We start from the raw sequence: 57671 nt of genomic DNA on the forward strand, positions 1-57671 counted from the left end.
TCAAGGACTTCTTCGGCGGCGACCTGCTGGTGCTGACGCCGTACCGGCGCGGCGAGGAGCCCGTGCCGCTGCCCGACCGGGTGATCCGCTCGGTGTCCTCGATCGACGGCGTCTACGGCCTCGTCGGCGCCCGTGTCGTCATCGAGGTGATGTCCTCGATGAAGCGGCACGGCATCAGCGAGCAGGACCTGCCGCAGTTGCACGCCGCCATCGAGAACGTCCGCCTCGAGGGTTTCGCCATCCACCTGCCGCTGGACCGCACCGACGGCTCGGACGCCGTCGAGGAGGTCATCGGCTGGATGGACCGGCTGCGCGCGGCCCGGCTGCCCCTGCACACGATGTTCGTCAGCCACCTCAAGGCCGATGAACTGGCCCGTCTCCAGCAGCAGTTCCCGCAGACCCGCTTCCGGGCCCGGATCGGCACCCGGCTGTGGCTGGGGGACCACGAGGCCACCGAGTACCGCGGAGCCGTCCTGGACGTCACGCGCGTGGCCAAGGGCGACCGCTTCGGCTACCGGCAGCAGAAGACCGCCTCCGACGGCTTTCTGGTGGTCGTGGCGGGCGGCACCTCGCACGGTGTGGGCCTGGAGGCCCCCAAGGCGCTGCACGGCGTCATGCCGCGCGCCAAGGGCGTCGCCCGGGCGGGCCTCGCCACGGTGAACCGGAACCTTTCCCCGTTCGTCTGGGGCGGCAAGCAGCGCTGGTTCGCGGAGCCGCCGCACATGCAGGTGTCCATCCTGTTCGTGCCCTCCGACGCCCCGGAGCCGAAGGTCGGCGACGAACTGGTGGCCCATCTGCGGCACACCACCACGCAGTACGACCGGCTCGTGGACCGCTGACGCGGGGCCACCGCTCGGCACACGCCTCCCGGGAGCCGTGTTCGCTCAGAGCGAACCGTCTTCCGGGGAGCCCGGCCCCCGGCCGCCCCACTGCACCTGAGGACCCTCGAAGTGGGCTGCGTGGCGCGGCGGATGGGCCGCCGCGCCGAGCACGAAGACGTCCTCCGCGCCGTCGAGCACCCCGCCCGAGGGGTCGTCATCACCGCTCCGGCGCACCACGTCCCGGTCCGGCATGACGATGTCGCGCACCACGACCGCGCACAGGTACGCCGTCCCCACCAGGTGAGCGACGATGGCCCAGTGGTAGCCGTCGACCGGCAGACCCTTGTGGGCGTCGCCGCTGGTGGTGTAGGCGAGGTACATCCAGATGCCGAGGAAGTACGCCACCTCGCACGCCTGCCAGATCAGGAAGTCCCGCCACTTCGGCCGGGCCAGCACGGCCAGCGGGACCAGCCACAGGACGTACTGCGGCGAGTAGACCTTGTTGGTGAGGATGAAGGCCGCCACCACCAGGAAGGCCAGCTGCGCGAAGCGCGGTCGGCGCGGGGCGGTCAGCGTCAGCGCCGCGATGCCGAGGAAGCACAGCACCACCAGCAGCGTGGCCGTGGTGTTGACGAAGTCGGTGCTCGGCGGGTTGCTCGTGTTCTGCGCCCAGATCAGCCAGAAGGAGCCGAAGTCGACGCCCCGGTCGTGGCTGAACTTGTAGAACTGCCACCAGCCGTCGGTGGCGAAGGCCATCACCGGCAGGTTCACCACCAGCCAGGCCACCACCGCACCCGCCAGCGCCCTGCCGAAGTCCCGCCACTTGCCCGCGCGCCAGCACAGCACGAACAGGGGGCCGAGCAGGAGGACGGGATACAGCTTGGCGGCCGTGGCGAGCCCCAGGAGGACACCGAAGGCCAGGGAGCGGCCTCGGGACCACATCAGCATCGCGGCGGCGGTCAGAGCGACCGCCAGGAGGTCCCAGTTGATGGTGGCGGTCAGCGCGAAGGCGGGCGCCAGCGCCAGCAGCAGCCCGTCCCAGGGCCGCCGTGCGTGGGTGCGGGTCACGCACACGGCGATGACGGCGGCGCACACCATCAGCATCCCGGCGTTGACCATCCAGTACCACTGCTCCTGGTGCTGGATGCTGCCGCTGCCCGGGGTGAGCCAGGCCGCCACCTCCATGAACACGCCGGTGAGCACCGGGTATTCGAGGTAGGGCATGTCGCCGGGGAGCTTGTCGAAGTAGGGCACCAGCCCGTCGGCGAAGCCGCGCCCCTGGTAGAGGTGCGGGATGTCCGAGTAGCAGGCCTTGGTGTACTGCGAGCTCGCGCCGAAGAACCAGGCGCTGTGGTAGCAGGGGGCCTTCTGCACCAGGCCGAGGGCGAACATGCCGATCGCCACGAGCGCGACGACCCGTACCGGGGTCCACCAGGACGTGCCGAGCAGGGCACGCCGGCCGATGGGACCGCCGATCAGCTCGCTGCCGGCCGCGGCGACCTTGTCCTCCCGGGTCGGCTTCACCGGCTCGGGCTCGTGCACGCTCGCTTGCGTCGATTCAGCACTGGGCATGCCGACATCCTGCCGTACGCGGCCGGGAAAACGCCGTGGGCCGCCGCACCTGGTCGGTGCGACGGCCCATGTTTCACGTGAAACACCCTCCTCGGGCGGCGGGGCGGCTAACCGCCGTTGCCTCCGAAGAACCCTCCGCCGTTGCCATTGCCGTTGCCCCGGGTGGTTCCGGCGTTGCCGGCGCCGTTGCCGCCCGTGTCGGTCGGCGTGGGCGTCGGGGTGACGCCTCCGTCGGTGCCGCCGTTGCCCGTCTGGCCCCCGGTGTCGGTGCAGCCGAAGAAGCCGCAGTTCGACTGGGACGGTGTGGGCGTGGGGCTGGGCTGCGTCCGGCTCGGGGTGGGCTTCGGCGACGGGCTCGACTCCTGGCTCTGGGTGGCCGAGGGAGTGGGCGTCGGGCTCGGAGCAGCGTTGACGATCTCGCCGATGGGGATGGGCGGCTCGAACGACTCCGCCGGCTGTCCCTGGAGGGCCTGGAGCATGTAGTCGTGCCAGATCTGGGCCGGGAACGAGGCGCCGTGGATCTTCTTCTGGCCGCCCGTGCCGTACATCTCCAGGAACGTGCGCGACTTGTTGTTGGCGTTGTCGTCCATCCGGAACATGCTGATCGCGGTGGACAACTGCGGGGTGTAGCCGACGAACCAGGCCGACTTGTTGCCGTCCGTGGTACCGGTCTTGCCGGCCACGTCACGGCCGGGCAGCTGGGCGTTGGTGCCCGTGCCCTTGTCGACCACGGTCTTCAGGACGTCGGTGACGTTGTCGGCGACCGCGGCGGTGAAGGCCTGCTTGGTCGCGCTCTTGTGCTCGTAGATCGGGCCGTCCTTGTTCTCGACCTTCGTGACCGAGAACGGGTCGTTCTGCTTGCCGCTGGCGGCGAAGGTCGAGTACGCGCCCGCCATGCGGATGGCGCTGGGGTCGGAGATGCCGATGGAGAACGACGGGTAGGTGGTGCCGGTCAGGCTGCTCTGCAGCAGACCCGCGTCCAGCGCGGCCTGCTTCACCTTGTCCAGGCCCACGTCCATGCCGAGCTGCACGAAGGCGGAGTTCACCGACTCACGCATCGCCTCGCGCAGATCGATCATGTAGCTGGGCGGGGTGCCGTACGACTCGCCGCCGTCGTTGGTCTGGAGCCACTCCTCGCCCTTCTCGTTCTTCCAGATGTCCCCGTTGTACTCCTTGATCTTGAGCTTGTTCTGACCGCTGAAACGGCTCTTGGGGGAGACCTGGGTGCGTTCGTCCTGGGCCTGCGTCGGGTCGCCGTGCGGGTTGCGAACACCGTCCCGCATGGCCGCCGCCAGCACGAACGGCTTGAAGGTCGAGCCGACCTGGGCGCCGGTGGCGTCGGCGTTGTTCGTGAAGTGCTTGGTCCAGTCCTCGCCGCCGTAGATCGCCTTGATCGCGCCGGTGGACGGTTCCACCGAGGCCCCGCCGAACTGGACGAACTTGTCGGTGTCCGGGCGCTGCTTCGGCTTGATGTTCTCCTTCTGGACCTTCTGGACCGCGTTCTTGAGCTCCTCGACCTTCTTCTTGTCGAAGGTCGTGTAGATCCGGTAGCCGCCCAGCTGGAGGTCGTTCGCGGTGATCTTGGTGTTGTGGATCAGGTAGCCCTTGGCGAGGTCGACCAGATAACCGATCTGCCCGCTCAGCCGGGTGTTGGCCCGGGGGCTCTGCACGTGCGGGAGGGTCTTGAACTCGGCCCGCCTGGCGGCGCTCAGGTGGCCGTACTTGACCATCTTGTCGAGCGTGTCCTGCATCTGCGCCTCGGCACGCCTCTTGTTGGCGTCGGGCGTGGCCGCCGGGTCGATGGACACCGAGCCGGCCGGGTCGTAGTAGGTGGCGCCCTTGAGCATCGCGGCCAGGAAGGCGCACTCGCCCTCGTTCAGGTTCTTGGCGTCCTTGTTGAAGTAGGCGTGCGCGGCCGCCTGGATCCCGTAGGCGCCCCGGCCGTAGTAGGCGGAGTTCAGGTAGCCCGCCATGATCTGGTCCTTCTTGACCGTGGCGCCCACCTTGATGGAGATGAAGATCTCCTTGAACTTGCGGGTGATCGTCTGCGACTGGTCGTCGAGGCGCGCGTTCTTCACGTACTGCTGGGTGATGGTGGAGCCACCCTGCGTCTGGCCGCCGGTGGCCATGTTGAAGAGCGCTCGGGCGATGCCGTTGGGGTCGATGCCGCTGTCGGTGTAGAAGGTCTTGTTCTCCTGCGAGACGACGGCGTACTGCATCGCCTTGGGGATGTCGGAGAGGTTGATGATCTGGCGGTTGACCTCGCCACCGGTGCGGACCATCTCGGAGCCGTCGGACCAGTAGTACACGTTGTTCTGCGCGGTCGCGGCCTGGGCGACGTTCGGCACGGACACCATCGCGTACCCGATGCCCGCCACCGCCACCAGGCTGCCGAGGAAGCCGATGAACAGGCCCGTCACGAGCTTCCAGGACGGCATCCAGCGCCGCCAGCCGTACTTGCCCGCGCGCGGATAGTCGATGAACCGCTTCTTGGCGGGTGGCGCCGGGCGCCCTCTGCCGCGTCCGGGCCCGTTCGGGCCGCCGGGCCGGCCGGGGTCCGCCGCTCTGCGCCGGCCTCCGCCCTTCTGTGCCGCGCGCCGGGCCTCGGCCCGGCTGCCGTAGGGGCGGTCCTCGCCCCCCGCGCCATGCGCATCCGACCCATAGGAACCGGTCCCATAGGAGTCGGCTGGAGACCCGGTGGCGCCTCGCGGTGCCGCACGGCGGCCGGAGGACGAACCGGACTGGCCGCGTCGGGCCGCGGCACGTCCGCCTCCCTGCGGCTGCGGCGGTTTGCGACGGTGCTCGCTCATCGAACGACTACTCCTCGGGCAGGCGCACCTTTGCGCGCCTGGAAACGGCGGCTGGTTTCCGGTCCCCCCGAAGTACGGATGTGGTCGGTCGCGCATTCACCCGTACTGCACCAGGGACGAGGACGTCCCCCGGCGTCACTCGGTTCCCGGTGGTGTGCATGGCGCACAGACTACGCACCGTCAAAACCCACCGAGCACAGAAGTTCACCCCAAATCAGGCAACTTGCCTCCCGCGAATCGGTGATGTGATCCCGTTCACCCTCACCCCCCTTGTCGCATCCGGGGGCCCGTTCTATCGTGCTGATGTATCGAGTCGATACATCAGCACGGCATAAAGACCGTTCACGGCATCCGGAGTGGCCCCGCCGCCCGGATCGCGGCAGAGAGGAGGCGACGATGGGCCGGCGTTCCGGGATCCTGGAGTTCGCCGTACTCGGCCTGCTCCGCGAGTCCCCGATGCACGGCTATGAGCTGCGCAAACGACTCAACACATCACTGGGTGTGTTCCGTGCGTTCAGCTACGGCACGCTCTATCCCTGCCTCAAGACGCTGGTCGCGAGCGGCTGGTTGACGGAGGAACCGGGGAACACCTCCGAGGACGCCCTGGCCGCCCCGCTCGCCGGACGCCGCGCCAAGATCGTCTACCGGCTGACCGCGGAAGGTAAGGAGCACTTCGAGGAGCTGCTCTCCCAGACCGGTCCCGACGCCTACGACGACGAGCACTTCGCCGCGCGCTTCGCCTTCTTCGGGCAGACCTCGCGCGACGTGCGCATGCGCGTCCTCGAGGGCCGTCGCAGCCGGCTCGAGGAGCGCCTGGAGAAGATGCGCGCCTCGCTGACGCGCACCCGGGAGCGCCTCGACGACTACACGCTTGAGCTCCAGCGCCACGGAATGGAGTCCGTGGAGCGCGAAGTGCGCTGGCTGAACGAGCTCATCGAGAGCGAGCGGGCGGGCCGGGACCTCAAGGGTTCCGCCTCCGGGGGGACCGCTCAGCAGGACACCACCAATGGAACGACGGGCGGCCTGCCCCGGCCCGGGATGCCCTCCCGGCCGGATACGCCCGGCGACACCGCCACGTGAGGTCCCGCCGGGGCTTCACCGAGTACACACAGGGAGCAACCGCCAATGGGTTCGGTTCGCGTAGCCATCGTCGGCGTGGGCAACTGCGCCGCGTCGCTGGTGCAGGGCGTCGAGTACTACAAGGACGCCGACCCGGCGTCCAAGGTCCCGGGCCTCATGCACGTGCAGTTCGGCGACTACCACGTGCGTGACGTCGAGTTCGTCGCCGCCTTCGACGTCGACGCGAAGAAGGTCGGCCTCGACCTCGCGGACGCCATCGGCGCCTCCGAGAACAACACCATCAAGATCTGCGACGTGCCCTCCACCGGTGTGAAGGTCCAGCGCGGTCACACCCTCGACGGCCTCGGCAAGTACTACCGCCTCACCATCGAGGAGTCCGCCGAGGAGCCGGTCGACGTCGTCCAGGTCCTCAAGGACAAGCAGGTCGACGTCCTGGTCTGCTACCTGCCCGTGGGCTCCGAGGACGCGGCGAAGTTCTACGCCCAGTGCGCCATCGACGCCAAGGTCGCCTTCGTCAACGCCCTCCCGGTCTTCATCGCCGGCACCAAGGAGTGGGCCGACAAGTTCACCGAGGCGGGCGTCCCGATCGTCGGCGACGACATCAAGTCCCAGGTCGGCGCCACCATCACGCACCGGGTCATGGCGAAGCTGTTCGAGGACCGCGGCGTCATCCTGGACCGCACGATGCAGCTGAACGTCGGCGGCAACATGGACTTCAAGAACATGCTCGAGCGCGAGCGCCTTGAGTCCAAGAAGATCTCCAAGACCCAGGCCGTCACCTCCCAGATCCCCGACCGGGACCTCGGCGAGAAGAACGTCCACATCGGCCCGTCCGACTACGTGGCCTGGCTCGACGACCGCAAGTGGGCCTACGTCCGCCTCGAGGGCCGCGCCTTCGGCGACGTCCCGTTGAACCTCGAGTACAAGCTCGAGGTGTGGGACTCCCCGAACTCCGCGGGTGTCATCATCGACGCCCTGCGCGCCGCGAAGATCGCCAAGGACCGCGGCATCGGCGGCCCGATCCTGTCGGCGTCCTCCTACTTCATGAAGTCCCCGCCGGTGCAGTACTTCGACGACGAGGCCCGCGAGAACGTGGAGAAGTTCATCCGCGGCGACGTCGAGCGCTGACGGGAAACCCGCTCCTGCCAGGGCTGTCGAGGGTCCCCGGGTGCTCCCCGGGGACCCTCGGCGTATGTGAGGCTGTGCCCCATGGCCGTCGTCCGTGACCTGCGCGTCCTGCTGCGCCACCGGGACTTCCGGCGCCTGCTCGCCGTACGGCTGCTGTCCCAGGGCGCCGACGGCGTCTACCAGGTCGCGCTCGCCACCTACGTCGTCTTCTCCCCGGAACGGCAGACCTCGGCCGCCGCCGTCGCCTCCGCGATGGCCGTGCTGCTCCTGCCCTACTCCCTGGTCGGGCCGTTCGCCGGCGTCCTGCTGGACCGCTGGCGACGCCGCCAGGTCCTGCTGCACGGCAACCTGGCGCGCGCGGCGATGGCGGCCGCCACGGCCGTGCTGATGGTGGCCTCCGTCCCGGACTGGCTGTTCTACGTCTCCGCGCTGTGCGTCACCGCGGTCAACCGCTTCGTCCTGTCCGGGCTGTCCGCCGCGCTGCCGCGCGTGGTCGACGCCGAGCGACTGGTGATGGCCAACTCCCTCTCACCGACCGCCGGGTCACTGGCCGCCTTCGCGGGCGGCGGCCTCGCCTTCGCCGTACGCCTGGCGGGCGCGGACTCCGACGCGGCCGTCGTCCTGCTCGGAGCCGCCCTGTATCTGTGCGCGGCGCTCACCTCCCTGCTGATGGCCCCGGGACTGCTCGGCCCCGACCGGGCCCTGACGCGGCCGCGGCTGAGCACGGCGGTGACCGGAACCGCACGCCGGCTGGCGGCGGGCATACGCCACCTCGCCGCGCCGCCGCGCCGGGAGGCCGCCTGGGCGCTGGCCGCGATGACGCTGATGCGGTTCTGCTACGGCGCGCTGACCGTGATGGTGCTGATGCTGTGCCGCTACGGACTGACGTCGGGCCCGAGGGAGGGACTGCGCCTGCTCGGACTGGCGCTGGGCGTCTCCGGCGCCGGCTTCTTCGCCGCCGCCCTCGTGACGCCCTGGGCGGCCGGGCGTCTGGGCCCCGCCCGCTGGATCGTCGTGTGCGCCGGGTCCGCGGCGGTCCTGGAGCCCGCCCTCGGCCTGCCCTTCGCCACCGGCCCGCTGCTGGCGGCCGCCTTCGTGTTGGGACTGACCACCCAGGGCGCGAAGATCGCCACGGACACGGTGGTGCAGTCCGCGGTCGAGGACGGCTTCCGCGGCCGGATCTTCTCCCTCTACGACGTGCTCTTCAATGCCGCTTTCGTCGGCGCCGCGGGCGTCGCCGCGCTCATGCTGCCCCCGGACGGCCGCTCGGCCGTGCTCGTGGTGACGATCGCCGTGATCTACGGAGTGGTTGCGGTGGCTATGGCCCGCTTTGAACGCCGGTAAGTGTCACATCAAAGAAACAGAGTCCCTGCGGATTACAGCGTTGTCAGTGGCGGCCTGTAGCTTACGTGCGTCTTATTTCGACGCCATGTTCGCGTCATCATGCTGATGTTCGAGGGGGACCCCCAGTGACCACTCCGCCGCCCCAGGGCCAGAACCCGTACGCCCAGGCGCCCACCGCTCCCATGGGGCAGCAGCCCGGCCAGCCGGGAGTCCCGCAGCAGCAGCCGTACGCCCCCTTCCCGCAGCAGCAGGGCGCGCCGGTTCCGCCGCCGCCCGCGCCGGCGAAGCCCGGCCGGAAGAATGCCCTCCGCATCGTCGGATCGATCGTCGTCCTGATCATCGCCGCCGCCGTGAAGTTCGGCATCGGCTGGTGGGCCAGCGAGACCGACGCCGAGACGACTTCGGTCGGCGCCTGCATGCACAACGACGGCACGGAAACCAACGCCGACCTCAACGAGGTCGACTGCTCGTCCAGCAAGGCCCAGTACAAGGTGGTCCAGAAGTTCGACGGCTCCACCGACGAGAACAAGTGCAAGGCCGTCAGCGACGCGACGATCTCCTACGTCCAGACCGGCACCGGCCACAATGTGGTGCTCTGCCTCAAGGAAGCCAAGTAGCGCCTGGGTGAGTCATGACGAAGGGGCGATGTTTCACGTGAAACATCGCCCCTTCGTCATGGGCGGACGAGCTCGTCGGAGTCATCGGGGTCATGTTTCACGTGAAACATGACCCCGCGCCCACGGACTCGGCTCTCCTGGTCAGCTCCGCTCGTCCTGCTCCTGCTGCGCCCACCACTCCTTGAGTGCTGCCACTGCCGCGTCGTGCTCCATCGGGCCGTGCTCGAGGCGCAGCTCCAGCATGTGCTTGTAGGCCCTGCCGACGGCCGGGCCCGGCTTGACGCCCAGGATCTCCATGATCTGGTTGCCGTCGAGGTCAGGGCGGATCGCGTCCAGCTGCTCCTGCTCCTGGAGCTCGGAAATGCGCTTCTCCAGCCCGTCGTACGCCCGCGACAGCGCGGCCGCCTTCCGCTTGTTGCGCGTGGTGCAGTCCGAGCGGGTCAGCTTGTGCAGGCGGTCCAGGAGCAGGCCGGCGTCACGCACGTAGCGGCGGACCGCGGAGTCCGTCCACTCGCCGGTGCCGTAGCCGTGGAAGCGCAGATGCAGTTCGACCAGGTGCGAGACGTCCTTCACCAGCTCGTTGGAGTACTTCAGAGCGGTCATGCGCTTCTTGGTCATCTTCGCGCCGACCACCTCGTGGTGGTGGAAGGAGACCCTGCCGTCCTTCTCGAAGCGGCGGGTGCGCGGCTTGCCGATGTCGTGCAGCAGGGCGGCCAGCCGGAGGGTCAGGTCGGGCCCGTCCTCCTCCAGCGCCATGGCCTGCTCCAGCACGATCAGCGTGTGGTCGTAGACGTCCTTGTGCCGGTGGTGCTCGTCGCTCTCGAGGCGCAGCGCGGGCAGCTCGGGCAGGACGTGGTCGGCGAGGCCGGTCTCGACAAGCAGGGTCAGGCCCTTGCGCGGATGAGCGGAGAGGATCAGCTTGTTCAGCTCGTCCCGCACCCGCTCGGCCGAGACGATCTCGATACGGCCGGCCATCTCCCTCATCGCGGCGACGACCTCGGGGGCGACCTCGAAGTCGAGCTGAGCGGCGAAGCGCGCCGCCCGCATCATGCGCAGCGGGTCGTCGGAGAAGGACTCCTCGGGCGTCCCGGGAGTGCGCAGCACCCGCGCCGCCAGGTCGCCCAGCCCGCCGTGCGGGTCGATGAACTCCTTCTCCGGCAGCGCCAGCGCCATCGCGTTGACCGTGAAGTCACGCCGGACGAGGTCCTCCTCGATGGAGTCGCCGTAGGACACCTCCGGCTTGCGGGAGGTCCGGTCGTAGGCCTCCGACCGGTAGGTGGTGACCTCGATCTGGAAGCAGCGCTCGGCGCCCTCGACCCGCGCCTTCTTCTGCGCGCCGACCGTGCCGAAAGCGATCCCGACCTCCCAGACGGCGTCCGCCCACGGCCGCACGATCTTCAGTACGTCCTCGGGCCGGGCGTCGGTCGTGAAGTCCAGGTCGTTCCCGAGCCGGCCGAGCAGCGCGTCCCGGACCGAGCCGCCGACCAGGGCGAGTGAGAACCCGGCCTCCTGGAAGCGGCGCGCGAGATCGTCGGCGACAGGGGCCACCCGCAGCAGTTCGCTCACCGCGCGCTGCTGCACCTGGCTCAGGGCAGTGGGGTTGTCTTCGTTGGCGTTCGGCACAACAGAAGAGGGTACGTGGCCGGGGCGCCCGGCCGCCTCGCCATTGACGGCCTGGACAGCTCGTCCCATACAGCCACAAGCACAGCTCTTGTGACCTACGGAACAGGTCCCCCATATTCGTGCGCATCAGGGCGCTCCGCGGCTCCGAGCCGATCTTGGGGCCGCCTCCGCGGCACTTCCCCTGGGCGCGCATCGTTACGATGCCTGGACGCACATTCCGAGACCACTGACGACGACGAGGGACGGGCGAGCGCGTGGCCGAGGCGGCAGACTTCCTGGGGACCAGTCCCTCACCTGCCCGCCGCCTGCTGCGGCGAGCCGGGGCTCTGCTCGCCGGTGCGCCCCTGCTGGCCGGTCTGCTGCAGCTGCCCGCCGCGTCGCCGGCGCAGGCCGCCGGCCAGGACGCCGTGCGGACCGCCTCCGGCTCCGGCACGGTGGCCGTCGCCCTGGACTCGCTGACCCCGGGCGCTCCCAGCGACGGGGACACCGTGACCGTCGCGGGTACGGTGACCAACAACGGCAAGCAGTCGGTCACCGACGCCCATGTGGGTCTGCGGCTGGGTCCCGAGCTGGAGACCCGCTCGGCGATCGACGCCGTCGCCCGGCGCACCGGTTTCGAGCCGGGGGCCGACGGCGACGAGGTCGGCGGCAAGTACGTGCAGAAGTTCGCCTCGCTCGGCCCGGGCGCCGCCCAGCACTTCAGCATCTCCGTCCCGGTCGACAAGCTGAACCTGGGCGGGAACGGCGTCTACGAGTTCTCCGTGTCCCTGTCGGGTCAGACGGCCGCGCAGCCCTGGGAGCAGGTGCTGGGCATCCAGCACACGTTCCTGCCGTGGCAGTCCTCCGACGCGGACACCAAGACGAAGACGACCTTCCTGTGGCCGCTCGTCGCCGGCGTCCACATGACGGCCGAGACCGGCCCCGGCGAGCAGCAGACGCCGGTCTTCCTCAACGACGATCTCGCCAGGGACATCTCGCCAGGCGGCCGTCTGCAGCAGATGCTGTCGCTGGGCAAGGACCTCGACGTCACCTGGGTGATCGACCCCGACCTGCTCGCCTCCGTCGACGCCATGACGCGCAATTACCGGGTGCGCGACCCCAAGGGCGGCACCCCGGTGCCGGGGACGCACCAGGCGGTGGCCAAGCAGTGGCTCTCCGAGCTCCAGCAGGCGGTGGCGGGCAAGGAGGTCGTCGCGCTGCCCTTCGCCGACCCGGACCTGGCCTCCCTCGCCCACAACGGCACCAGCGTCACCGGCTCGCTCAGCCAGCTCAGGGACGCCACCGACGTCGCCGCCAGCACGGTGGAGACGGTGCTGCACGTGAAACCGGGCACGGACTTCGCCTGGCCGGTGGACGGCGCCGTCGATCCGTCGATCGTGAAGGTCGCGACCTCGGCGGGCGCCGACAAGGTGATCGCGCGCAGCGACAGCCTCGAGGAGAACGGCGGCCTGACCTACACGCCGTCGGCCGCGCGTCCGATCGGCGGCGGCACCACGGCGGTCGTCGCCGACGAGCGGCTGTCCACGGCGTTCGAGGACGACATGACGAGGGCCGGCAGCACCACACTCGCCGTGCAGCGGTTCCTCGCCCAGAGCCTGGAGATCGACGGCCAGACGAGCAAGCAGCGCAGCATCGTCGTCGCCCCGCAGCGCATGCCGACCGCGAGCCAGGCCCAGGCCATGGCGCAGGCGCTGACGGCCCTCCAGCAGAGCACCTGGTCCCAGCCGCAGGACCTGGCCGCGGCCGCCAAGGCCAAGCCGGACCCGAGCGCCGCCACACGGCTCCCGTCGACGGCCGACTACCCCTCCTCGCTGCGCAAGCGGGAACTGGGCCGGAGCGCCTTCGCCGCGATCGCGAGGACGCAGGACAAGGTCGACAACTTCAAGGTGATCCTCACCGACGAGTCCCGCGTCGTCACGCCCTTCGGACGTGCCATGAACCGGGAGATGTCCGTGTCGTGGCGCGGCCGGGACGGTGAGGCGGAGAGCTTCCGCGACGGTGTGGAGGCCTACCTCGACGACCTCTCCCAGGAGGTCAAGCTGATCGACAAGTCGGAGACCAAGCTCTCCGGCCGCAGCGCCACGATCCCCGTGACCGTGCAGAACAACCTGGTGCAGGGCGTCGACCACCTGGTGCTGCGGCTCACCTCCACCAACCCCACCCGTCTCAAGATCGGCGGCAAGGCCTACAGCGAGCAGCCGGTCACGGTCTCCGGCGGGCACAGCCAGTCGGTGAAGTTCACCACCTCGGCCAACGCCAACGGGCGGGTGACGGTCGTCGCCCAGCTCTACACGCAGGACGGGCAGGAGTACGGCGACCCCGTCTCCTTCGACGTGAAGGTCACCGAGATCACCGCCACCGTGATGCTGGTCATCGGCGGAGGCGTCCTGCTGCTTGTCCTCGCCGGCTTCCGGATGTACACCCAGCGCAAGCGCGCCGCGGCCCGCGAGGACGCGGAGGCCGCGCAGGACGGCCCGGACGGAGACGACGGCCGGGACGCGCCGGACCCCGAAGGCGGGCAGGACCCCGATGGCGAGCAGGACCCCGGCTCCGGGCAGAACCCCGAGGGCCCGGCGGACCGTCTTGAGAAGAAGGAGTCGGACACCCGGCCCCGGGAAGGCGACCCGGAGCAGGCGAGTGACCCGACACCGGACACCGCAGCGGAAAACGCCGACCCGTCCGGCACGGGTGAGAAAGTGGACCGTTGAGGATGTCGTGGCCAAAGGGCCTGGGACGATGAGGTGGGGTAAGCATGAACGCGCCGTACGACGGTGACCACGGCAGCGCCGTGGGCAGCTCGGGCTACCCCGACGGCCCGCCGCCCGAGCCCGGCCAGGTACCGCCGCAGCCTCCGGCGGACATGTACCTCCAGGACGCCTACGACGAGGACCCCTACCGGGGCCGGGACCTCACCGCCCAGGACCCCGTCGGCGAGGCGCTGTACGACCGCGCCGCGCACCCGCCGCCGCCCCCGGGCGCGTACGGGCAGCAGCCGCCGCTCTACGGCACGCCGCCGCAGTCGCCGTACGCCCCCGACCCCCGCGTGTGGGCCCGGACACCGCCCCCGGAGCCTTCCGGCGCGGCCGCCCGGCACATGCCGTACGGCGAGGACCCCCGCACCACGCAGTTCGTCGGCGTCGACGACCTCGTCAGCCACTCCGCCGAGGAGCGCCACGAGCCGGACGCCTTCGCGCACCTCTTCCGGGACCAGCAGCAGGGCGGCCACCCCGAGGCACGCCAGAGCGGCTACGACCGGCAGGACCCCGGGCAGTACGGTTACCAGCCCCCGCAGCAGGCCGACGCGAGGCCTGCCACCGGGGCCCCCTCGGTTCCCGGCCCCGCTCCGGCTCCGGCCGCCGGCCAGGGACCTGCGGGCGCCTACGCCCCGGCCCCCGGGCCCGGCGTGGCCGTCGCGCCGGCGGCCGAGCCGGCCGCCCCGCCCGCGGCCGCGAAGAAGGGCGGCCGGGCCTCGGGCCTGCTGAAGTCGAGCGCGGTCATGGCGGCGGGCACGATGGTCTCCCGCCTGACCGGGTTCATCCGCTCCGCGATGATCGTGGCCGCCCTGGGCACGGCCCTCCTCGGCGACACCTTCCAGGTCGCCTACCAGCTGCCGACGATGATCTACATCCTGACCGTCGGCGGCGGTCTCAACTCCGTGTTCGTCCCGCAGCTCGTACGGGCCATGAAGGAGGACGAGGACGGCGGCGAGGCGTTCGCCAACCGGCTCCTGACCCTGGTGATCGTGGCGCTGGGCGTCCTGACCGCGCTGGCGATGGCCGCCGCCCCGCTCCTGGTCCGGCTGCTGTCCAACCCGGTGGCCAGCGACCCGGCCGCCAACGAGGTGGCCGTCACCTTCACCCGGTACTTCCTGCCCACGATCTTCTTCATGGGCATTCATGTGGTGATGGGCCAGATCCTCAACGCCCGGGGCAAGTTCGGCGCGATGATGTGGACGCCGGTCCTCAACAACGTCGTCATCATCGCCACGCTCGGCATGTTCCTGTGGGTCTACGGCACCGCCGCCAACTCCCACATGAACGTCGCCAACATCCCGCCGGCCGGCCAGCGCCTGCTGGGAATCGGCGTGCTGCTCGGCCTGGTCGTGCAGGCGCTCGCGATGATCCCCTACCTGCGCGAGACGGGCTTCAGGCTCCGTCTGCGCTTCGACTGGAGGGGCCACGGCCTGGGCAAGGCCGCCGTGCTCGCCAAGTGGACGGTCCTGTTCGTCCTCGCCAACCAGGCGGGCGCCCTGGTGGTCACCCAGCTCGCCACCGCCTCGGTGAAGGACACCGACATCCCGGGCACCGGCTTCAGCGCCTACGCCAACGCCCAGCTGGTCTGGGGTCTGCCGCAGGCCATCATCACGGTCTCCCTGATGGCCGCCCTGCTGCCGCGCATCTCGCGCTCGGCGGCCGAGGGCGACAGCGGGGCCGTCCGCGACGACATCTCGCAGGGACTGCGGACGACGGCCGTGGCCATCGTGCCCATCGCCTTCGGGTTCCTCGCCCTCGGCATCCCTATGTGCACCCTGATCTTCGGTTCCTCCGGCACTGGCGCCGCCACCAACATGGGCTACATGCTGATGGCGTTCGCCCTCGGCCTGATCCCCTACTCGGTGCAGTACGTCGTCCTACGCGCCTTCTACGCCTACGAGGACACCCGGACGCCCTTCTACAACACGGTCATCGTGGCCGCGGTCAACGCGGCCGCCTCGGGCCTGTGCTACATGCTGCTGCCGTCCCGCTGGGCCGTCGCCGGCATGGCCGCCTCGTACGGCCTGGCGTACGCGATCGGCGTGGGCGTCGCGTGGCGCAGGCTGCGCAAGCGCCTCGGCGGCGACCTCGACGGCTCGCGCGTCACACGGACCTACGCGCGCCTGTGCATCGCCTCGGTGCCGGCGGCGCTCGTCAGCGGGGCGGTCTGCTACGGCATCGGCCATACGCTCGGGCAGGGCGTCGTCGGGTCGTTCGCGGCGCTGCTGGCCGGTGGCGCGCTGCTGCTCGGCGTCTTCTTCGTCGCCGCCCGCCGCATGCGCATCGAGGAACTCAACTCCCTCGTGGGCATGGTCCGTGGGCGCCTGGGGCGTTGAGGCAGGGGTAGGCGCACAACCTTCGTCCGCGGCTGTGTGTCGTGCATAGCGGCGGACTGTGGGCACAATTGGTTTCGGCGTCGGACAGCGCGCAACGGATGGGGAGGCAGGAGCGACGGTGGCGGAACGGAGCACGGCTGCCGTCGACGTGGCAGACAACAGCGGTGACGAGCCGCTGACCGCCAAGGCGGACCAGTCCACGGCCGACGGGGTGGCGCAGAACCGGGAGCGGGACACGGACAACGACGAGGCACAGGGAAGCAACGAGACCGGGCGTTCCGCGGAGAAGGCCTCGACGCCCGAACTGCACAGCGGTCACAAGCTGGCCAGACGCTATCGCCTCGAGGAGTGCGTCACTCGTCTGGACGGATTCAGCAGTTGGCGCGCGGTGGACGAGAAGCTGCGCCGCGCGGTCGGCGTGCACGTGCTGCCGGCCCATCACGCCCGCGCCCGCTCGGTGCTGGCAGCGGCCCGTTCCTCCGCGCTGCTCGGCGACCCGCGCTTCGTCCAAGTCCTCGACGCGGTCGAGGAGAACGACCTCGTCTACGTGGTCCACGAGTGGCTGCCCGACGCGACCGAACTGACCACGCTGCTGTCCTCCGGCCCCTTGGAGCCGCACGACGCCTACCAGTTGGTCAGCCAGGTCTCCTCGGCGATGGCCGCGGCGCACCGCGAGGGCCTCGCCCATCTGCGGCTGAACCCCAATGCCGTGCTGCGCACCTCCACCGGCCAGTGGCGCATCCGCGGCCTCGCCGTGAACGCCGCCCTGCGCGGCATCAGCTCCGACACCCCGCAGCGCACCGACACCGAGGCGATCGGCGCCCTGCTGTACGCGGCGCTCACCCAGCGCTGGCCGTACGATAACGATGCCTACGGGCTGGCCGGCCTGCCCAAGGACATCGGCCTCATCCCCCCGGACCAGGTGCGCGCCGGCATCCACCGCGGCCTGTCCGAGCTGTCCATGCGCGCCCTCGCCAACGACGGCGCCACCGCGTCCCGCCACGAGTCGCCGTGCACCACGCCGGAGGAACTGGTCAAGGCGATCGGCGAGATGCCGCGCATCCGCCCGCCGGAGCCCGCGTTCACCGCGCCGCCGGAGTACCAGCACACCTCGTACCAGCAGGGCACGTACGGCCGCCCGGTGCCGCACCCGGGTGTCAGCCAGCCGGTGCCGGCGCCGCCGCCCCCGCTGCAGAGCCGTACCGGGAAGGCACTGAAGTGGGCGGTCTCGGCCCTCCTCATCGCCGCCCTGGGGCTCGGCAGCTGGCAGCTCGCCGACGCCCTGATGGACCAGGGGGGCAAGGCCGGCAACGACACCCAGACGCAGACCCAGGACGGCAGCGAGAAGAACGGCAACAAGCCCCAGCCGACCCAGCCCCTCGAGATCCAGGGCGCCCGGGAGTACGTGGCGAGCGGTGACGCCCAGGCCCCGGAAGCCGTCGGCAACACCTATGACGGCAACAGCTCGACGTACTGGCGGACCAAGCGATACAACGCCGGCCCGAGGCTTGCGCCCTACAAGCCCGGCGTGGGCATCGTCTACGACCTCGGCTCGGCGAAGACCCTCGCGTCCGCGTCGATAGCGCTCCGGTACGCCGGAGACCACACCACCGTCCACCTGTACGCCACCGACTCCCTCACCCCCTCGACCGGAGTCGACGGGATGACCGAGATCGGAACCGCGACGACCAGCGGCACCTCTCTCACGGTGAAGGCGGCGAAGTCATTGAAGACGCGCTTCGTCCTGCTGTGGATCACGGACGTGCCCCAGGCGCCCAGTGACGGCTACAGCGGCGCCGGCTACAAGCAGGCCATCACGGATGTGAAGTTCACCGGCTGACGCCGCACGGAGGGGGAGGGGGCCGGATGGCGGACGACACCGCCTACGACGGCGTGAGCGACCAGGACCTCCTGGGCCGCCATGTCGCGGGTGACCCCGACGCCTTCGGCGAGATCGTACGACGGCACCGCGACCGCCTCTGGGCCGTCGCCCTGCGGACGCTGGGCGACCGCGAGGAGGCGGCCGACGCGGTGCAGGACGCCCTCGTCTCCGCCTACCGGGCCGCCCACACCTTCCGCGGGCAGTCGGCCGTCACCACCTGGCTGCACCGGATCACGGTGAACGCGTGCCTGGACCGGGCCCGCAAGGCGGCCTCGCGCAAGACCTCACCGGTGGACGACACCGAGCGCCTGGAGCAACTGCTGGAGCCGCACGAGTCGGCCTCCGCGCCCGCCGAGCGCAACGACGTCCAGCGGCAGCTCGTGGAGGCCCTCGGCACCCTTCCGCCGGACCAGCGGGCCGCGCTCGTCCTCGTGGACATGCAGGGGTACCCCGTGGCCGAGGCCGCCCGCATCCTCGACGTGCCGACCGGAACGGTGAAGAGCCGGTGCGCCCGGGGCAGAGCCAGGCTGCTGCCGTTGCTCACCCATCTGCGGCCGGAAGGCGCGGGTGCCGGAAAAGAAGAGGACCCGGGCCGGAACCGGGTACAGGGGACATCCGTCCCACCGGCAGCGGGCCCCGGCGACAGGGGCGCGCGGAACACCGGGCCAAGTGATTCAACTGCTGTGAAGGGCGGAGGTGGGCGAGCGTGACAGCCACGACGGACACGGCCGGGCACCCGGACGTCACGGAGATCTCCGACCTCACCGAGGGCCTGCTGTCCGCTTCCCGAACCGAGGACGTCCGGCGGCACCTCGACGAGTGCGAGCAGTGCGCTCAGATCCACGCGTCGCTGGGGGAGATCCGCGGCCTGCTCGGCGCCATGTCCGAGACCGACGCGATGCCCGAGGCCCAGGCGATGCCCCAGGACATCGCGGACCGTATCGACGCGGCTCTCGCCGCCGAGGCGGCCCGTGCCTCCACCGAGGTCTCCGGCGACGGCACGCATGTTTCACGTGAAACATCGGTCGAGGACCGCCCCCACCGCACCCCTGCCGACCGCCCCTCGGGCCATGCTCGCGCCTCCAGCGCGGGACCCGGCCGCGCGGCCCGCACGCGCCGCAGCCGCCGCAGGATCGCCGTCCTGGGCTCCGCCTTCACCGTCGCGGCCCTGGGCGTCGTCTCCCTGGTCCTGGCGACCACCCACGAAGGCAAGGACGGCGGGACCACGGCACAGGGCCGCCCCAGCGCCTCCGCCGACACCTTCGCCTCCGGCACGCTGCAGCACCAGGTGGCCGGCCTCCTGCAAAAGGCGCAGAAGTCCCAGGGCACCACTCACGCCCCCCACAGCTTCGGTGTGGACTCGGCCACCGGCACCGACGGACCCAACGTCCTCAAGAGCCAGCCCACCGTCTCGGTGCCCTCCTGCGTCCGGCAAGCCATCAACAACAGCGGCACGCCTCTGGCCGCCCAGCCGGGCACCTACGACGGAAAGAGCGCCTATCTCGTGGTGCTCCCCGACACCTCGGGCGACACCACCCGGGTCACGGCCTATGTCGTCGACGCGTCCTGCGTACAGCGCCCCTCGGCCGCGGCCAAGGTCCTTCTGACCCACTCCTACGCGCGTTCCTGAGCACCGACGCCTGACCCTCGGCACCCGTGGTATTCCCTCCGGTGTCGGGGCCTCCGTGTGCCCGGGCACACCGGGAATGCGCGCCCCTTAGGATCCGTTGGGTGGGGTGAGAGCTGCGAGCAAGGCTCCCACCGGCCGTAGGACACACTCAGTCCAGAGACGAGGAATCAAGCCGTGAGCGACGTCCGTAACGTGATCATCATCGGCTCCGGGCCCGCCGGCTACACGGCGGCGCTCTACACCGCGCGCGCGTCGCTGAAGCCGCTGGTTTTCGAGGGCGCCGTCACCGCGGGTGGTGCGCTGATGAACACCACCGAGGTAGAGAACTTCCCCGGCTTCCGCGACGGCATCATGGGCCCCGACCTCATGGACAACATGCGGGCCCAGGCCGAGCGCTTCGGCGCCGAGCTCATCCCGGACGACGTCGTCGCCGTCGACCTGGCCGGTGAGATCAAGACGGTCACGGACACCGCCGGCACCGTGCACCGGGCGAAGGCCGTCATCGTCACCACCGGCTCGCAGCACCGCAAGCTCGGACTGCCGAACGAGGACGCCCTCTCCGGCCGCGGCGTCTCCTGGTGTGCGACCTGTGACGGCTTCTTCTTCCGGGACCAGGACATCGCCGTGATCGGCGGCGGCGACACCGCGATGGAGGAGGCCACCTTCCTCTCGCGCTTCGCCAAGTCCGTGACGATCGTCCACCGCCGTGACACCCTGCGCGCCTCCAAGGCGATGCAGGAGCGCGCCTTCGCCGACCCGAAGATCAAGTTCGTCTGGGACAGCGAGGTCGCCGAGATCCAGGGCGAGCAGAAGCTCACCGGTCTGAAGCTGCGCAACCTCAAGACCGGGGAGCTCTCGGATCTGCCGGTCACCGGCCTGTTCATCGCGATCGGCCACGACCCGCGCACCGAGCTGTTCAAGGGCCAGCTGGACCTGGACGAGGAGGGCTACCTGAAGGTCGACTCCCCGTCCACGCGCACCAACCTGACCGGTGTCTTCGGCGCCGGCGACGTGGTCGACCACACCTACCGCCAGGCGATCACCGCCGCCGGTACCGGCTGTTCCGCGGCCCTCGACGCCGAGCGCTTCCTCGCTGCCCTCGCGGACAACGAGCAGAAGGCCGAGCCCGAGAAGTCCACCGTCTGACACCCCCAACACCCCACCGCACAAACCAGTTAAGGAGCCCGCCGTGGCCGGCACCCTGAAGAACGTGACCGACGACTCCTTCGAGCAGGACGTGCTCAAGAGCGACAAGCCCGTCCTGGTGGACTTCTGGGCCGCCTGGTGCGGTCCGTGCCGCCAGATCGCCCCGTCCCTCGAGGCGATCGCCGCCGAGCACGGCGAGAAGATCGAGGTCGTCAAGCTCAACATCGACGAGAACCCCGCTACGGCCGCCAAGTACGGCGTCATGTCGATCCCGACGCTGAACGTCTACCAGCGGGGCGAGGTCGCCAAGACCATCGTCGGCGCCAAGCCGAAGGCCGCCCTTCTCCGCGACCTCGACGAGTTCATCGCCGAGTGACGCCGCGGGCGACGGCCTGAGAGCCGCGCGACGTTTCACGTGAAACACGAATGGGCCAACCCCGACGGGTTGGCCCATTCGCTTGTCCTACAGCGGCCGCAGGGCCGGTTCCTTCTGGACTGCACCCAGCAACCGGTCGAGCGCCATCTCCACGTCTTCCTTCCAGGACAGCGTCGACCTCAGTTCCAGCCGCAGCCGTGGGTGGGTGGGATGGTGCCGGACCGTCTTGAACCCCACGGCCAGCAGATGATCGGCCGGCAGCATGCACGCCGGTTCCTTCCAGCGGGCGTCACCGAACGCCTCTATGGCTTTGAAGCCCCGCCGCAGCAGATCCTTGGCCACCGTCTGGACCATCACCCGGCCCAGCCCCTGCCCTTGATAGCCCGGCATGACGAAGGCGGTCATCAGCTGGACCGCGTCGGGGGAGACCGGGCTCGTGGGGAACGCGGTGGAGCGGGGGACGTAGGCGGGGGGAGCGTAGAGCACGAAGCCCACCGGAACGTCGTCGACGTAGACGACCCGGCCGCAGGAGCCCCAGTCCAGCAGGACGGCGGAGATCCAGGCCTCCTTCTCCAGCGCGGGCGTGCCCGCCTTCACCGCGGCTTCGCCGCTGACGGGGTCCAACTCCCAGAAGACACACGCGCGGCAGCGCTTGGGAAGGTCCTGAAGGTTGTCCAGCGTGAGCGGTACGAGCCGACGGCCCATGAAGGCTGATCCTCGCTTCCTTCGCTCGCGGCGTCACGAGCGGCTGACAGAGCGCCGCGCTCCCGGATCAGGCCGCCGACGAAGCCGCCGACCGCACCCAGTCCCAGACCCGCGCTCACCCATCCGGTGCGGCTCACCGTTCGCATGGCCCCCGCCTCCCACTCAAAGGTGCCGCCAGGTGGATGCGCCATACCGATCGCAATCGTATCCACGAAGCGATTCCATCGAAACCGCCTGAAAGCAAAAGAGCGGGCCGTGTTCCGGTACACACCGGACACGGCCCGCCCCTGCCGATCGGCCGAGCCGAGAGCGGCCTCAAGAGCCGCCCACGAGCTCAGTCCTCCGCGTCCTCCGTCCCGCCCTCCAGCAGGCTCTTCTGCAGCACCGGACCCTCGCCCGGCGCCAGCGTGCCGAGGATGCGCTCCAAGTCCTCCATGGAGGCGAACTCGACGGTGATCTTGCCCTTCTTCTGCCCCAGGTCGACCTTCACCCGGGTCTCGAAACGGTCGGAGAGGCGGGTCGCCAGGTCCGACAGCGCGGGCGAGACCCGGGCACCGGCGCGCGGCCCCTTGGAGCGCGGAGCCGTCTGAGGACGCGAGCCCATCAGGGTCACGATCTCCTCGACGGCCCGCACGGAGAGGCCCTCGGCCACGATCCGGTGGGCCAGCCTGTCCTGCTCCTCCGAGTCCTCCACGGAGAGCAGCGCCCGAGCGTGACCGGCCGAGAGCACTCCGGCGGCGACCCTGCGCTGCACCGCAGGCGACAGCTTCAGCAGCCGCAGGGTGTTGGAGACCTGGGGGCGGGACCGGCCGATGCGGTCAGCCAGCTGGTCGTGGGTGCAGTTGAAATCCTTCAGCAGCTGGTCGTAGGCGGCCGCCTCTTCCAACGGGTTCAGCTGCGCCCGGTGCAGGTTCTCCAGCAGGGCGTCCAGGAGGAGCTTCTCGTCGTCCGTGGCCCGCACGATCGCCGGGATCGCCTCGAGGCCGGCCTCACGGCAGGCCCGCCAGCGCCGCTCGCCCATGATGAGCTCGTAGCGCGCGGGGCCGAGCTGCCGTACGACGACGGGCTGGAGCAGTCCGACCTCCTTGATGGAGGTGACAAGCTCGGCCAGCGCGTCCTCGTCGAACACCTCACGCGGCTGGCGGGGGTTCGGCGTGATGGCGTCCAGGGGAAGCTCGGCGAAGTGGGCACCCACGGGAGGCGCGGGCGCCTCCGGGATCCCGGCGCCCATCGGCTCCTCTGTTTCACGTGAAACAGGCGGCAGCGTGGCCACCTTCGCCGCAGCCACTCCGCGATCGCCGCGGTCGGCGGTCAGAATCGGCACGGACGCCGGCGATGTGGACCCGGCACCTCCCACCGATGCCTGCGCCGGCGGCTTCTCCCCGGTCGGGGCTGCAGGGATCAGTGCGCCGAGACCACGGCCCAACCCCCTCCGTCGCTCGCTCACTGCATCCCCTCCACCATGCTCGGGTCGTTCTGGGCGCCGATATGGGCGTGGGTGGCGTCGTAGCTGACGCCCACACCCTTCAGCGCGATTTCTCGTGCCGCCTCCAGATAGGAGAGGGCACCGCTCGATCCTGGATCGTAGGTCAGCACCGTCTGGCCGTAGCTCGGCGCCTCCGAGATGCGAACGGAGCGCGGGATGCTCGTCCGCAGCACCTCATCACCGAAGTGGCTGCGCACCTCGTCGGCGACCTGGGACGCCAGACGGGTCCGGCCGTCGTACATGGTGAGCAGGATGGTCGACACATGCAGGGTCGGGTTGAGGTGCCCCCGGACCAGATCGACGTTGCGGAGCAGCTGGCCCAGTCCCTCCAGCGCGTAGTACTCGCACTGGATCGGGATGAGGACCTCCTGGCCGGCGACCAGGGCGTTGACCGTCAGCAGGCCGAGCGAGGGCGGGCAGTCGATGAGGATGTAGTCCAGCGGCTGCTCGTACGCCTGGATCGCCCGCTGGAGCCGGCTCTCCCGCGCCACCAGGGACACCAGCTCGATCTCCGCACCGGCGAGATCGATCGTGGCGGGGGCGCAGAAGAGGCCTTCGACATCGGGGACGGGCTGGACGACTTCCGCAAGCGGCTTGCTCTCTACCAACACGTCGTAGATCGAAGGAACTTCGGCGTGGTGGTCGATGCCCAGCGCGGTCGAGGCGTTGCCCTGCGGGTCCAGGTCGATCACCAGGACACGGCCGCCGTGCAGAGCCAGCGAGGCGGCGAGGTTGACAGTGGTCGTCGTCTTGCCTACGCCGCCCTTCTGGTTGGCCACCACCATGACGCGGGTCTGCTCCGGACGTGGCAGGCCCTCGCCGGCGCGGCCCAGAGCTTCGACCGCCAGCTGGGCGGCACGACCGATCGGAGTGTCGTCCATCGGGGGCGGTGTTTCACGTGAAACATCCTCCCCCATCGACTCGGTACGGGGACCGGGGACCGGATCGGTCATCGGTCCCGCGATGTTGGCGTCGGACCGCAAGGATTCACTCTCCTCGACTTCAGGCTCGCAATGAACAGAGCCTCCCATGCCATCGGGGTGGTGAACCAGTGAGGCCTGTCCTTCTGTGGAGAAATCCACCTCTGTGGACAACTCCGTGCCCTCTCCGAGTGAACCGAGGGGCTTGCGGTCGCGAGGTTGGGCCGCAGCGCGGCCACGGTTGATGATGCCGTGCAGCAGTGAGCGACGTTTCACGTGAAACACGATGCACAGCAGCCGTGGCCGAACTGTCGCGACACTCCGTCGTGCGTAGCTTTGGCAGCTTGTGTGGAGTACGTCTCGTCTCGCCGAAGCCCGCATCGGACTCCCCGCCGTACCGCATGTGGCGGGCTACCGACGCCGGCGCGTCCGTCCCGTCCTGGCCGCCTTCGCCCGCTTGGCCGCGAAGCGGACGCCACCGGGGCTCTCCCCGACCTCGACCCGGACCACGGTGGACAGCGGATCCACGACCCCCTCACCCACATGCAGGATCGACGTCTCCACCGCACCGAGCTTGCTCAGCGCCGCGGCGGCGCTCTTCAGCTCCTCCTCGGCCGTGTCCCCCTTGAGGGCCAGCATCTCGCCGTAGGGACGCAGCAGCGGAATGCCCCAGGTGGCCAGGCGGTCCAGGGGCGCCACCGCACGGGCGGTGACCACGTGCACCGGCGGCAGCTGACCCATGACCTCCTCGGCACGGCCCCGCACCACGGTCACATGGTCGAGGCCCAGGAGTTCGACCACCTCGGTCAGGAAGTTCGTGCGCCGCAGCAGCGGCTCCAGCAGCGTGATCTTCAGGTCCTCGCGGACCAGGGCCAGGGGGATGCCCGGCAGACCGGCGCCCGAGCCGACGTCGCACACCGTCACCCCCTCGGGCACGACCTCGGAGAGCACGGCACAGTTCAGCAGGTGCCGCTCCCACAGCCGTGGCACCTCACGGGGCCCGATGAGCCCTCGCTGCACACCTGTCTCGGCCAGCAGCTCGGCGTACCGGACCGCATCCGCGAAGCGATCACCGAATACGTCACGTGCCTGCTCGGGCGCAGGGGGGAGCTCCGCTGCCTCCGTCACGGGGACCGTCCTTCCGTACCGCATCAGCGCGACCAGCGCCGACCACCAGAACTACCAGGCTGACAAAATTCGGCCCCGCCTGCGGGCAGACGGGGCCGGTGGAACCAGTGACCGCTCAGGCGGGCAGCACGACGACGAAGCGCTGCGGCTCCTCGCCCTCGGACTCGCTGCGCAGACCGGCGGCCTTGACCGCGTCGTGCACGACCTTGCGCTCGAACGGGGTCATCGGCTTCAGCTTCACGGCCTCGCCGCTGCTCTTGACCTCGGCCGCGGCCTTGGCGCCCAGCTCGGACAGCTCGGCGCGCTTCTTGGCGCGGTAGCCCGCGACGTCCAGCATGAGACGGCTGCGGTCACCGGTCTCCCGGTGCACGGCCAGTCGCGTGAGTTCCTGGAGCGCCTCGAGCACCTCGCCGTCGCGCCCGACCAGCTTCTGCAGGTCCCGGCTGCCGGAGTCGCTGATGATCGAGACGGACGCGCGGTCCGCCTCGACGTCCATGTCGATGTCACCGTCGAGGTCGGCGATGTCCAGCAGACCCTCGAGGTAGTCCGCCGCGATCTCGCCCTCCTGCTCCAGGCGGGTCAGGGCGTCTGCACCCTCGGCAGCGGCGGAGGTGGTGCCTTCCGTCACGGGATGGGCTCCTTCTTACTTCTTGGACGGGGACTTGGGCCGCTGCGGGCCCTTGCGCTGGCCGGACTGGGCCCTGCTGCGGGTGCCGTTGCCCGGCTTGGCGGGTCCGCCCTTGTCGGCGGCGGCCGGCGGGGCGTCCTGCGGCTCGTCGGACTTGCTCAGCGAGGTGGTCGGCGGGACCTGCTCGGCGTCGGTGGCTCCGGCCGGCTTCACAGCGCCCGACTGGCGCTGAGCCTTGGACTGCCGCTTGGGCTGCTGGCGCCGGGGCGTGGCGGTGGTGGCCGTGGTGGTGGTCGTCGTGCCGTCCTCGGTCTGCACCGCGACGGCGCCCTCGCCCTTCACCACGGTGCCGTCGGCCTGGGCCGCCAGGCCGGCCTTGCTCAGACCGTTGATGAACTTGCGCTCGAACTCGTTGCGGTCGCGGCCCTTGGCGACGATCGCCTTGACGATCGCCTTCTCGCTCCGCCTGCGGACCTTGCCGTGGTGCGTGACGTGCTTGCTCAGGCGCTCCAGGTAGGCGGCCTGGGCCTTGGAACCCGGGGTGGGGTTGTTGTGGATGACGTACATCTGCTGGCCCATGGTCCACACGTTGGTGGTCAGCCAGTAGACGAGGACACCGACGGGGAAGTTGATGCCGAAGACGGCGAACATGACCGGGAAGACGTACATCAGCATCTTCTGCTGCTGCATGAACGGCGTCTTGACGGTGGTGTCGACGTTCTTGGTCATCAGCTGGCGCTGCGTGTAGAACTGCGACGCCGACATCATGACGATCATGACCGCGGTGACGACCCGTACGTCGGTCAGGGACGCGCCGAGCGCGGCGACCTTGTCGGCGCTGTCCGTGAACTTCGCGGCGAGCGGGGCGCCGACGATGTGCGCGTGACGGGCGCTGGCGAGCAGCGACTCGTTGATGACGCCGATCGTCTTGCCCGTCGCGATCGCGCTGAGCACGTGGTACAGGGCGAAGAAGAACGGGGACTGCGCCAGGATGGGAAGGCACGAGGAGAGCGGGTTGGTGCCCGACTCCTTGTACAGCTTCATCATCTCTTCGGACTGACGCTGCTTGTCGTTCTTGTAGCGCTCCTGGATCTTCTTCATCTCCGGCTGGAGCGTCTGCATCGCGCGCGTCGCCTTGATCTGCTTCACGAAGAGCGGGATCAGGCAGATGCGGATCAGGACCACCAGGGACACGATGGACAGGCCCCAGGCCCACCCGGTGTCAGGCCCGAAGATCGCTCCGTACACCTTGTGGAACTGGACGATGACCCAGGAGACGGGCCAGGTGATGAAACTGAAGAGGCTGGCAATCGTGTCCACTAATCATGCTCCTTGGGCATGGGACGAGGTCTTCGCGGCCGGGCTCGGCGGGGTGATCCCGTCGGTGGCCGGTTCGGCGGCGGAGGTCCCGCCCTTGCGTGCGCGCCAGGCGCCGCGCAGCATCTCGTGCCACCGCGGACGCTTGCGCGGCGGGACATGGTCCACACCGCCCAGCGACCACGGATTGCACCGCAGGATGCGCCACGCGGTAAGGGCCGTTCCCTTGATCGCGCCGTGCCGGTCGATGGCCGTGTAGCCGTAGTGGGAACACGACGGGTAGTACTTGCACACCGGCCCGAGCAACGGGCTGATGGTCCACTGGTACAGCTTGATGAGAGCCAGCAGCGGGTACTTCATCGCGCGCCCCCTCCCAGCAGTCGTCGAAGGGCGGCATCCAGGTCTCGGGCCAGCTGAGCGTGGTCGGCGTCGCCCGCCCCGGGCAGCGCTCGTACGACTACCAGGCTACCGGGGGGCAGCAGGGCGACCCGGTCACGCATCAGATGGCGAAGTCTGCGCTTCACGGCATTGCGTACGACCGCGCCACCCACTGCCTTGCTCACGACGAAACCCGCACGCGTCGGGGGAGCGCTCTCCTCAGGCGCGTGCGGGTCCGTGGCACCGCTCAGGTGGACGACGAGGAGTGGGCGTCCGGCCCGGCGTCCTCGTCGTACCGCGGTCGCGAAGTCCTCGCGCCGCCTCAGCCGGTTCTCGGTGGGCAGCACGACGGCATGACCTGACCGGGATCAGGCGGACAGACGGGCGCGACCCTTGCTACGGCGGGACGCGAGAATCGCGCGGCCGGCACGGGTGCGCATACGCAGCCGGAAGCCGTGGGTCTTCGCGCGACGACGGTTGTTCGGCTGGAAGGTGCGCTTGCTCACTCGGGGGCTCCAGAAGAAATCGGTGGTTGCGGGGTGCCGTCCTGGCTGTCACCGTGCGCCCACGAGTAGCTCGCAGTAACGCCCGAGTGCACCGCTTTTCGATCACCTTGCGCGATCTGTGCCCTTCGGAGGCAGGCGGCAGCAGCCATCGACAACTCGACCTGGTTACGGTACGCGCGGCTGCGCCATTCGGTCAAACCAGGGGTCACCGGGGACACTGTCCACAGGCTGGGGACAACAACTTGAACCGCACGGGCCGCCCCGAATACCGTGACTGGACTCCGATTCGTCCCTACCCGTTCCCGAACCACACGTTCGTGGGACCCATGAGAGAGCGTGCCCTGTGGCTGACGTACCTGCCGATCTTGCCGCAGTGTGGCCACGAGTACTGGAAAAGCTCCTCGGTGACGGCCGCGGGCAGGGCGTGGAGACCAAGGACGAACACTGGATCCGCCGCTGCCAGCCGCTCGCTCTGGTCGCGGACACGGCGCTGCTTGCGGTGCCGAACGAGTTCGCGAAGGGCGTACTCGAGGGCCGCCTGGCGCCCGTGGTCAGCGACACGCTGAGCCGCGAGTGCGGCCGCCCCATCCGTATCGCCATCACCGTCGACAGCTCCGTCGGCGAGGCCCCGGCTCCCGCGGCACCCTCCCCGCAGGCACCGTCCGCCCCGCAGCGCTACGAGGAGCAGGAGCTCCCCACCGGCCAGGGCGGCTACGACGGTCAGGGCGGCTACGAGGGACAGGGCGGTTACGACGGCTACGGCAGGCACCGGCAGGACGGCCCCCGCCCGGGCCGGCCCGGGCGCGCCGACCAGCACCCCGGCGCCGGCGGCGACCCGCTGCCGCGCACCGGTCCGCAGCAGTCCGACGGCCCGGACCAGCTCCCCACCGCGCGCCCCGCCTATCCCGCGGAGTACGCGGACTACCAGCGCCCCGAGCCCGGCGCCTGGCCGCGCCCCGGCCAGGACGACTACGGCTGGCAGCAGCAGCGGCTCGGCTTCCCCGAACGGGACCCGTACGCCTCGCCCTCCCAGGACCCCTACGCCACGCCGGCGCAGGACTACCGCCCGCAGCCGGCCGACCGCGGGGGGTACGACCAGCCGCGCTCTGACTACGAGCCGTCCCGCGGGGACTACGACAACCGCGACCACGACCAGCGGGACTACGACGGCCGCGAGTACGAGAAGCGGGAGTACGGCAAGCGCGAGTACCCCGGCCGCGACGGCAGGGGTTACGACGGGCGGGACTACGACGGCCGCGACGGCGGCCGGCGGGAGCCGCCCGGGCAGGACGGCACGCGCGGGGGCTCCGGGCATGTGCACCGCGGCGGCCCCGTGGGTCCGAACCTGCCCGCCAACGGCGCCCCCGGGCCGCTGGCGGCGAAGCCCGCCCCGGCGTCCGGGCCGGGCGAGCCGACCGCCCGCCTGAACCCCAAGTACCTCTTCGACACGTTCGTCATCGGCGCGTCCAACCGCTTCGCGCACGCGGCCGCGGTCGCCGTCGCCGAGGCGCCCGCCAAGGCCTACAACCCCCTGTTCATCTACGGGGAGTCGGGCCTCGGCAAGACCCATCTGCTGCACGCCATCGGGCACTACGCCCGCAGCCTGTACCCGGGCACGCGCGTGCGGTACGTGAGCTCGGAGGAGTTCACCAACGAGTTCATCAACTCCATCCGCGACGGCAAGGGCGACAGCTTCCGCAAGCGCTACCGCGAGATGGACATCCTGCTCGTGGACGACATCCAGTTCCTCGCGGACAAGGAGTCGACGCAGGAGGAGTTCTTCCACACCTTCAACACGCTCCACAACGCCAACAAGCAGATCGTGCTCTCCTCCGACCGGCCGCCCAAGCAGCTGGTCACCCTGGAGGACCGGCTGCGCAACCGCTTCGAGTGGGGCCTGATCACCGACGTCCAGCCGCCGGAGCTGGAGACGCGCATCGCGATCCTGCGCAAGAAGGCGGTCCAGGAACAGCTCAACGCCCCGCCGGAGGTGCTGGAGTTCATCGCCTCCCGCATCTCGCGCAACATCCGCGAGCTGGAGGGCGCGCTGATCCGGGTGACGGCGTTCGCCTCGCTCAACCGGCAGCCGGTGGACCTGGGCCTCACCGAGATCGTCCTCAAGGACCTCATCCCGGGCGGCGAGGACTCGACGCCGGAGATCACCGCGACGGCCATCATGGCGGCCACGGCCGACTACTTCGGGCTCACCGTCGAGGACCTGTGCGGCAGCTCGCGCGGCCGCCAGCTGGTCACGGCCCGGCAGATCGCCATGTACCTGTGCCGTGAGCTAACCGACCTGTCGCTGCCGAAGATCGGCGCCCAGTTCGGCGGCCGCGACCACACGACCGTCATGCACGCCGACCGCAAGATCCGCGCGCTGATGGCCGAGCGGCGCTCCATCTACAACCAGGTCACCGAGCTGACCAACCGCATCAAGAACGGCTGACGCGAGCGACCACCGAGGGCGCCCCGGGGACTCCCCGGGGCGCCCTCCGGTTTTCCCCCGCCGGCCCCGCACACGCCCGCCGCACCACCCTGGAACCGCCCTCGCGCGCACCCCGCCGCGCCCTGAACCCGCCCTCATCCGCACCCAGCAGCGCCCCGGACCCGCCCCCGCGCCGCCCCACCGCCGCCCACCGTGTTCGATCGGACGCCCGGGTTACGGCCTCCCTCCACAGATTCGGCGACTTTCTCCCGTCCACACCCTGGGGACCGCGAAGTTGTCCCGAGCGGCGTCCACAGGGCGGCCCCCGGACCGGCATCCGCCCAGCTCAGCCGCCTGTGGAATGGTGGACGAAGGCCTTCCACAGGCTGTGGACGAAGCAGGAATCCACAGGCTGTGCACGAAGTTGTCCACGGGCGGCCCACAGGCTGGGGCCCGTTGTCCCCAATGATCGCGCTCTTCTCCACACCTCTGTCCACTGTTCGGCAACCCGACGCACCGGCTCACCGCGTCGAGTGAAAGCCGTCACACCGAGGTGCCGGATTGGGCTGTGGGAAACGTGGGTAAATCTGGGGACGCAGTTGGGGAGAACCGCCCTCGGGCTGTGGGCGAGGTGTGCAGAACTTCCTGTTCTCCACAGAGACCCTGGGTTGTCCACCGCCGCCGCCCACAGGGCCCGTGGACAAAATTCCCGCGCTGAGCTGGGCAAACGGGGTTATCCACCGTATCCACAGCCCCTACTACTACTCCCGACCAGTAAGAGAGCGGAATCCGTTTCGAAGCGGGGCCTGTGCACAACTCGCCCTCTCGAGCCCACCCGCCCCTCGGAGCGACTTGACCCCGACAGGCACCTGTTGTCAGTGCGGTGCGTCAGACTGGTCCCCGGTGTCCTTCCCGTCGCTGTGGGCGGCGACACCGAGTCGGAGGACTTGAGGACTCGAGCGCGACAGCAGGAGGCGGCTTACGGTGAAGATCCGGGTGGAACGCGACGTACTCGCGGAGGCAGTGGCGTGGGCGGCACGCAGCCTCCCGGCCCGTCCGCCGGCGCCTGTTCTCGCCGGCCTGCTCCTGAAGGCCGAGGACGGCCAGCTGAGCCTGTCCAGCTTCGACTACGAGGTCTCCGCCCGCGTCTCGGTGGAGGCCGAGGTCGAGGAGGAGGGCACGGTTCTCGTCTCCGGCCGCCTGCTCGCCGACATCTCGCGCGCCCTGCCCAACCGGCCGGTGGAGATTTCCACAGACGGTGTACGGGCGACGGTGGTCTGCGGCTCCTCCCGCTTCACGCTCCACACACTGCCTGTGGAGGAGTACCCCTCGCTCCCGCAGATGCCGAACGCGACGGGCACGGTCCCCGGCGAGGTCTTCGCCTCCGCCGTGCAGCAGGTGGCGATCGCCGCCGGCCGCGACGACACCCTGCCCGTCCTCACCGGTGTGCGCATCGAGATCGAGGGCGACACCGTGACCCTGGCCTCCACCGACCGCTACCGCTTCGCGGTCCGCGAGTTCCTGTGGAAGCCGGAGAACCCGGACGTCTCCGCGGTCGCCCTGGTGCCCGCCAAGACCCTCCAGGACACCGCCAAGGCGCTGACCAGCGGCGACCAGGTGATCCTGGCGCTGTCCGGCTCGGGCGCCGGCGAGGGCCTGATCGGTTTCGAGGGTGCGGGGCGGCGTACGACCACGCGTCTGCTGGAGGGCGACCTCCCGAAGTACCGCACGCTGTTCCCGACGGAGTTCAACTCGGTCGCCGTGATCGAGACCGCCCCCTTCGTGGAGGCCGTCAAGCGCGTGGCCCTGGTCGCCGAGCGCAACACCCCGGTGCGGCTGAGCTTCGAGCAGGGCGTGCTCATCCTGGAGGCCGGCTCCAGCGACGACGCACAGGCTGTGGAAAGGGTGGACGCCCAGCTCGACGGCGACGACATCTCCATCGCCTTCAACCCGACGTTCCTGCTGGACGGCCTGAGCGCGATCGACTCCCCGGTGGCCCAGCTGTCGTTCACCACGTCCACCAAGCCCGCGCTGCTCAGCGGCAAGCCCGCCGTGGACGCGGAGGCCGACGATGCCTACAAGTACCTGATCATGCCGGTGCGCCTCAGCGGCTGACCGGCCGAGCGGGGACGGGCGGGGGCCGGCGGGTCCCCGCCGACGGCGGGGCCGCAGGTCAGGGCGTACGTATGAGCGGGTATGCCCACGGATGTGCGCGAGCGTCCGGGTTTAGGCTCGGACGCGGGTACGAAAGTGCCCTACGCCACGTCGTGCAACCTAAGGAACGCAACTGATGGAGCTCGGTCTCGTCGGCCTCGGCAAGATGGGCGGCAACATGCGCGAGCGGATACGCCGCGCGGGCCACACCGTCGTCGGATACGACCGCAACCCCGACCTCGCGGACGTCCACAGCATCGAGGAGCTTGTGGGCAAGCTGCAGGGCCCGCGCGTGGTCTGGGTGATGGTCCCGGCCGGTGAGGCGACCCAGACCACGATCGACGAGCTCGCCGGGCTGCTGGAGCCCGGCGACGTGGTCGTGGACGGCGGCAACTCCCGCTGGACGGACGACGAGAAGCACGCGCGCCAGCTCGCGGCCAAGGGCATCGGCTTCGTCGACTGCGGCGTCTCGGGCGGCGTCTGGGGCCTGCAGAACGGCTACGCGCTGATGTACGGCGGCGAGGCCGAGCACGTCGACCTGGTGCGGCCGGTCTTCGACGCGCTCAAGCCGGAGGGCGACTTCGGCTCGGTGCACGCCGGCCGGGTCGGCGCCGGGCACTTCGCGAAGATGGTCCACAACGGCATCGAGTACGCGATGATGCAGGCCTACGCCGAGGGCTGGGAGCTGCTGGAGAAGGCCGACTCGGTCACGGACGTCCGTGAGGTCTTCCGCTCCTGGCAGGAGGGCACCGTCATCCGCTCCTGGCTGCTCGACCTCGCGGTCAACGCCCTCGACGAGGACGAGCACCTCGAGCAGCTGAGGGGTTACGCACAGGACTCCGGCGAGGGCCGGTGGACCGTGGAGGCGGCCATCGACCACGCCGTGCCGCTGCCCGCGATCACGGCCTCGCTGTTCGCGCGGTTCTCCTCGCGCCAGGAGGACTCGCCGCAGATGAAGATGATCGCCGCGCTGCGCAACCAGTTCGGCGGCCACGCGGTGACGAAGAAGCCGTAGGGAAGAAGAAGTAGTCCGCAGGACCGCTCGCCGGTCCACGACGCCGGGGGAGGTCGGCGTACGACCATGCACGTCACGCATCTGTCGCTGGCCGACTTCCGCTCGTACACCCGGGCCGAGGTCCCGCTCGGCCCGGGCGTCACCGCGTTCGTCGGCCCCAACGGCCAGGGCAAGACGAACCTCGTCGAGGCGATCGGCTACCTGGCCACCCTCGGCAGCCACCGCGTCGCCACCGACGCCCCTCTGATCCGCATGGGCGCCGAGCGCGCGGTGATCCGCGCCCAGGTGCGCCAGGGTGAGCGGCAGCAGCTGGTCGAGCTGGAGCTGAACCCGGGCCGTGCCAACCGCGCCCGGATCAACCGGTCCCCGCAGGGAAGATCCCGGGACGTGCTGGGGATCGTGCGGACGGTGCTGTTCGCGCCGGAGGACCTGGCCCTGGTCAAGGGGGACCCCGGTGAGCGGCGGCGGTTCCTCGACGAGCTGATCACGGCCCGCTCCCCGCGCATGGCGGGCGTGCGCTCGGACTACGAGCGCGTGCTCAAGCAGCGCAACACCCTGCTGAAGTCGGCCGCGCTGGCCCGCAGGCACGGCGGCCGCTCGATGGACCTGTCCACGCTGGACGTGTGGGACCAGCACCTGGCGCACGCGGGAGCCGAGCTGCTCGCCCAGCGGCTGGACCTGATCGCCGCGCTGCGGCCCCTGGCCGACAAGGCTTACGAGCAACTGGCGCCGGGCGGCGGGCCGGTGGCGCTGGAGTACAAGCCGTCCGCGCCCGGTGAGGCGCACACGCGCGAGGACCTGTTCGCGCAGCTGACGGCGGCGCTGGCGGACGCCCGCAAGCAGGAGATCGAGCGGGGCGTGACCCTGGTGGGCCCGCACCGGGACGACCTGCTGCTCAAGCTCGGCCAGCTGCCGGCCAAGGGCTACGCCTCGCACGGTGAGTCCTGGTCCTTCGCGCTGGCGCTGCGGCTGGCGTCGTACGACCTGCTGCGCGCCGAGGGCAACGAGCCGGTGCTGATCCTCGACGACGTCTTCGCCGAACTGGACGCCCGGCGCCGCGAGCGCCTGGCCGAGTTGGTTGCCCCCGGCGAGCAGGTGCTGGTGACCGCGGCGGTCGACGACGACGTGCCGCACGTGCTGACGGGAACGCGGTTCACGGTGTCGGACGGGACGGTGGAGCGCGTATGAGTCCCGCAGGACCCGCAGGCCCCGGCGGACCCGGAAGCCCCGAAGGCCCGGGAGGCTCCGGAGGACTCGGAGGCCCGGGAGGATCCGAGGGACTCGGAGGACCCGCGGGGCCCGCTCCCGCGCAGCCGGAGCCGGGCGGCCGGGCGCAGCCCTCCGGCGTCGACCTCGCGCGCGTGGCGCTGCGCGCGGCGAGGGAGGCGGCGCGCGCCCGCGGCGACGCGGCGCAGCAGGGCGGCCGGCGCAGGCGCGGTGGCGCGCGCTCCGGCGCGCGGGGCGACGGCCGGGACCCCATGGCGCTGGGCGCGGCGATCAACCGGCTGATCACCGAGCGGGGCTGGGAGACCCCGGCCGCGGTGGGCGGGGTGATGGGCCGCTGGCCGCAGATCGTGGGCGCGGACGTGGCCAAGCACTGCGTCCCGGAGAAGTACGACGAGGACGAGCGCGTCCTGTCGGTGCGCTGCGACTCGACGGCGTGGGCGACGAACCTGCGCCTGCTCGCGCCGACACTGGTCGCCCGTCTCAACGAGGACCTGGGTCACGGCGCGGTGCGCGTCATCAAGGTGCACGGTCCCGGCGGAGGTCCCCGGCGCTACGGCCCGCTGCGCGCTCCCGGCAGCACGGGACCCGGTGACACCTACGGGTGACCTGCCCATAAGAGGGTGACGGACTTCACACAGGGCGGTCACCGAGCGGTCGCGCAGGGGCGCCGAAGGGCGGTCGTACGGCTGTTCCGAGCGCCTGTCGTGCAACCGCACGCGCTTGCGAACCCTTACCTGACCCCGGAGTAGCCAAGGGTTGACGGCTGGAAGCGCTGAGTGCCGCTGTGAGCCTCTTGGAGCCCCCTTCCGCATATCGGTACCCGGCCAAGACCGGTTCAGGGCGCCACGTGAGGACTCAGGTACCCGCAAACCCCCATCACTGTCGGCGCTACCGGTAGACTGGAAGCCGATCCCGCCCCGAACGTGGGGACCGTCCGGGAAAAGCTGAGCAACGCTGATTCAAGGCTTACCAACGCAACATGCCGCAGCCGCTCCGGCGACCCTCCCCCAGAGGGGGCACACCCAGGAGCCCGGCTCGTGCTGTGCCAGAAAGGGCGCTTCGTGGCCGATTCCGGCAACCCCAACGAGAACATCCCGTCCACCGACGCCGGCGCGAACGTGGCCGCCCCCTCGAACGGCGAGGTCACGGCCTCCTACGACGCCAGCGCCATCACCGTCCTCGAGGGTCTGGACGCCGTCCGCAAGCGACCCGGTATGTACATCGGTTCGACCGGCGAGCGCGGCCTGCACCACCTCGTGTACGAGGTGGTCGACAACTCCGTCGACGAGGCCCTGGCCGGCTATGCGGACACGATCGACGTCACGATCCTCCCCGACGGCGGCGTCCGAGTCGTCGACAACGGCCGTGGCATCCCCGTGGGCATCGTCCCGTCCGAGGGCAAGCCGGCCGTCGAGGTCGTGCTCACCGTGCTGCACGCGGGCGGCAAGTTCGGCGGCGGCGGCTACGCGGTCTCCGGCGGTCTGCACGGCGTCGGCGTCTCCGTGGTGAACGCGCTGTCCTCCAAGGTCTCCGTCGACGTGCGCACCGACGGCCACCGCTGGACGCAGGACTACAAGATGGGCGTCCCCACCGCTCCCCTGGCCAAGCACGAGGCGACGGAGGAGACCGGCACCTCGGTCACCTTCTGGGCCGACCCGGACATCTTCGAGACCACCGAGTACTCCTTCGAGACGCTCTCGCGTCGCTTCCAGGAGATGGCGTTCCTCAACAAGGGCCTGACGATCCGGCTCACCGACGAACGCGAGTCGGCGAAGGCCACCACCGGCGCGGACGAGGCGGGCGCCGACCAGAAGGACGAGGTCAAGTCCGTCACGTACCACTATGAGGGCGGCATCAGCGACTTCGTGAAGTACCTCAACTCCCGCAAGGGAGACGTGGTGCACCCCACGATCATCGACCTGGAGGCGGAGGACAAGGACAAGAGCCTGTCCCTCGAGGTCGCCATGCAGTGGAACGGCGGGTACAGCGAGGGCGTGTACTCCTTCGCCAACATCATCCACACGCACGAGGGCGGTACGCACGAAGAGGGCTTCCGCGCCGCGCTGACCTCGCTGATCAACAAGTACGCGCGGGACAAGAAGCTGCTGCGCGACAAGGACGACAACCTCACGGGCGACGACATCCGCGAGGGCCTGACCGCGATCATCTCGGTCAAGCTGAGCGAGCCGCAGTTCGAGGGCCAGACCAAGACCAAGCTGGGCAACACCGAGGCGAAGACCTTCGTCCAGAAGGCGGTCTACGAGCACCTCAACGACTGGCTGGACCGCAATCCGAACGAGGCGGCGGACATCATCCGCAAGGGCATCCAGGCGGCCACCGCGCGCGTGGCGGCCCGCAAGGCCCGCGACCTGACCCGCCGCAAGGGCCTGCTGGAGTCGGCGTCCCTGCCGGGCAAGCTCTCGGACTGCCAGTCCAACGACCCGACCAAGTGCGAGATCTTCATCGTCGAGGGCGACTCCGCCGGCGGCTCGGCCAAGTCCGGCCGCAATCCCGAGTACCAGGCGATCCTCCCGATCCGCGGCAAGATCCTCAACGTCGAGAAGGCGCGGATCGACAAGATCCTCCAGAACCAGGAGATCCAGGCGCTGATCTCGGCCTTCGGCACGGGTGTGCACGAGGACTTCGACATCGAGAAGCTGCGATATCACAAGATCATCCTGATGGCGGACGCCGACGTCGACGGCCAGCACATCAGCACCCTGCTGCTGACCTTCCTGTTCCGCTTCATGCGGCCGCTGGTCGAGGCCGGGCACGTGTACCTGTCGCGCCCCCCGCTCTACAAGATCAAGTGGGGCCGGGACGACATCGAGTACGCCTACTCGGACCGCGAGCGCGACGCACTGATCGAGATGGGCCGCCAGCGCGGCAAGCGCGTGCGCGAGGACTCCATCCAGCGATTCAAGGGCCTCGGCGAGATGAACGCCGAGGAGCTGCGCGTGACCACCATGGACCAGGAGCACCGCGTCCTCGGCCAGGTCACCCTCGACGACGCCGCCCAGGCCGACGACCTGTTCTCGGTGCTGATGGGCGAGGACGTCGAGGCCCGGCGCCAGTTCATTCAGCGCAACGCCAAGGACGTCCGCTTCCTCGACATCTGAGTCGGTCTCAGCTGACCGCACCAGGAAGGATCTTCACCAGCAATGGCCGACGAGAACACTCCCGTCACCCCTGAAGAGGGCGGCGACCTCGCGATGCGTGTCGAGCCCGTCGGGCTCGAGACGGAGATGCAGCGCTCGTACCTCGACTACGCGATGTCCGTCATCGTCTCCCGTGCGCTGCCCGACGTCCGGGACGGTCTCAAGCCCGTCCACCGCCGGGTGCTGTACGCGATGTACGACGGCGGCTACCGCCCCGAGCGCGGCTTCTACAAGTGCGCGCGCGTGGTCGGCGACGTCATGGGCAACTACCACCCGCACGGCGACAGTTCGATCTACGACGCGCTGGTCCGCCTCGCGCAGCCGTGGTCGATGCGGATGCCGCTGGTGGACTCCAACGGCAACTTCGGCTCTCCGGGCAACGACCCGGCGGCGGCCATGCGCTACACCGAGTGCAAGATGGCGCCGCTGTCGATGGAGATGGTCCGTGACATCGACGAGGAGACCGTCGACTTCACGGACAACTACGACGGCCGCTCCCAGGAGCCGACCGTCCTGCCGGCCCGCTTCCCCAACCTGCTGATCAACGGCTCGGCGGGTATCGCGGTCGGCATGGCCACCAACATCCCGCCGCACAACCTGCGCGAGGTCGCGGCCGGCGCCCAGTGGTACCTGGAGAACCCGGAGGCCTCGCACGAGGAGCTCCTGGACGCGCTCATGGAGCGCATCAAGGGCCCCGACTTCCCGACCGGCGCCCTCGTCGTCGGCCGGAAGGGCATCGAGGAGGCCTACCGCACGGGCCGCGGCTCGATCACCATGCGCGCGGTCGTCGAGGTCGAGGAGATCCAGAACCGCCAGTGCCTGGTGGTCACGGAGCTGCCGTACCAGGTCAACCCGGACAACCTCGCGCAGAAGATCGCCGACCTGGTGAAGGACGGCAAGATCGGCGGCATCGCCGACGTCCGCGACGAGACGTCCTCGCGCACGGGTCAGCGCCTGGTCATCGTCCTCAAGCGGGACGCGGTCGCCAAGGTGGTGCTGAACAACCTCTACAAGCACACCGACCTGCAGACCAACTTCGGCGCCAACATGCTGGCCCTGGTCGACGGCGTGCCGCGCACGCTCTCGCTGGACGCGTTCATCCGCCACTGGGTGACGCACCAGATCGAGGTCGTCGTCCGCAGGACCCGCTTCCGGCTGCGCAAGGCCGAGGAGCGCGCGCACATCCTGCGCGGTCTGCTGAAGGCGCTGGACGCCATCGACGAGGTCATCGCGCTGATCAGGCGCAGTGAGACCGTCGAGATCGCGCGCGGCGGCCTGATGGAGCTGCTGGAGATCGACGAGATCCAGGCCAACGCCATCCTCGAGATGCAGCTGCGCCGGCTGGCCGCCCTGGAGCGCCAGAAGATCGTCCAGGAGCACGACGAGCTCCAGGCGAAGATCAACGAGTACAACGAGATCCTCGCCTCGCCGGTCCGCCAGCGCGGGATCGTCAGCGAGGAGCTGGCCGCGATCGTCGAGAAGTACGGCGACGACCGCCAGACCAAGCTGATCCCCTACGAGGGCGACATGTCCATCGAGGACCTGATCGCCGAGGAGGACATCGTCGTAACGGTCACCCGCGGCGGCTACATCAAGCGGACGAAGGCCGACGACTACCGCGCCCAGAAGCGCGGCGGCAAGGGTGTGCGCGGCACGAAGCTGAAGGAAGACGACATCGTCGACCACTTCTTCGTCTCCACCACGCACCACTGGCTGCTGTTCTTCACCAACAAGGGCCGCGTCTACCGCGCCAAGGCCTACGAGCTGCCGGACGCCGGCCGGGACGCGCGCGGGCAGCACGTGGCCAACCTGCTGGCCTTCCAGCCGGACGAGGCCATCGCCGAGATCCTCGCGATCCGCGACTACGAGGCCGCGCCCTACCTGGTGCTCGCCACCAAGGCCGGGCTGGTCAAGAAGACGCCTCTGAAGGATTACGATTCGCCGCGTTCCGGCGGTGTCATCGCGATCAACCTCCGCGAGCGGGAGGACGGAAGCGACGACGAGCTGATCGGCGCCGAACTGGTCTCGGCCGACGACGATCTGCTGCTGATCAGCAAGAAGGCCCAATCGATCCGGTTCACCGCCTCGGACGACACGCTGCGCCCGATGGGCCGTGCCACCTCAGGTGTCAAGGGCATGAGTTTCCGCGAGGGGGACGAGCTCCTCTCGATGAATGTTGTTCGACCCGGTACGTTCGTGTTCACTGCCACCGATGGTGGGTACGCCAAGCGGACCCGAGTCGACGAGTACCGCGTCCAGGGTCGTGGCGGCCTCGGCATCAAGGCCGCCAAGATCGTGGAGGACCGTGGTGAGCTCGTCGGCGCGCTGGTGGTCGAGGAGCACGACGAAATCCTCGCCATCACACTCTCGGGCGGAGTGATTCGCACGCGAGTCAACGAGGTCAGGGAGACGGGCCGTGACACCATGGGCGTCCAACTGATCAACCTGGGCAAGCGCGATGCCGTGGTAGGCATCGCACGTAACGCCGAGGCGGGACGCGAGGCGGAGGAAGTCGACGGCGACGTGGCCGTGGACGAGACCGCCGAGGGCGCCGCGACCACCGGCACGGACGAGGGTGAGGCGCCCTCGGCCGAGTAGCACGAGGAGTGAGTCATCGTGAGCGGAGCCACGGGCCCCGGATCGGCCGGTACCTCCCCGGGTACGGAGACGGACGGCGGCGGCCGTGGCTCCGCCGCGCGTGCGACCGACACGCACACGACCCAGCTGAAAGCGATCAAGGCGCCCGCGAGCGACTCGCACCCGCCGCACACCCACGGATCCCAGGGGGGAACGGTGACGGACACCCGAGGCCCGCAGGCGCAGCCCGCGGCCGGCCGCCCCGGGGGCGCGACGCCCCAGCAGCAGGCCGCCGGGGCGCAGCAGGCGACGGCCTCCCCGCTGCCCGGTGAGCGCCAGCCGCAGCAGCAGACGGGGCCGTACCACCCGCCGCAGGCCTACCCGGCCGACGGCGGCGCCACCGGCGCCGTGCGCCGCCCGCGTACCGGCGGAGGGGCCCGTACGGCCCCGCGCACCCGCAAGGCGCGGCTGAGGGTCGCCAAGGCCGACCCCTGGTCGGTGATGAAGGTCAGCTTCCTGCTCTCCATCGCGCTCGGGATCTGCACCGTCGTGGCCGCCGCCGTGCTGTGGATGGTCATGAACGCCATGGGCGTCTTCTCGACGGTCGGCGGCACGATCTCGGAGGCGACCGGCTCGAACGAGTCGAACGGCTTCGACCTGCAGTCCTTCCTGTCCCTCCCGCACGTGCTGATGTTCACGTCGATCATCGCGGTCATCGACGTCGTCCTCGCGACGGCCCTGGCGACCCTCGGCGCGTTCATCTACAACCTGTCGGCGGGCTTCGTCGGCGGCATCGAGCTGACGCTGGCCGAGGACGAGTGAGCGGGCGCGTCCCCGCGGCCTGCGAGGGCCCGGGACGCGGCGCCCACAGGCCCCGGACAACCGATTTTGGGACTGCCCGCCTCGTGCGCTAATCTTCAGGAGTCAGCGCGCGGGACACACACCCCGCAGAGCGCGGCGGGGCTATAGCTCAGTTGGTTAGAGCGCATCCCTGATAAGGATGAGGCCACAGGTTCAAATCCTGTTAGCCCCACCAGCGAAAAGACCCCCAGCCAGTATCGGCTGGGGGTCTTTTATCTTGGGGACCCCGCTGACATCCGTAGGGTCTTCGGCGTCAGTGCGAGGTTGCACAACCTTCGTCTGGGGCCGGGAGTCTCCACGCTGTACGTCAAGACCGCACAGCGTGAAAGGTCCCCGTGCCCCTCAAGAGTCGCGTCGCCGCCCGGACCGGCGCCGTCATGTCCGCCGTCGTCCTCGGCGGCCTGCTGGCCGCCGCTCCGCAGGCGGCCGCCGCCGACAACACCTGCTCGGCCAACGTCTACAAACGGACGTTCTACAAGAACACCACGTTCTCCGGCTCCCCGGTGAAGACCGACTGCGACAGCGCCATCGACCAGAACTGGTCCGGCAGCCCGGCCTCCGGCGTGCCGGCGGACAACTTCGGGGCGCGCTGGTCGGTCACCCGCGACTTCGGCTCCGGCGGCCCGTTCATGTTCGACGTCTCGGCCACCGACGGCGTCCGCGTGTACCTGGACGGCGCCCGGCAGATCGACCTGTGGTACGGCACCGGCGACACCGCCCGCTCCACCTTCCTCGGCTTCAACATCCCGTCCGGCAAGCACACCGTCCGCGTCGACTACGTGAACTGGGGCGGCGCCGCCAAGGTCAAGTTCACCTACGCGCCCCGGACTTCGGCCAAGTACGACCAGATCAAGCCGCTCGCGCCCACCGGTGTGAAGACCGCCTACGACACCAAGTCCCGCAGGACGACCGTCTCCTGGTCCGCCAACAAGGAGATGGACCTGGCGGGCTACACGCTCTACCGGCGGCCCGTCGGCTCCGGTACCTGGACGAATGTCGCCACGACAACCGCCCGCGGCTGCACCGACCCGCTGGTCAACCCCGACGACCGCACGCCGTACTACTACGAGGTCCGCGCCAGGGACAAGGCCGGCAACACCTCGCCGGGCAGCACGGACACCATCGTCCGGCCCCTGCCGGTCGTCACGTCCCTGACCGGCACGTACGACAAGGGGACCGGCAAGGTCACGCTGAGCTGGCCGCAGAACACCGAGCCGCAGTTCGACCACTACACGGTGCTGAGCAACGACAAGGTGGACGGCTCCTGGAAGTGGGTGCCGCTGGGCACCACCACCGGCCACACCTGGACCACCGCCCCGGTCGTCCCCGACGGCGAGTGGCGCCACTACCGGGTCCTGGTCACCAACGACGGCGGCACGACCACCTACAGCCCGGCCGGGCTCGACGCCTACGCCACCAACGAGGTGTGGCTGGAGATCCCCGACAGGATCGCCCCGGCCAGCGCCCCCGAGCTTCTCGTGGGCTCCTGCGAGGGCGGCGTCCGGGCGACCGCCAAGGACTCCACGCCGTCCCCCCTCCGCGACTTCACGGGCTTCGAGATCGAGCGCCGTGAGGCGGGCACGGCCGCCTGGACCACCGTGGCGCACCAGGGCTACGACCCGCGCCCCGACCCGGTGTTCGTCACCGTCTGCGACGCGCTGCCCGCCGACGGGCGCACCTACGAGTACCGGGCCCGTACGTACGACGCGGCGGGGAACTACTCGCCGTCCAGCGACCTGCGTGCCGTGACACGGCCCGCGGGCTGACGCGAAGATCCCCGGTCGGATGCCGACCGGGGATCTTGTCCATCTGGTGGTGCGGTACTGCCGATCTGCTGTACGCGATCGCCGTTGTGTCATGGGGCCTGCGGGAGGCACCGGCGGGGCCGGTGCGGCTCTGTCAGCGTTGCAGGGGGATCGTGGGGCGGACCGGGGGAGCGGCGGGGGCGCACTCGGTGTCCGCGGTGAGCGAGGGGGCGTCGGCCCGCGGGTGGTGGCGGCAGCTGGGGGACTTGCCGTGGGCCTCGGCCCGGATGCGCTGTTTCATCGTGGGGGGCAGGGACCGGGCATGGACCCTGGACCAGGGTGAGGACGTCGTCTGCGCCGGCACCAGAGCGGTGCTCTTGGGCGCCGTCTCGGGCTGCGGGGCGGCCGTGGCCGCGGTGGCGGTCGTGGTGACGAGTCCGAGCGCCGTGCACAGCGCGAGGAAGGCGGTGACGATGGCGGTCCACAGCTTGACGACCTTGTGCTGGTCCATGTCCCCTCACTTTCGGGTTGGGCGATTTGCGTACTTTGCTCATCATGTGTATGAGGGTCGCGAAGTGGTGGACCGACGCCCGTGGCGCGGCGTTCTTCGGATGAACACCACTCGGATGGGCGCATGAGCGACAGGTCACCGATCGGTATCGGTCGGTGTGTATAGTCGGGCGCCAGAGGTCCCCTACGTCAAAGGAAAGACGAGGTCGCGCGGTGAAGAAGCTTCTCCTGGTCGCACTGGCCGCCATCGGCGGGCTCCTCGTGTACCGCCAGATCCAGGCGGATCGCGCCGAGCAGGATCTGTGGACGGAGGCGACCGACTCCGTGCCCACGGGTTCCTGAGCACCGACATCCGATACTGAGCAGGCCCCGACCGCCCGAGCGGTCGGGGTTTTGTGTTGCCCGCCCCGGCCGGCCCTCCGCGGAGTCCTCGTGTTGCGGGGTCGCGGCGCCCGGTGTAGCGGTCCCGCCGCTCGAGCCGGGCGTTTCGGACGCTCGCGGCCGATGCGCGGATGGCGCAACGGCGCGCGGGGCAGGATGGGCGACGTCTTGTACGCCGGGGTGGGACGCATGCGAGGGGGCTCGGTAATGGACGGAACGGCAGGGCGAAGGGCGGGGCGTGCACTCGCGGCCGTGGCGCTGGCCCTGGCGGCCGCCGTCGCCGGGCCGGTCCCGGGAGCCGCGGTGGCCGCCGGCACCCCGGGGCCGTACGACTTCGCCGCCGGCGACCGCGCCGTGGAGGGCGCGCGGACCACCGCGGACGCGCCGCTCCTGGAGCCCGGCAGCACCTACCGCAGCGCCCTGCCGCGCGGCGCCAAGCTGTACTACCGCCTCGACCTGGACGCGGTCACCACCGCCTACGTCTCCGCCACCGCCGTGCCCGCCGCCGGCTCCACCGTCTCCGCCACCGACGGCCTCCAGGTGTCCGTGCGGGACGCCCAGGGCACCACCTGCTCCTTCCAGGCCACCCGCTTCGGCGCGAGCCGCAGCCCGCACCCGGTCGCCGCGTGGGGGGCGCGCGAAGCCTCCTCCGGCCACGCACTGTGCCAGGGACGCGGCACCTACTACGTGCTCGTCGAGCGCGTCGACGCCACCGGCTCCTCCCCGGACACCTGGCCCCTGGAACTGACCGCGGCCACCGAGCCGCCCCTGGAGCACGCCGGCGCGACGAGCGCGCCGGACACCTGGAACTCCGCCTCGCCCGAGCCGCCGGACGGCCACCCGGTGGACCGGGCCGGCGGCGCGGGTTTCGCCGGGGCGAGCCCGGTCGGGCAGGGGGTGTGGCAGGACCGGCTGCGGCCCGGCCAGACCCTCTTCTACCGGGTGCCGGTCGACTGGGGGCAGCAACTCGCCGCCACCGCGGAGCTGGCCGGCTCCGGAGGCCGGAGCGGCTACGCCGAGGGCGCGCTGACGCTCTCGCTCTACAACCCCGTGCGCGGCTACGTCGAGGAGGCGTACGCCGGTTACTCGGGGACCCCCGCTTCGGCCGCCCTCGCGCCCCTGCCGCCGGTCGCCTACGCCAACCGCTACGGCTTCGCCGACCCGGTCAAGGGCATGCGCTTCGCCGGCTCCTACTACCTCGCCGTGCACCTCGCCGCGCAGACGGCCGGCTCGTTCGGACCGGGGCCGTACGGGCTGACCCTGCGGGTGCGGGTGGACGGCACGGCACGCTCCGGGCCGGGGTACGGCGGACAGTCCGTACCGGGCGGGCTCTTCGAGGTCACCGCCCAGGACCGGCGGGCGGCGACGGCGGCCGGCGCGGGGGGCGTCGGCACGACGGAACTGCGCGTGCTCGCGGTGGGCGGGATCGGCGCGGGGACGGTCATCCTGGCGGTGCTCGGCGTGTGGACGGTGCTCGCCCGGCGCGGTGCGCCTCAGACGCGGGCCAGTGCCCAGAAGCCCACGGCGTAGCAGGCCAGGGCGAGCAGCAGCAGGGGGAGCGCCACCTTGGCGGGCGGCCCGGGGCGGCGGGCGCGCCGGGCGCGGTGCCGGGAGGTGCCCCGCGCGGGGGTGGACCCGGGTGCCGGTGCCGGCGGGACCTCGGTGGTGTACGCCGCGGTGACCGCGTCCGTGCGCGGGGGGACGGACGGCGGGGGCGGGCCGCCTGCCGGGCGCAGCGCCTGTGTCGTGTCGTGGGGAGCAGCGGCGGGAGGAGGGGACGGCGAAGGGGCGGGCGTGGGGACGGGCCCGGTCACGGGCGGTGGCAGGTGGAAGCTGCCGGTGTCCGACATGGTGACCGGCCGGTCGGAGCCCCGCTGGAGATCGAGGCGCGGATCGGAGGCCACGGAGCCGGTGCCCCGGCGTGCGCCCCGCGAGGTGCTTCCCGTGGGATTTCCGGGGGCGCTTGCCGGGGCGCTTCCCGCGGGAGTCCCGGGGGCGCTCCCCGTGGAGGTCCCGGGGGCGTTCCCGGGGGCGTTCCCCGAGGGGTTCACCGCACCGCCCTCGGGGGCGTCGCCCTCACCGCCCTCGGCGTCATCCCCGCCCCCGCCCCGCACGGTGAGCTCGCTGCTCACCCCCGGGCTTCGCCGCAGCGGACCCTCGGGTCCGAACCCTGGTGGCAGCGGCCCGAGTTGGTCGAAGACCTCGATCAGCTCGTCGTCGGGGCCCGGCTCGTCCAGGAGCTCGGCCGCCGCGGCGAGCGCCTTGCGCGCGCCCGTGGCCGTACGGAACCGCGCCTCGGGATCGGGTTGCAGCAGCATCGCCACGACCTGCCACAGCGGATCGGGTACGCCGGCGGGGGCGCCCGGTGTGCCGTGCTCGGCGAAGTGCTCCACGAGCGCCTTGGCGTCCGGTTTGGCGCCCTGGAGCAGATAGAGGGCGACCAGGCCGACCGCGAACAGGTCGGCGCGGAAGTCCGGTTCGGCGCCCATGATCTGCTCGGGCGCGAGGTAACCCGGCGTTCCCACCACGAGGTTGGTCTCGGTCAGCCGGGGCTCGCCCAGCCGCATCGCGATGCCGAAGTCGGACAGCCGCAGCCTCGGCCGGGCCGTCCCGGTCGCCTCCAGCAGGATGTTGGCGGGTTTGATGTCGCGGTGCACGACCCCCTCCGCGTGCACCGCCGCGAGCCCGGACAGCAGCTGGTCGAGCAGGGTGCGCACGAACGCCGGGGGCAACGGGCCGTAGTCCCCGACCAGATGCACCAGTGAGCCGCCGGCCACCAGGTCCATGGTGAACAGGACCTGGTCGTCGTCGGCGGCCCAGCTGGCCGGGGCGAGCACGTGCGGGTGGTCGATGCGCAGCGCCTGCTCGCGCACGAAGCGCAGCAGCGAGTGCGCGTCGCGCTGTTGGAGGACCTTGGCGGCCACGTACCTGCGGCGGCGGTGGTCCCAGGCGCGCCAGACCGCGCCGACGCCACCGCGTCCGATCGGGTCGGCCAGCTCGTAGCGGCCGGCGAACACCTCACCCATGGCTGTGCGACGCTCCTCCCCCGCGCACGGCCCTGCGCGCACGGCCCCCGCGCGGTCGTCAGTTCTGGTGCGACTGGTAGTGCGCGACCGCGTCCGAGGTGCGGCCCGCGCCGTACACCCGCAGGAACTCGGCCAGTTCGGGGTGGGTCGGGGCGAGGGAGTCGGCCGCGTCGATGATGTCGCCCGCGGCGGCGACCGAGCGGAGCAGCGACTGGATCTCGCGCACCACGCGCTTGACCGTGGGCGCCCCCGAACTGCTCGTCGTCTGCGTGGTGTTGCTGAGCACGGAGCCCCCCTGCGACCGCTTGATCTCGTCCATGCGCTCGGTGGCCTCGGCCGCGCTGACGCTGCCGTCCGCCACCTGTCCCGCCAGTTCCTGCAACAACAGCACCCGCTGCACCACCGCGGGGTTGCCGATCTTCGCGCGCTGACCGCTCATCAGCTGCGACAGCATCGGCGCGGACAGCCCGAGCACCCCCGCCAGCCGGGCCTGGTTGAGCCCGAGATCGTCTATGAGCTTACGGAAGAGCGCCCCCAACGGCTCCCCGTACCAGTTCCGCTGCAGTTCACGCGCTCTTGCGGTGGCTTCCTGCTGTGCGGCGTCCATGAGCGTCTCCCCATCGCTTCCCCAAGTACCGTGGTTCGCTGTAGCGAACCACGCGGAGCATCTTACGGAGAGTGGTCGGTCACGGGGACCCCCAATCTTTTGGAAGATCCGGGGGGTGTACCGGTACTCTGGTCTGCGGCACCCGCCCGGGACGCGGTTCCCGGGGCCGGATGCTCCTCTTGCGGGGCCTTAGCTCAGTTGGTAGAGCGCTGTCTTTGCATGGCAGATGTCAGGGGTTCGACTCCCCTAGGCTCCACCGGGAACGGCGAAGCTCCCTGCCGGACCACATCCGTGGTCCGGCAGGGAGCTTCGCCGCAGTGGTGCTTCGCCGCGGTGGAGCCCGGCCTGCGCGGGCTCAGCCCCGCTCGTCGCGGTCCGCCGCCTCCTCCTCCGCCTGCTTGGCCTGGACCTCGGGGTCCAGCACGGACTGGCCGCTGCCGTCCACGGAGGTCAGCCGGCCCGACTCGGGCACCTCGGTCGCCGCGGGCGGCTCCACCAGCCAGTCGGGGTTGGCCTGCTTGTCCCACCACTTCCAGGCCGCGAAGGCGCCGCCCGCGAGCACGCCCGCCAGTGCCAGCACCTTGGCGACGCGGCCGGCCCTCGCCCGCCGGGCCTGCTTGCGCGCCAGCTTCTGGATCTTCTGGGCCGGGACCTGCCCACGCAGCACGGCCAGCGTGGCGGCGCCGCGCGCGGCCGCCTCGTCGGCGACCGGCGTGGCCGCGGCGACGGCCTGCTCGATCCTCGGCCGGGAGTAGGCCACGGCCTGCTCGATGCGGGGCCTGGAGTACTCGGCCGCCTGCCGGGCCGCCTTGCGGGTGCGCTCGGCGGCCTCGTGGGCGGCCTGGTCGACCTTGGGCGGCACATAGGTCAGCGCCTGCGTACGGGCCTGCTCAAGACGTGGCGCGACACGGGCGCCGTACTGCACGCGGGCCTGGTCGGCCGCCAGCGACACCTTCGGCGCGAGCCGTACGCGTGCCTCGTTCGCGTAGTGCGCGGCCCTTTCCCTGGCCGTGTCGGCGTAGGGCGCCACCACTTCCGCGGCGTGCAGCACGCTGTCCTTCGCCGAGCCGGTCGCGGCGCGCACGCTGTCGATGCGGGTCACGGGTTCCTCCTCCTCGGTGGCGTACGGTAATTCGACTTTCCACCCTTTTACGGATCATGCCTGCCAATGGGCCCTGGGGCATGTGTGAACGGGCATCCGGGTCACGGTGATCAAGTGAGATAGCGGATGAATCCGGGGCAACGTGAGCTTGTCGTAGACAATGCCACGGATCGCCGCGCCGCGCCTGCGGCCCGGGAGTACTGGCCCGGTTTTCCGCCGGGCGTGGGAGGATCGGTCAGGCACAGGAAGACAACGGAAGGCAGATCGTGGCCGAGCAGCTCTACGCCACCCTGAAGACCAACCACGGCGACATCGAGGTCCGGCTGCTGCCGGACCACGCCCCCAAGACGGTCCAAAACTTCGTGGAACTCGCCAAGGGCGAGCGCGAGTGGACGCACCCCGCCACCGGGCAGAAGTCCACGGCGAAGCTCTACGACGGCACGGTCTTCCACCGGGTGATCAGCGGTTTCATGATCCAGGGCGGTGACCCGCTGGGCAACGGCACCGGCGGCCCCGGCTACAAGTTCGAGGACGAGTTCCACCCCGACCTCAGCTTCAACAAGCCGTACCTGCTCGCGATGGCCAACGCCGGCCCGGGCACCAACGGCTCGCAGTTCTTCATCACCGTCTCCCCGACGGCGTGGCTGACCCGCAAGCACACCATCTTCGGCGAGGTCACCGACCCGGCCAGCCAGAAGGTCGTGGACTCCATCGCGACCACGCAGACCAACCCGCGCACCGACCGTCCCCTGAAGGACGTGGTGATCGAGTCGGTCGTCGTGGAGACCCGCGAGGGCTGACCCGAGGCCGCTTCGGGAAGGGAACCAATCGCCCCGCTCGTCCGTAAGGATGAGCGGGGCGGTGCGTTGCCCACGGCGATCCGTGCGCACCGCCCATCACGAATCGAGGGGACCCATGGACCAGGCACCAGGCAGCCCGCAGGGCCCGGCGAGCCAGGGGCCGCAGGACGCCGAGAGCCTGCCCACCTGCTACCGCCACCCGGACCGCGAGACCGGCATCCGCTGCAGCCGCTGCGAGCGGCCGATCTGCCCCGAGTGCATGGTCGACGCCTCGGTCGGCTTCCAGTGCCCCGTGTGCGTGCGCGGCGGCTCCGGAACCGGTCACGCGCCCGCGGCGAGCAGGCCGCGCACCCTGGCCGGCGGCGCCGTCGCCGCCGACCCCCGGCTCGTCACCAAGGTGCTGATCGGTCTCAACCTCGCCTTCTTCCTGGCCCAGACGGCCATCGGCGACCGCTTCACCGAGCGGTTCGAGCTGCTCGGCCAGGCGTACGTGCCGCTGCTCGGCTCGGTCGAGGGGATCGCCCAGGGGCAGTGGTACCGGCTGCTGACCGCGATGTTCCTGCACGGCAGCTACATGCACATCCTGTTCAACATGCTCAGCCTGTGGTGGATCGGCGGCCCGCTGGAGGCCGCCCTCGGCCGTGTCCGCTACATCGCGCTGTACGTCGTGTGCGGACTGGCCGGCAGCGCGCTCAGCTATCTGCTCGCCGCGCCCAACCAGCCCTCGCTCGGCGCCTCGGGCGCGATCTTCGGGCTGTTCGGCGCGACCGCGGTGCTGCTGCGCCGGCTGAACTACGACATGCGGCCGGTCATCGCCCTGCTGGTGATCAACCTGGTCATCACCTTCAGCCCCGGCTTCAACATCGCCTGGCAGGCGCACATCGGCGGCCTGGTCGCGGGCGTCGTGATCGGGTACGCGATGGTGCACCCGCCGCGCAGCAGGCGGGCGCTGGTGCAGTACGGCACCTGCGCGCTGGTCCTGGCGGCGGTCATCGCGATGACGCTGGTCAGAACGGCTCAGCTCACCTGAGGCGACCGGTTGTCCACAGTCGGTGGCGGATCTTGTGCACAGTGTGCGGGAACAGCTGTGCCCCCTGTCACCGGACCGTGTTCGCGCAGGTCAGGCAGGGGGCGTGGGCCACTTCGCCGAGTAGTGGGACAGTCGTACCGGTGTCAACGGCCGATGGGTTATCCACAGATCGTCGGCTTTTCCCCAGGTAATTCCACAAGGCTGTGGATAACTCAGCGGATAACCGTGGGCAGAGCAGCGTTCAGCTCGAGGACGCGCCGTGGACGCGCCGTGGACGGCCTACTTCCACTGTGTGGAGACGCCGAATCCGGCCGCGATGAAGCCGAAGCCCACCACGATGTTCCAGTTGCCCAGCGCCTTGATGGGCAGCGTGCCGTCCGTCACATAGAACAGGACGATCCAGGCCAGGCCGAGGACGAACATCGCCAGCATGACCGGCGCGACCCAGCCGCGGCTGTCCAGCTTGATGACCGCCGTCTGCTTGACGGGCGGCGGCGTGTAGTCGGCCTTCTTGCGGATACGTGACTTCGGCACGAGGGTCTCTCCTGTCGATGCGCTGCGTGGCCGCGCAGGGAAAACTGGCTGGCCCGGAAGCAGCGTACAAGGGGACTCCGAACGCTCCCCCGGGCGTCCGTTAGCGTAGTGCTTCCGCGGCGCCGAAGGAGATAAGGGTACGTTGAGCAATTCCGCCGACTCCCCGGCAACGGGCGACGGCCCGGCCCGCACCCGCCGTTTCCGGCCCGTGCGGATCCTCACCGTGGCCGTGTTCGCCCTCGCCGGTCTCATTTTCTTCACCAGCTTCAACACGGCCAAAGGCACCGACATCCGCACGGACACCTCCCTGCTGAAGCTGTCCGACCTCATCCAGGAACGCAGCCGCAAGAACAAGGGACTGGACGAGTCCAACGCCACCCTGCGCGACGACGTGGAGTCCCTCGCCGAGCGCGACGACGGCAGCACCAAGGCCCAGGACGAGAAGCTCACCGGCCTGGAGGACAGCGCGGGAACCCGCCCGGTGCGCGGCAGGGCCGTCACGGTCACGCTCAACGACGCCCCGCCGAACGCCACCGCCAAGCTCCCCGGCTACCCCGAGCCCCAGCCCGACTACCTGGTCATCCACCAGCAGGACCTCCAGGCGGTGGTCAACGCGCTGTGGAACGGCGGCGCCAAGGGGATCAAGGTCATGGACCAGCGGCTGATCTCCACCAGCGCCGTGCGCTGCGTGGGCAACACGCTGATCCTCCAGGGCCGCGTCTACTCGCCGCCGTACAAGATCACCGCGGTCGGCGACCCGGACAGGCTCAAGCAGGCGCTCGCCGACTCCCCGGCGATCCAGAACTACATGGTGTACGTCAACGTCTACGGCCTCGGCTGGAAAGTGACCGACGACGGAACGGTGACTCTGCCCGGTTACTCGGGCACAGTGGACCTGCACTACGCGAAGCCCGTGAAGTAGCCCAGTCTCCGCACAGGAGCCGCCGGTGCGCGTGATCGTCAGGACCGTCAGCGAGCTCTGCGTCACCGTCGGCAGCCTGATCGTGCTGTTCGTGGTCTACGTGCTGTTCTGGACCGGCGTGCGGGCCGACACCGTGATGCGCGACCAGATCGACGAGCTGCACCGCCAGTGGTCGGGGGCGGCGGCCGGTGGACGTCCGGCGGGCGGCCCGGCGGCCGCGGCGGGTCCACCGCGCACCGTGCCCTACGTCAGCGGCCGGCCCTTCGCGATCATGTACATCCCGCGGCTCGGTTCCACGTGGAACAAGCCCGTGCTCCAGGGCACCGAGACCGGCACCCTGAGGAAGGGGCTCGGCCACTACGCGGGCACCGCGCGGCTCGGGCAGACCGGCAACTTCGCCGTCGCCGGCCACCGGCGCACCTACGGCGACCCGTTCAAGGACTTCCCCGAACTCCGCCCGGGTGACGCGGTCGTACTGACGGACGGGTCCACCTGGTTCACGTATCGGATCGACAAAGGGCCCTACAAAACCGTGCCGACGGACGTTGAGGTGATCGACCCTGTGCCACGTATGTCCGGGTACACGCGTCCCGGCCGCTATCTGACGCTGACCACGTGCGATCCCGAATGGGGGCACAGTCACCGGCTGATCGTCTGGGCGCACCTGGACTCCACCCGGCCCGTGGAGGCCGGGAAACCGAGGGCCCTGCGCCGTTAGTCTGGTGGCGTACGGCGTGAATCCGGTGCCGTGGGAAGACGGAAGGGACGGCATGTACGGCTGGATCTGGCGGCATCTGCCGGGGAACGCGTGGGTGAAGGCGCTGATCTCACTGTTGCTCGTCCTGGCCGTGGTCTACGTCCTGTTCCAGTACGTCTTCCCGTGGGCCGAACCGCTGCTTCCCTTCAACGATGTGACGGTGGACAACCAGTGAGCGCGCGGATTCTCGTCGTCGACAACTACGACAGCTTCGTCTTCAACCTGGTCCAGTACCTCTACCAGCTGGGCGCCGAGTGCGAGGTGCTGCGCAACGACGAGGTGTCGACCGCACACGCCCAGGACGGCTTCGACGGGGTGCTGCTCTCTCCTGGGCCCGGCACGCCCGAGCAGGCCGGCGTCTGCGTCGACATGGTGCGCCACTGCGCCGCCACCGGCGTCCCCGTCTTCGGCGTGTGCCTCGGCATGCAGTCCATGCAGGTGGCGTACGGCGGCGTGGTGGACCGGGCGCCCGAGCTGCTGCACGGCAAGACCTCGCCGGTGGAGCACGAGGGCAAGGGCGTCTTCGCCGGGCTGCCCTCGCCCTTCACCGCGACCCGCTACCACTCCCTGGCCGCCGAGCCGGCCACCGTGCCCGCCGAGCTGGAGGTCACGGCCCGTACGCACGACGGCATCATCATGGGCCTGCGCCACCGCGAACTGCCCGTCGAGGGCGTGCAGTTCCACCCCGAGTCGGTGCTGACCGAGCACGGGCACCGGATGCTGGCCAACTGGCTGGTGGAGTGCGGGGACCAGCAGGCGGTGGCGAGGTCGGCGGGGCTCGCCCCGGTGGTGGGCAGGGCCACGGCGTGACCGCGCTGCGCCCCGAGCGCGAGTCCGGCGCCGACTGGTACGGCACGGGGGGCCACGACGCCTCACGGGAGCCGTACGCCTCGGCGCCGTACGACCCGCGTGGCTCGGCGGCGCGGTACGCCTCTCCCGGCACGCCCCCGGGCTACGCCTCTCCCGGCACGCCCCCCGGGTACGCGTATCCCGGCCCGGCCCCCGGGCCCGCCGGGCCGCATCCCGGAGCCTCCGCTCCGCCACCCGCGGACGAGGAGACGATGGCGCTGCGGCTGCCGGAACCGCCGTCTGACGCCCCATCGGCCACAGCCACCACATCAGCCACACCGGGCGGCCGCGCGGCCCGCAGAAGGGCCGTCAAGGGCCGCCACGGCCGTCACGGCGGAGCGGCGGGGGGAACGCACCGGGGCCCGGCGGACGAGGACGCCGGTTCGTCCCGGCCGCTGTCCCGGGTGGAGGCCCGCCGGCGGGCCCGGGCCCGCAGACCGAGCGCCGGCGTCCTCATCAGCCGGGTCGTCGGCGAGGTGTTCATCACCACCGGCGTGGTGATGCTCCTCTTCGTCACCTACCAGCTGTGGTGGACCAACGTGCGGGCGCACGCCGAGGCGGGCAACGAGGCGCACCAGCTCCAGAACGACTGGGCGAGCGGCAAGCGCAGCCCGGGCGTCTTCGAACCGGGGCAGGGCTTCGCCATCCTGCACATCCCCGCGCTGGACGTGGTCGTGCCGATCGCCGAGGGCACCAGCAAGTCCAAGGTGCTCGACAAGGGCATGGTCGGGCACTACGGGCGCGGCGACCTGAACACGGCGATGCCCGACGCGAAGACCGGCAACTTCGGGCTCGCCGGTCACCGCAACACCCACGGGGAGCCCTTCCGGTACATCAACAGGCTCAAGCCGGGCGACGCGATCGTGGTGGAGACGCAGGACACGTACTTCGTCTACAAGATGACGTCGACGCTGCCGGTGACGTCACCGGCGAACACCAGTGTCCTGGATCCGATCCCCAAGGGGTCGGGCTTCACCCGGCCCGGCCGCTACATCACGCTGACCACCTGCACGCCGGAGTTCACCAGCACGTACCGGCTGATCGTCTGGGGCAGGATGGTGGAGGAACGGCCGCGCAGCAAGGGCAAGCCGGATGCGCTCGTCAGTTAAGGGCAGATGAAGACAGTGGCAGCGACCACGGACGACACGGCAGAGCACCTCGAGGACGACCCCGCCCCGGCCGCGCGCCGCAGGGGGACCCGCCCGCTGGCCCTCGCCGTGAGCGTCCTCGGTGAACTCCTCATCACGGCGGGCCTGGTCCTCGGCCTGTTCGTCGTCTACTCCCTGTGGTGGACCAACGTCATAGCGGACCGCAAGGCCGACCAGCAGGGCCACAAGGTCCGCGACGAGTGGGCCCAGTCCGCGCCCGGCGGTCCCGGCGCCCTGGACACCAAGGACGGCATCGGCTTCCTGCACGTGCCGTCGATGAGGAACGGCGAGGTGCTGGTCAAGAAGGGCACCTCCACCGACGTCCTCGACGACGGCGTGGCCGGCTACTACACCGACCCGGTCAAGGCGACCCTCCCGACGGCGGGCGGCACGGGCAACTTCGCCCTCGCCGCGCACCGGGACGGCCACGGCGCGAAGTTCCACAACATCGACAAGGTCGCCAAGGGCGACCCGATCGTCTTCGAGACCCGCGACAAGTGGTACGTCTACAAGGTCTACGCGATCCTCGACGAGACCTCGAAGTACGACGTCAAGGTGCTCTCCGCGGTCCCCAGGGAGTCGGGCGTCACCAAGCCCGGCCACTACATCACCCTGACCACCTGCACCCCGGTCTACACGTCCCGCTACCGCTACGTGGTCTGGGGCGAACTCGTCCGCGTTGACAGGGTCGACAGCAGGCGCACCCCGCCGAGGGAACTGCGCTGACGCGGCAGGCGCCGGCCACGGGGACGTGGCCGGCGCCTGGGCGGACGGACCGGGTGGCCGGCCGCGGGTGACCCCGCGGTCAGCCGAAGATGCCTCCGTTGCCGTTGCCGTTGCCGTTTCCTCCGTTGCCGCCGCCCCCGATGGTCTGGAGGGTGATCGTCGTGGCACCGGGGTTGTCGACCTGCTGGTCGGGCTTGGGGTCCTGGTTGATCACGAACGCGTTGTCGTCCTGGCTGCTGCCGCCCGCGAACTGGATGTTCGTGAACCCGGCCGCCTGGAGCGTCTGCCGCGCCTGCGCCACCGTCTGGCCGATCACCCTGGGCACCGGCGTCTTCTGCTGCTGGGCCTGCTTGCCGATCTGGATGTTGACCTGCGAGCCCTTCTCGACCTGGGTGCCGATCGCGGGGGCCGTCTGGATGACCTTGCCGACCTGGTTGGGGTCGTTCGTGTCCACCTCGGTGCAGTTGCCCGTGAGCCCGTTGGCCTGCATCTGCTGCTTGGCCGCGTCACAGGTCTGGTTCGAGACGTCGGGGACCGTGGTCTTCTCGACCGCCTTGGCGACGGTGAGGGTGACCGTGGTGCCCTTCTCGACCTCCTTGCCGTTGACCGGGTTCTGGTCCAGGACCGTGTTCGGGCTCTCGTTGGTCTCCCGGTACTTGGTCACGACGTTGAACTTGTAGTCGTCGCCCTGGAGCTTGGACTTGGCGTCGTCGAGGCTCAGCCCCACCACGCTCGGCACCTGGACCTTGGGCGCGCCGGTCGAGACCGTCAGGGCGATGCTGGTGCCCTTCTTGACCTCTTCCTTGGGCTGGGTGTCCTGGCTGCAGATGTGGTTCTTGGGCTGGTTGTCGCAGGTCTTCGGGGTGAACGTCACCTTCAGGCCGACGTTGTCGGCCGAGTCCCTGGCGTCCGCCTTGGTCTGGCCGACGAAGTTGGGCACGGCGACCGTGTCGTTGCCCGCCCCGTGGCCGCTCACGGCCCACTTGCCGAGCAGGATGGCGCCGACCAGGACCAGGATGCCGGCGACGACCAGGAGGATCGTGGAGGTGTTGGACTTCTTCTGCTGGCGGCGGCGGTCCGGGCGGTCGTCGTAGCCGTAGCCGCCGTCGTCCGGGTTCATGGGCGGCAGCATCGTCGTCGCCGCGGCCGCCCCGCCCTCGGAGCGCAGCGCCGTGGTCGGCTGGTCGTCGGGGTAGCCGCCGTAGCCCACCGAGCCCAGGGCGGCGGTGGCCGCGACCGGCTGGCCGTCGAGGCAGGCCTCGATGTCGGCGCGCATCTCGTCGGCCGACTGGTAGCGGTAGTCGGGGTCCTTGACCAGCGCCCGCAGCACGATCGCGTCCATCTCGGGCGTGATCTCGGGGTCGAAGACGCTCGGCGGCTGCGGCTCCTCGCGCACGTGCTGGTAGGCGACCGCGACCGGGGAGTCGCCCACGAAGGGCGGCCGTACCGTCAGCAGCTCGTAGAGCAGGCAACCCGTCGAGTACAGGTCCGAACGGGCGTCGACCTGCTCGCCCTTGGCCTGCTCGGGCGAGAGGTACTGGGCGGTGCCGATCACCGCGGCCGTCTGGGTCATGGTCATGCCGGAGTCGCCCATGGCCCGGGCGATGCCGAAGTCCATCACCTTGACCTGGCCGTTGCGCGTCAGCATGACGTTGGCCGGCTTGATGTCGCGGTGGACGATGCCGTTGCGGTGGGCGTACTCCAGGCCCTGGAGGATGCCGATGGTCATCTCCATGGCCCGCTCGGGCAGCAGCTTGCGGCCGGAGTGGAGAAGCTCACGGAGCGTGGAGCCGTCCACGTACTCCATGACGATGTACGGGATCGAGACCCCGTCGATGTAGTCCTCGCCCGTGTCGTAGACCGCGACGATCGCGGGATGGTTGAGCGAGGCGGCCGACTGGGCCTCCCGGCGGAACCTGGCCTGGAAGGAA

Annotated in this window: 49 protein-coding genes and 2 tRNA genes (2 of these 51 only partly in view); 33 read left to right on the forward strand and 18 right to left on the reverse strand. The window is 70.3% G+C overall.

What is annotated here, in order from left to right:
• A protein-coding gene (locus IE217_RS03900) for an alanine racemase (RefSeq protein WP_190176266.1) crosses the window boundary here: on the forward strand, window positions 1–839 show its 3' portion. The gene continues 193 nt to the left of window position 1, outside the view; only the last 839 of its 1032 coding nucleotides appear in the window; its start codon lies beyond the left edge, outside the window; the stop codon is at window positions 837–839.
• Between the two features lie 45 nt (window positions 840–884).
• On the opposite strand, the gene IE217_RS03905 is transcribed toward IE217_RS03900, so the two are convergent.
• Entirely contained in the window at window positions 885–2393 is a 1509-nt protein-coding gene (locus IE217_RS03905) for a glycosyltransferase family 87 protein (RefSeq protein ID WP_190176267.1), read from the reverse strand.
• 107 nt (window positions 2394–2500) lie between these two features.
• On the reverse strand, window positions 2501–5203 hold the full coding sequence (locus IE217_RS03910; RefSeq protein WP_190176268.1) for a transglycosylase domain-containing protein: 2703 nt from the start codon (window positions 5201–5203) through the stop codon (window positions 2501–2503).
• A gap of 396 nt (window positions 5204–5599) precedes the next feature.
• Here IE217_RS03910 and IE217_RS03915 point away from each other — a divergent pair, with 396 nt between their 5' ends.
• The 4 genes from IE217_RS03915 (at window position 5600) to IE217_RS03930 (ending at window position 9372) form a co-directional block, all read left to right on the forward strand.
• Entirely contained in the window at window positions 5600–6283 is a 684-nt protein-coding gene (locus IE217_RS03915) for a PadR family transcriptional regulator (RefSeq protein ID WP_190176269.1), read from the forward strand.
• A gap of 45 nt (window positions 6284–6328) precedes the next feature.
• The gene (locus IE217_RS03920; RefSeq protein ID WP_190176270.1) at window positions 6329–7411 is read left to right on the forward strand and encodes an inositol-3-phosphate synthase; all 1083 of its coding nucleotides are present in this window, start codon (window positions 6329–6331) and stop codon (window positions 7409–7411) included.
• An 81-nt stretch (window positions 7412–7492) separates the two neighbouring features.
• Window positions 7493–8755 carry an MFS transporter gene (locus IE217_RS03925; protein WP_190176271.1) on the forward strand — a complete coding sequence of 421 codons (1263 nt, stop codon included), beginning with the start codon at window positions 7493–7495 and terminating at the stop codon, window positions 8753–8755.
• Window positions 8756–8880: 125 nt separating this feature from the next.
• Window positions 8881–9372, forward strand: a complete 492-nt coding sequence (locus IE217_RS03930; RefSeq protein ID WP_190176272.1) for an LppU/SCO3897 family protein — start codon at window positions 8881–8883, stop codon at window positions 9370–9372.
• Between the two features lie 141 nt (window positions 9373–9513).
• Here the strand turns inward: IE217_RS03930 and IE217_RS03935 are convergent, their stop codons facing one another.
• Window positions 9514–10995: a CCA tRNA nucleotidyltransferase gene (locus IE217_RS03935; RefSeq protein WP_190176273.1), complete on the reverse strand. Its 1482-nt coding sequence runs from the start codon at window positions 10993–10995 to the stop codon at window positions 9514–9516.
• Window positions 10996–11249: 254 nt separating this feature from the next.
• Here IE217_RS03935 and IE217_RS03940 point away from each other — a divergent pair, with 254 nt between their 5' ends.
• The 7 genes from IE217_RS03940 to trxA all read left to right on the forward strand — a co-directional run bounded on the left by IE217_RS03940 (window position 11250) and on the right by trxA (window position 21118).
• A complete protein-coding gene (locus IE217_RS03940) occupies window positions 11250–13703 on the forward strand; it encodes a DUF6049 family protein (RefSeq protein ID WP_190176274.1) in 2454 nt (817 codons plus the stop codon).
• Window positions 13704–13747: 44 nt separating this feature from the next.
• Window positions 13748–16084, forward strand: a complete 2337-nt coding sequence (gene murJ, locus IE217_RS03945) for a murein biosynthesis integral membrane protein MurJ (RefSeq protein ID WP_190176275.1) — start codon at window positions 13748–13750, stop codon at window positions 16082–16084.
• A gap of 118 nt (window positions 16085–16202) precedes the next feature.
• On the forward strand, window positions 16203–17924 hold the full coding sequence (locus tag IE217_RS03950; RefSeq protein WP_190176276.1) for a protein kinase family protein: 1722 nt from the start codon (window positions 16203–16205) through the stop codon (window positions 17922–17924).
• Between the two features lie 26 nt (window positions 17925–17950).
• Window positions 17951–18676, forward strand: a complete 726-nt coding sequence (gene sigM, locus IE217_RS03955; RefSeq protein WP_190176277.1) for an RNA polymerase sigma factor SigM — start codon at window positions 17951–17953, stop codon at window positions 18674–18676.
• Window positions 18673–19596, forward strand: a complete 924-nt coding sequence (locus IE217_RS03960) for an anti-sigma factor family protein (RefSeq protein ID WP_190176278.1) — start codon at window positions 18673–18675, stop codon at window positions 19594–19596. Before sigM ends, IE217_RS03960 begins: the two co-directional genes overlap by 4 nt.
• Window positions 19597–19770: 174 nt before the next feature.
• The gene (trxB, locus tag IE217_RS03965) at window positions 19771–20742 is read left to right on the forward strand and encodes a thioredoxin-disulfide reductase (protein ID WP_190176279.1); all 972 of its coding nucleotides are present in this window, start codon (window positions 19771–19773) and stop codon (window positions 20740–20742) included.
• Between the two features lie 43 nt (window positions 20743–20785).
• The gene (gene trxA / locus IE217_RS03970) at window positions 20786–21118 is read left to right on the forward strand and encodes a thioredoxin (RefSeq protein ID WP_189708763.1); all 333 of its coding nucleotides are present in this window, start codon (window positions 20786–20788) and stop codon (window positions 21116–21118) included.
• An 87-nt stretch (window positions 21119–21205) separates the two neighbouring features.
• Here trxA and IE217_RS03975 read toward each other — a convergent pair whose 3' ends face one another.
• The 9 genes from IE217_RS03975 to rpmH form a co-directional block, all read right to left on the reverse strand.
• Entirely contained in the window at window positions 21206–21823 is a 618-nt protein-coding gene (locus tag IE217_RS03975; protein WP_190176280.1) for a GNAT family N-acetyltransferase, read from the reverse strand.
• Between the two features lie 334 nt (window positions 21824–22157).
• The gene (locus IE217_RS03980) at window positions 22158–23270 is read right to left on the reverse strand and encodes a ParB/RepB/Spo0J family partition protein (RefSeq protein ID WP_190176281.1); all 1113 of its coding nucleotides are present in this window, start codon (window positions 23268–23270) and stop codon (window positions 22158–22160) included.
• Window positions 23267–24340: a ParA family protein gene (locus IE217_RS03985; RefSeq protein WP_190176532.1), complete on the reverse strand. Its 1074-nt coding sequence runs from the start codon at window positions 24338–24340 to the stop codon at window positions 23267–23269. Before IE217_RS03985 ends, IE217_RS03980 begins: the two co-directional genes overlap by 4 nt.
• Window positions 24341–24640: 300 nt before the next feature.
• Window positions 24641–25357, reverse strand: coding sequence for a 16S rRNA (guanine(527)-N(7))-methyltransferase RsmG (gene rsmG / locus IE217_RS03990; protein WP_190176282.1), 717 nt, complete (start codon window positions 25355–25357; stop codon window positions 24641–24643).
• 115 nt (window positions 25358–25472) lie between these two features.
• Window positions 25473–25985, reverse strand: a complete 513-nt coding sequence (locus tag IE217_RS03995; RefSeq protein WP_190176283.1) for a Jag family protein — start codon at window positions 25983–25985, stop codon at window positions 25473–25475.
• Window positions 25986–26000: 15 nt separating this feature from the next.
• Entirely contained in the window at window positions 26001–27305 is a 1305-nt protein-coding gene (gene yidC, locus IE217_RS04000; protein ID WP_190176284.1) for a membrane protein insertase YidC, read from the reverse strand.
• A gap of 3 nt (window positions 27306–27308) precedes the next feature.
• Window positions 27309–27662, reverse strand: coding sequence for a membrane protein insertion efficiency factor YidD (gene yidD, locus IE217_RS04005; protein ID WP_190176285.1), 354 nt, complete (start codon window positions 27660–27662; stop codon window positions 27309–27311).
• Window positions 27659–28027 (reverse strand): ribonuclease P protein component, encoded by a 369-nt coding sequence (gene rnpA, locus IE217_RS04010; protein ID WP_190176286.1) that lies wholly within the window; start codon window positions 28025–28027, stop codon window positions 27659–27661. Before rnpA ends, yidD begins: the two co-directional genes overlap by 4 nt.
• Window positions 28028–28048: 21 nt before the next feature.
• Window positions 28049–28186 (reverse strand): 50S ribosomal protein L34, encoded by a 138-nt coding sequence (gene rpmH / locus IE217_RS04015; RefSeq protein WP_003956500.1) that lies wholly within the window; start codon window positions 28184–28186, stop codon window positions 28049–28051.
• Window positions 28187–28529: 343 nt separating this feature from the next.
• Between rpmH and dnaA the strand changes: the two genes are divergently transcribed.
• From dnaA to IE217_RS34475, 10 genes are all read left to right on the forward strand, one after another.
• Window positions 28530–30632: a chromosomal replication initiator protein DnaA gene (dnaA, locus tag IE217_RS04020; RefSeq protein ID WP_190176287.1), complete on the forward strand. Its 2103-nt coding sequence runs from the start codon at window positions 28530–28532 to the stop codon at window positions 30630–30632.
• Between the two features lie 963 nt (window positions 30633–31595).
• On the forward strand, window positions 31596–32726 hold the full coding sequence (dnaN, locus tag IE217_RS04025; RefSeq protein ID WP_190176288.1) for a DNA polymerase III subunit beta: 1131 nt from the start codon (window positions 31596–31598) through the stop codon (window positions 32724–32726).
• A 175-nt stretch (window positions 32727–32901) separates the two neighbouring features.
• Window positions 32902–33780: a phosphogluconate dehydrogenase (NAD(+)-dependent, decarboxylating) gene (gnd, locus tag IE217_RS04030; protein WP_190176289.1), complete on the forward strand. Its 879-nt coding sequence runs from the start codon at window positions 32902–32904 to the stop codon at window positions 33778–33780.
• Window positions 33781–33846: 66 nt separating this feature from the next.
• Window positions 33847–34968, forward strand: coding sequence for a DNA replication/repair protein RecF (gene recF, locus IE217_RS04035; protein ID WP_190176290.1), 1122 nt, complete (start codon window positions 33847–33849; stop codon window positions 34966–34968).
• Window positions 34965–35612, forward strand: a complete 648-nt coding sequence (locus tag IE217_RS04040) for a DciA family protein (RefSeq protein WP_190176291.1) — start codon at window positions 34965–34967, stop codon at window positions 35610–35612. Before recF ends, IE217_RS04040 begins: the two co-directional genes overlap by 4 nt.
• Window positions 35613–36044: 432 nt before the next feature.
• Window positions 36045–38126 carry a DNA topoisomerase (ATP-hydrolyzing) subunit B gene (gene gyrB / locus IE217_RS04045; RefSeq protein WP_308432683.1) on the forward strand — a complete coding sequence of 694 codons (2082 nt, stop codon included), beginning with the start codon at window positions 36045–36047 and terminating at the stop codon, window positions 38124–38126.
• A 42-nt stretch (window positions 38127–38168) separates the two neighbouring features.
• Complete coding sequence (gene gyrA / locus IE217_RS04050; protein WP_190176292.1) at window positions 38169–40763, forward strand: DNA gyrase subunit A; 2595 nt, start codon at window positions 38169–38171, stop codon at window positions 40761–40763.
• Window positions 40764–40781: 18 nt separating this feature from the next.
• Complete coding sequence (locus tag IE217_RS04055; RefSeq protein WP_190176293.1) at window positions 40782–41564, forward strand: DUF3566 domain-containing protein; 783 nt, start codon at window positions 40782–40784, stop codon at window positions 41562–41564.
• 137 nt (window positions 41565–41701) lie between these two features.
• Window positions 41702–41778: transfer RNA gene (locus IE217_RS04060), tRNA-Ile, on the forward strand.
• 160 nt (window positions 41779–41938) lie between these two features.
• On the forward strand, window positions 41939–43369 hold the full coding sequence (locus IE217_RS34475; RefSeq protein ID WP_229865013.1) for a fibronectin type III domain-containing protein: 1431 nt from the start codon (window positions 41939–41941) through the stop codon (window positions 43367–43369).
• Between the two features lie 133 nt (window positions 43370–43502).
• Here the strand turns inward: IE217_RS34475 and IE217_RS04070 are convergent, their stop codons facing one another.
• Entirely contained in the window at window positions 43503–43859 is a 357-nt protein-coding gene (locus IE217_RS04070) for a DUF6344 domain-containing protein (RefSeq protein WP_190176294.1), read from the reverse strand.
• 212 nt (window positions 43860–44071) lie between these two features.
• On the opposite strand from IE217_RS04070, the gene IE217_RS04075 reads away from it, so the two are divergent.
• Both IE217_RS04075 and IE217_RS04080 read left to right on the forward strand, forming a co-directional pair.
• Window positions 44072–44200, forward strand: coding sequence for a DLW-39 family protein (locus tag IE217_RS04075; RefSeq protein WP_003999697.1), 129 nt, complete (start codon window positions 44072–44074; stop codon window positions 44198–44200).
• A gap of 246 nt (window positions 44201–44446) precedes the next feature.
• Entirely contained in the window at window positions 44447–45769 is a 1323-nt protein-coding gene (locus tag IE217_RS04080) for a hypothetical protein (protein WP_190176295.1), read from the forward strand.
• Here the strand turns inward: IE217_RS04080 and IE217_RS04085 are convergent.
• Together IE217_RS04085 and IE217_RS04090 are read right to left on the reverse strand one after the other, a co-directional pair.
• Window positions 45733–47265: a serine/threonine-protein kinase gene (locus IE217_RS04085; RefSeq protein ID WP_190176296.1), complete on the reverse strand. Its 1533-nt coding sequence runs from the start codon at window positions 47263–47265 to the stop codon at window positions 45733–45735. The two genes, IE217_RS04080 and IE217_RS04085, sit on opposite strands and share 37 nt — an antisense overlap.
• Window positions 47266–47323: 58 nt before the next feature.
• Window positions 47324–47872 carry a helix-turn-helix domain-containing protein gene (locus tag IE217_RS04090; RefSeq protein WP_190176297.1) on the reverse strand — a complete coding sequence of 183 codons (549 nt, stop codon included), beginning with the start codon at window positions 47870–47872 and terminating at the stop codon, window positions 47324–47326.
• 183 nt (window positions 47873–48055) lie between these two features.
• Between IE217_RS04090 and IE217_RS04095 the strand changes: the two genes are divergently transcribed.
• Window positions 48056–48128: transfer RNA gene (locus IE217_RS04095), tRNA-Ala, on the forward strand.
• 99 nt (window positions 48129–48227) lie between these two features.
• Here the strand turns inward: IE217_RS04095 and IE217_RS04100 are convergent.
• Window positions 48228–48974 (reverse strand): DUF5324 family protein, encoded by a 747-nt coding sequence (locus IE217_RS04100; RefSeq protein ID WP_190176298.1) that lies wholly within the window; start codon window positions 48972–48974, stop codon window positions 48228–48230.
• Window positions 48975–49240: 266 nt separating this feature from the next.
• Here IE217_RS04100 and IE217_RS04105 point away from each other — a divergent pair, with 266 nt between their 5' ends.
• Both IE217_RS04105 and IE217_RS04110 read left to right on the forward strand, forming a co-directional pair.
• Window positions 49241–49774: a peptidylprolyl isomerase gene (locus tag IE217_RS04105; RefSeq protein WP_190176299.1), complete on the forward strand. Its 534-nt coding sequence runs from the start codon at window positions 49241–49243 to the stop codon at window positions 49772–49774.
• Between the two features lie 115 nt (window positions 49775–49889).
• Window positions 49890–50804 (forward strand): rhomboid family intramembrane serine protease, encoded by a 915-nt coding sequence (locus IE217_RS04110; protein WP_190176300.1) that lies wholly within the window; start codon window positions 49890–49892, stop codon window positions 50802–50804.
• A 279-nt stretch (window positions 50805–51083) separates the two neighbouring features.
• Here the strand turns inward: IE217_RS04110 and crgA are convergent, their stop codons facing one another.
• Window positions 51084–51338 carry a cell division protein CrgA gene (gene crgA, locus IE217_RS04115; protein ID WP_190176301.1) on the reverse strand — a complete coding sequence of 85 codons (255 nt, stop codon included), beginning with the start codon at window positions 51336–51338 and terminating at the stop codon, window positions 51084–51086.
• A 142-nt stretch (window positions 51339–51480) separates the two neighbouring features.
• Between crgA and IE217_RS04120 the strand changes: the two genes are divergently transcribed.
• The 6 genes from IE217_RS04120 to IE217_RS04145 are packed head-to-tail and all read left to right on the forward strand — an operon-like array spanning window position 51481 to window position 55740.
• The gene (locus tag IE217_RS04120; protein WP_190176302.1) at window positions 51481–52260 is read left to right on the forward strand and encodes a DUF881 domain-containing protein; all 780 of its coding nucleotides are present in this window, start codon (window positions 51481–51483) and stop codon (window positions 52258–52260) included.
• A gap of 25 nt (window positions 52261–52285) precedes the next feature.
• Window positions 52286–52978, forward strand: coding sequence for a class E sortase (locus IE217_RS04125; RefSeq protein ID WP_190176303.1), 693 nt, complete (start codon window positions 52286–52288; stop codon window positions 52976–52978).
• 52 nt (window positions 52979–53030) lie between these two features.
• A complete protein-coding gene (locus IE217_RS04130; protein WP_099930115.1) occupies window positions 53031–53192 on the forward strand; it encodes a hypothetical protein in 162 nt (53 codons plus the stop codon).
• On the forward strand, window positions 53189–53827 hold the full coding sequence (locus tag IE217_RS04135) for an aminodeoxychorismate/anthranilate synthase component II (protein ID WP_190176304.1): 639 nt from the start codon (window positions 53189–53191) through the stop codon (window positions 53825–53827). The genes IE217_RS04130 and IE217_RS04135 overlap by 4 nt, the downstream gene beginning before the upstream one ends.
• Window positions 53824–54975: a class E sortase gene (locus IE217_RS04140; RefSeq protein ID WP_190176305.1), complete on the forward strand. Its 1152-nt coding sequence runs from the start codon at window positions 53824–53826 to the stop codon at window positions 54973–54975. Before IE217_RS04135 ends, IE217_RS04140 begins: the two co-directional genes overlap by 4 nt.
• Window positions 54976–54990: 15 nt before the next feature.
• The gene (locus tag IE217_RS04145) at window positions 54991–55740 is read left to right on the forward strand and encodes a class E sortase (RefSeq protein ID WP_190176534.1); all 750 of its coding nucleotides are present in this window, start codon (window positions 54991–54993) and stop codon (window positions 55738–55740) included.
• 79 nt (window positions 55741–55819) lie between these two features.
• On the opposite strand, the gene pknB is transcribed toward IE217_RS04145, so the two are convergent.
• A protein-coding gene (gene pknB / locus IE217_RS04150; RefSeq protein WP_190176306.1) for a Stk1 family PASTA domain-containing Ser/Thr kinase crosses the window boundary here: on the reverse strand, window positions 55820–57671 show its 3' portion. The gene runs 149 nt beyond the window's last position; only the last 1852 of its 2001 coding nucleotides appear in the window; its start codon lies beyond the right edge, outside the window — the gene reads right to left on this strand; its stop codon occupies window positions 55820–55822.

The sequence above is a fragment of the Streptomyces naganishii JCM 4654 genome (genome assembly GCF_014650575.1).
GTDB classification, from domain to species: domain Bacteria; phylum Actinomycetota; class Actinomycetes; order Streptomycetales; family Streptomycetaceae; genus Streptomyces; species Streptomyces naganishii.

Bases quoted from the DNA above. Each gene is read 5' to 3' on its own strand.
- IE217_RS03905 (WP_190176267.1), bottom strand. From the start codon at position 2,393: ATGCCCAGTGCTGAATCGACGCAAGCGAGCGTGCACGAGCCCGAGCCG.
- IE217_RS03910 (WP_190176268.1), bottom strand. From the start codon at position 5,203: ATGAGCGAGCACCGTCGCAAACCGCCGCAGCCGCAGGGAGGCGGACGT.
- IE217_RS03915 (WP_190176269.1), top strand. From the start codon at position 5,600: ATGGGCCGGCGTTCCGGGATCCTGGAGTTCGCCGTACTCGGCCTGCTC.
- IE217_RS03920 (WP_190176270.1), top strand. From the start codon at position 6,329: ATGGGTTCGGTTCGCGTAGCCATCGTCGGCGTGGGCAACTGCGCCGCG.
- IE217_RS03925 (WP_190176271.1), top strand. From the start codon at position 7,493: ATGGCCGTCGTCCGTGACCTGCGCGTCCTGCTGCGCCACCGGGACTTC.
- murJ (WP_190176275.1), top strand. From the start codon at position 13,748: ATGAACGCGCCGTACGACGGTGACCACGGCAGCGCCGTGGGCAGCTCG.
- sigM (WP_190176277.1), top strand. From the start codon at position 17,951: ATGGCGGACGACACCGCCTACGACGGCGTGAGCGACCAGGACCTCCTG.
- IE217_RS03975 (WP_190176280.1), bottom strand. From the start codon at position 21,823: ATGGGCCGTCGGCTCGTACCGCTCACGCTGGACAACCTTCAGGACCTT.
- IE217_RS03985 (WP_190176532.1), bottom strand. From the start codon at position 24,340: ATGGGAGGCTCTGTTCATTGCGAGCCTGAAGTCGAGGAGAGTGAATCC.
- yidD (WP_190176285.1), bottom strand. From the start codon at position 27,662: ATGAAGTACCCGCTGCTGGCTCTCATCAAGCTGTACCAGTGGACCATC.
- gnd (WP_190176289.1), top strand. From the start codon at position 32,902: ATGGAGCTCGGTCTCGTCGGCCTCGGCAAGATGGGCGGCAACATGCGC.
- recF (WP_190176290.1), top strand. From the start codon at position 33,847: ATGCACGTCACGCATCTGTCGCTGGCCGACTTCCGCTCGTACACCCGG.
- IE217_RS04040 (WP_190176291.1), top strand. From the start codon at position 34,965: ATGAGTCCCGCAGGACCCGCAGGCCCCGGCGGACCCGGAAGCCCCGAA.
- gyrA (WP_190176292.1), top strand. From the start codon at position 38,169: ATGGCCGACGAGAACACTCCCGTCACCCCTGAAGAGGGCGGCGACCTC.
- IE217_RS04070 (WP_190176294.1), bottom strand. From the start codon at position 43,859: ATGGACCAGCACAAGGTCGTCAAGCTGTGGACCGCCATCGTCACCGCC.
- IE217_RS04080 (WP_190176295.1), top strand. From the start codon at position 44,447: ATGGACGGAACGGCAGGGCGAAGGGCGGGGCGTGCACTCGCGGCCGTG.
- IE217_RS04085 (WP_190176296.1), bottom strand. From the start codon at position 47,265: ATGGGTGAGGTGTTCGCCGGCCGCTACGAGCTGGCCGACCCGATCGGA.
- IE217_RS04090 (WP_190176297.1), bottom strand. From the start codon at position 47,872: ATGGACGCCGCACAGCAGGAAGCCACCGCAAGAGCGCGTGAACTGCAG.
- IE217_RS04110 (WP_190176300.1), top strand. From the start codon at position 49,890: ATGGACCAGGCACCAGGCAGCCCGCAGGGCCCGGCGAGCCAGGGGCCG.
- IE217_RS04130 (WP_099930115.1), top strand. From the start codon at position 53,031: ATGTACGGCTGGATCTGGCGGCATCTGCCGGGGAACGCGTGGGTGAAG.